The sequence below is a fragment of the Acinetobacter wanghuae genome, assembly GCF_009557235.1.
Lineage (GTDB): Bacteria > Pseudomonadota > Gammaproteobacteria > Pseudomonadales > Moraxellaceae > Acinetobacter > Acinetobacter wanghuae.
This window is the reverse complement of the sequence record NZ_CP045650.1, coordinates 922,743-980,413: the sequence shown is the minus strand read 5'-3', so window position 1 is coordinate 980,413 and position 57,671 is coordinate 922,743. Positions and strand designations below refer to the sequence as shown.

The following is a 57,671-nucleotide window of genomic DNA, read 5'->3' as shown; positions in this document are numbered from 1 at the left end:
TGATTGAGCGTATCTCGTAAGCGTTGCTGAATTAAATCATCAGAAAAGAATTCCGCAGATTCCTTTTCCAGCAACATATTCTTATAAAATTCTTCTACCAGAACCAAAGAATGCTCTTGGATGAATTGAAAGGCATGTAATAAATCATCCGATGAATAATTTTGACATATATGTTTCCACTGCTCAGCCAGCAAGGCCATACATTCATTATTCATACACTTGGTCCCCACAACCGCAATTTGCGAAAAATTATGTGACAAATATATCAAAAAAAGGGGGAAATACTAAAATACTAGGTTTATATTTTAGATTTTAGATAATATAAATAGTTAAATATTTGATGTACATAGTAAATATTTAAGAAAAAAGCCACTTATTTTAAAGTTTTTACTCAGTTTTTTTAGTCAATAAGCGCGCCTTTATAAATTAAAAATAGCGTAATAAACTGAGTCCAAATTTGTTCCAATCTAGATCATTTTGCTGTTGATATTGCCAGTGCACACGTACCGCGTTTTGGTGATTAAAATGATATTGTAATTGCGCACCGGTATTAAATTGCCATTGATGCTGATCTTCCCAATACGGCATGTGTAGCTGCAGCACGCTCATCCACTTTTCTGTCCAAATATTTTGACATCCCAAGGTAGGTCCAAGTCCAACACGCCAACCTCGATCCAAATCCTTCCCTGCCTGAATATGATTTTGAATTTGAGCAAAACATAAATGTTGTCGATCTGCATCTGCCACACTAAAACCAAACTGAGTATTTAGATTAAATACGCCATGTTGATGCTGATCACTAAATTCACCTTGATGTTGTGCTTCTTGCTTCCAACCAAGATTAAATCCCCAACTTAATGGGGTTTTGAAGGCAGTGATCGGATTATAAGCATTCACAGCCAAAAGCTCGAAATGATCTAATTTCAGTTCGTGATCGCGATATTGCAGACTCGCATCTAAAAACTTGAGCTGAGTTCCAATGCGATAGCCGCCTTGTGGATCCATCAAATCATGGTATGCCGCACGGCTAGAAATTTCAAAAAATGAATCATTTTGTAGCTGCCCTGTACTAAGCGTAATTTGGCTTGCATCGTGGCTTTTTACGGGATCAATCTTTGGAATTTTTACTGCTGCTCGCTGCTTATCAACGCTGAGCTGACTACGCAGAATCAATAATTGTCTGAGTTTCGGTTCAGCTTGCTTGGCATCAACTTTACGAGCATTTAATTGTAGATATAAATCGTCGTAAGCCATTTCTAAAATTTTAGCTTGATCTTGAGGGTCAAACCCATCCAATTGTTTTGAAAAGGCTTGCGGCTGACTTAAGCTAAGGTAGTGAGCCACTTTTGCCAAGGCATGGCCATGCTGCTTAGACTGTGCATTAAGTTGAGTTTCTAAAGCGGGTCGATAGACCACATCGGCAATCAGTTGATTGTGATCAATCTCTTTGAGGGTTTGCATCGGAATCGCAGACAACTTAAATTGCTGCTGTACATTCAGCTCAGGACGGACTAAATCAATTAGCCCCAATAGTCGATAGGCGCAGTTGTCATTGATAAAGTAATAGGGAAATTTTACCTGCTTCAGTTCCCAAATATGTTTAACCAAAAACTGAGTTTCTTGCTCAGTTAAATTTAGTTCATATTCCCATAAATCACGGCTTTCTAGATCACCATATTCTTTGACTTTTCGGTAATATGGCATCAGCGAATATTCACCCGGATACTGCCCTGTCAGCCCTTTCCATGCATAAGACCAACTTTGCTCACCCTCTACCGTCGCAGCATAATTGACGGCATAAGAGATCAGATTTAATTGTTTTTGATTTTTCGGATCGAGCCGAAGTAAGGTATGTCCAAACATCGAACTCGGATTACCCATAAAGTCTGTCGCATAAATTAAAGTGGCTTTATAGGGTTTAATTTGTCCCAACCAATCCTCTAATTCAGAACATGTTACCTCAGGTAATTCTGTCTCTGAAATATTCAGGGCTTTGATTAAAAATTCACTACGTGCAGGAAATTTGCAGCGAATCGATTGATTATCTTCAGCCTGATCAAACAAGGCTTGCACATTCATTTCGAGTTCTTGCTTTAAATCGTTTTGCCCATTTTTGGCATAGAAAAAGCCAGTGTACGTTACTTCACTTTTTAATTCTTTATTGGCATAGAGCAAGCGCTGCCACGTTTTATTTTGATCAAGTTGAAGTGACAGGGCTTTTTGCGCATACACATCGCTTAAAGATGGGGAGCCAAATGTCAGTGAGCTACATGAAAGAAGTGTACTAACAAGAATAAATTTGGATTTCATAGAAGATAATAATTTTTATAAAGAGAAAAACCCTGCCAAATGGACAGGGTTTTTAAAGCGTATTAAACGTATTCTTTTAATACTTCATCATTTGCCATCACACTTTTTAATGATGCCAATACGTCTAAAGAAGTTTGGTTTTCAGCCGCATAGATTTTGCCAAAATTTTGCTTAGATAATGCAAAGAAACGTGCTTTATCGTCTGCTTCAATTTTTAACAATTCAGCTAACACGTTTAAGCTTTCTCCTTCACCCACCGCCATATCACGCGCCAATGATTCAGCATTTTCATTGGTAAATGTCACCACTTGTGCAGTGACAGTACCTGTACCGCTACAACCCAAAGTACCGAAAGTAATACCGAATAATTGGTTAGCGAAAATACCATTGGTCGTCGCTGCTAAAATTTTAGCCACTTTACCTGATTGACCTGCCCACACTTGAGAACCGATACCACAACCTGCATCACGGTCAGCAAAAGCAGCCGTAGATCCTAGCGCCACAACCGCAGCAAGCATAATTTTTTTCATCATCGTCATTTCTCCTGAGAATTATTCTCAATGTTTTTAGTTATAAAGGTGTCATTTACGACACGTTTTGAGATTAACGTGTCGCTGTCTGAAACGCAAAATAAATTATGCCAATTACACCCAATCATGTCGTTAAATCGACAGATGCCTTATTTTAACGTCCATGTGCCTTTCACATCACGGTTACCCAAAATTTTAAGCACGAGAACCAAACTGAGTAAGAGGAGCAAATACCATGAACCTAACTTCCCCCAACCCACCATATGCCAAGCATCAACTTGACTTGGATACAACCAAATTTGATAGAACGTACTGATATTTTCCGCAATCCAGATGAGAAATGCCAACAATGCCAAAACAGGCAACATCGGCAGCTGAAAATGGTGATGCTGTAACTCAAAGCGAATCTTGGTTTTCCAAAAAATCACGATACTCCAGCCAAACAGAACCACGCGATAATCTGGAATAAAAAATTTGCTCATAAAATTGATATAGGAGAGCACAGCTAACGCAAGCATGTTGCCAAAACGCGGCAATTTTTCGAACGAGACCTGATACAAACGCAAAGAACGCGCAAAAAAGCTACCAACGGCGGAATACATAAACCCGGCAAATAAAGGCACGGTTAAAATTTTAAATACCGCAGGCTGTGGATATTGCCATGATGCAATTGCAGGATGGGTCAGAAAAATCTCCATGACCATCGCTACAATGTGAAAGAGCGCAATCACTTTTGCTTCCGCCCATGATTCTAATTTGGCATAGAGCAACAGCGCTTGAATAGTTAACGCATAAAACAACAAATAGTCATAACGGTAAAAACCGACATACAGGTCGCTGCCCATAGCGGCAGTTAAGGCAAACGCCAGCAGCAATAAAATTCCAAATAAGGCAGCCGAAGCTGCCTTATATGAAAATTCAAAACCTGATTTTAAAATTGCAATCAAGTTTTTATCCTATAAATATTTTGCGCTGTATTCATGCACAGTGTCGATAAATGCTTTTGGATTGGCAGGGTCGACCCATTGCGTAATACCATGACCTAAGTTGGCCACATAACCCGTCTTTTCACCATTGGCATAGGCATCATCAAGCATTTGTTTGGTGGCTTGAATGATACGATCATGAGAACCATACAAGGTTGCAGGATCTAAATTACCCTGTAATGCCGCACGACCAGCTACGGTTTGACGAGCTGTCTGTAAATTCGTAGTCCAATCTAAGCCAAATGCATCTGCACCTGTCGCAACCATTGGCTCTAACCACTGACCGCCACCTTTGGTAAATAAGATTACTGGAATTTTACGACCGTCTTTTTCACGTTGTAAGCCCGAGACAATTTTCTGCATATACTGCAGTGAAAATTCAAGATACTCACGATGTGCGAGTGCACCGCCCCAACTATCAAAAATTTGAACGGCTTGTGCACCAGCATCAATCTGTGCATTTAAATAATCAGTCACGGCATCCGCCAAACGTGCCAATAAAGCATGTAAGACTTCAGGCTGCGCGTACATCATATTTTTAGTAAAGCGGAAATCTTTGCTTGAACCACCTTCAACCATATAGGTGGCTAGTGTCCACGGACTACCCGAGAAACCAATCAAAGGGACTTGACCACCCAATGCCGAACGAATGGTACTAACAGCATTCATGACATAATCTAAATCTGACTTAGCATTAAAGGCAGGCAAATTCGCGACATCTTGTTCTGTACGAACCGTTTTACGGAATTTTGGACCTTCACCGGCTTCAAAGTACAAACCTAAACCTAAAGCATCGGGTACGGTTAAAATATCAGAGAATAAAATCGCCGCATCCAAGTCATAACGACGTAAAGGTTGTAAAGTCACTTCACAGGCGAAATCATTATTTTTGCAAAGAGAAAGGAAGTCACCCGCCTTCGCACGCGTTTCACGATACTCTGGTAAATAGCGCCCCGCTTGACGCATCATCCACACAGGCGTTGCATCTACAGGTTCACGCAATAAAGCACGCAGAAAACGATCATTTTTTAAGGTCGTCATTCACATTCCAATCTATCTTTGATGTTTGTCCTATCATATCAAAAAGCCTCGCTTTTGAATAACTTCCCATAATGTTAAATACCGATCAGCAACATTCAAGAATTGTGAGGATTTACACAAAACAAATACTGCAACAGTGGTTTTTTTCTGTAATACTTATACTGTTTTTTCACATAGTTAATGAATAATTCTTAAGGTTGAATTACATGTTCGTTCGCACCATACTCGCTATGAGTTTAACTTGCATCACTGCAGGCACTTCTTTTGCGGCTTTTGCTGCTGAACAACCATTGAATCCTAAAGTGACAGCCAACGTGTCAGTTCAAGATCCGATCGATCCTTTAGCGACAGAAGCGTCATCTGCTCAACCCAATGCAGAGTCACAAATCTCTCCACAAGAACAACAAGATTTAAACACAGCATCTGATGCGCTCAACAATCTTCAAACTTCAGAAGATCAAAATGCAGCAATTGGCGATGCACCACAAACCAAATCACCTGCTCAAGCTGTGACAAAAGCGTCATGGACCTTAGATGGTCTTAATAATGCTGCTTGGTATGACAATATTGGGGCAGGTCAATTCCCTGTCTATGCACGTGCACATGTCATGCTGAACAATGCCCATGCATCACCAGGTGCAATTGACGGTACTAGTGGTAAAAATACGTTAAAAGCAATTTCATCATTCCAACAAATGAATGGCATTAAACCAAGTGGTATTTTAACCCAAGAAACTTGGGATAAATTAGTGGCATTACATGGTTCAAAACCTGCTTTTATCGAATACACCATTACGGCTGAAGATCTCAAAGTGCCATTAGCAAAATCAATTCCACATGATTATGCACTTCAAGCCAAAATGCCGGGCTTGTATTACACCTCAATGAGCGAAATGTTGGGTGAAAAATTCCACATGGATGAAGGCTTCTTAAAGATGCTTAATCCGGGTGCGAACTTTAGCAAAGTCGGTCAAAAAATTATTGTCACCAATATTCGTAATGAGTTATCTGAAGACATTCATTTGATCGTTGCGCATAAAGGTGCAAGACAGTTATACCTGTTCAACAGCAAGAACCAAATGGTCGGTTCGTTCCCCGCAACGATTGGTGGTACAGATACACCATCACCAACAGGCACATATAAAGTAACAGGCGTGGCAAAAAATCCGCATTATAGCTACTCACCTTCTAACTTCGTGCAAGGTAAAAACTTAAAGCCATTGTCTTTACCACCGGGTCCAAACGGTCCTGTAGGTAACATCTGGATTTCACTGAGCAAACGTTCATTTGGTATTCACGGTACACCAAACCCATCGATGATTTCTAAATCATTCTCACATGGTTGTATTCGTTTAACCAACTGGGATGCCAATGATTTAGGTCGTAAAGTGAAAAATGGTACGACTGTTCGGTTCTTAGAATAATCAATTCATTTCAATAAAAAACCCACCCTCGTGTGGGTTTTTTAATATGCAGCTTTTGTCGTTGCAAAAATGCAATGATCTGTCTTTAAATTGCTATTTTTCTCAGGATAAAACAACATTAAGATGATCTTAATTTAAAAAATAACGTGAGATACAGCTATGAATGCTTTTGTACATCGCAGTGAAAATCGTGGTCATGTCAAAATGGGTTGGCTTGAATCTAAACACAGCTTCTCTTTTGGCAACTGGTATAACCCTGACTATATGGGTGTGAGTGCTTTACGTGTCATTAATGATGATTTGATTGCGGGCAACCAAGGTTTTGGTCAGCATCCACATGACAACATGGAGATTTTGACTTGCGTGTTGAACGGTACGATTACCCATCAAGACAGTATGGGCAATCATGGCGGGATTACTGCGGGCGAATGGCAACTCATGAGTGCGGGCACAGGTGTTCGCCATAGTGAAATCAACCAAGGTGATGAGCAAGTACATTTGTTGCAAATTTGGATTATTCCAAATGAGCGTGATGCTAAACCCAATTATCAGCAAATTCGTTTAGATCCGCGTGAATTTCCTAACCAATGGCATTTGATTTGTGGTCCAAATGACAACGCACCGATGCATATTCGTCAAAATGCGGAGGTGAAGACTGCTGTAATTGAAAAAGATTACGCTTTAGCGGTGAAAGCCACTCAACATATGAATTATGTACATGTGATTTCAGGTTCTGTGCAAATTAATGAATATACCCTCAATGCTGGCGATGCGATTGCATTCCTAGATGACGTGGATATGAAAGCGTTGGATGATGCGCAAGTGATTTGGTTTGATTTGCCAGAACGTATTACTGCATAAGTGAAAATAAGCGAATAAACAGGAGTTCAGCCATGAGCTCCTATTTTTTTAATAATGATGCTCATCGAGCATAAAATAGAATTTTATTTTAATAAAGATGACGGATAAGCTCTTTGTATCTTCAATTTCTCATGATCTTTTAAACATTATTCCACTTTTTTAAATTATTTATATAGGCTGCTTAAAATTCCTAATTATTTTACAACTTGATCTTCAAGCATCATCACCAAACCAACAACCGTTAACTTAATAGAAATATTATTTTCTGAATAAAATCATAAAAAAAGCCCTGACAATGTCAGGGCTTTTTAGAATTTGGCGGAAGCGGTGAGATTCGAACTCACGGAGGGGGTAAACCCTCGTCGGTTTTCAAGACCGGTGCATTAAACCGCTCTGCCACGCTTCCATGTGCGCAATAATACGGAGCTTTTGATGGACTGACAAGTAAAAATTGCAATGAATGCAATCAACTGCATATAGTTTCATCAAATCCTTATAAAATAGCAGCTAATTCAGCCCCTTCACGGATTGCGCGTTTCGCATCAAGCTCCGCTGCAAGCTTCGCACCACCAATAATGTGATAGTTTGCTAAAGTTTGTTCTGACTCAGTTGGGAAAATCTCTTTCACAGATTCTTGTCCCGCACAAACCACAATCGTATCTACACGTAGTAACTGATCCTGCCCATTGGCTTCAATCCATAAACCCTCATCCGTGACTGCTTTATATTGCACACCACGTAACATACGAACCGCATGTTTTTTCAGTTGAGCCCGATGCACCCAACCCGAGGTTTTACCTAAGCCTGCACCCAATGGCGTAGTTTTACGCTGCAATAAATAAATTTCACGGACAGATGGTTCGACTTCTGCACGCTGCATTCCACCTTCGCTGATATAATTTGGATTTGAGTCTACACCCCACTCTCGTTTCCACTCATTAAGTGGTTGGGGTTGAGGCTGATGTACGGGTTTAAGCAAGAATTCTGAGACATCAAAGCCAATTCCACCCGCACCAATCACGGCAACATGATGTCCAACCTCAGCACCGCGTAAAACTTCTGCATAAGACAAGACTTGTGGTGCGTCACTGCCTGAAATCTTTAAGGCACGCGGCACAACACCTGTAGCCACAATGACTTCGTCAAAACCTTCACGTTCCAGTTGCTCGCGATTGACCTTAGTATTTAAACGCAGCTCAACGCCTGTTTTTTCAATTTGAACTTTAAAGTAACGAATCGTTTCGTGGAATTCTTCTTTCCCAGGCACAACTTTAGCGAGGTTAAATTGACCACCGACTTCATGGCTTGCTTCAAACAAAGTCACCTGATGTCCACGACTTGCAGCAACAGTCGCCGCTGACATTCCGGCTACACCACCACCAACCACCGCAATGCGTTTCGGTTTCTTGGTTTTAACATACACAAGTTCAGTTTCATAAGCCGCACGCGGATTGACTAAACACGTCGCGCGTTGATTCTTAAAAGTATGATCAAGGCAAGCTTGGTTACAGGCGATACAGGTATTAATTTCATCGACACGATTGGTCGCAGTTTTATTGACCCAAAAGGCATCTGCTAAAAGTGGACGCGCCATCTGAATCATATCTGCTTGCCCCGATGCTAAAATGGCTTCGGCTGTTTCTGGCATATTAATACGATTCGATGCAATGACAGGAATCGCAACATGCTTTTTGACTTCTGCGGTATATTCTACAAATGCTGCACGTGGCACAGATGTTACAATCGTCGGAATACGGGCTTCATGCCAACCAATGCCGGTATTTAACAGCGTAATGCCCGCTTCTTCCAAAGCTTTAGCAACCGTAATGACTTCATCCATTGTGTTTCCATCATGAACTAAATCAAGCATCGACAAACGGAAGCAAATAATAAACTTCTCGCCCACTTTGGCACGAATTGCTTTGACGATCTCGACTGCAAAACGCATACGATTTTGAATATCTCCACCCCAACGATCTTGCCGTTGATTCACATGACGACTTAAGAACTGATTCAGCAAATAGCCTTCCGAACCCATAATCTCGACACCATCATAGCCCGCTTTTTTGGCAATACTTGCCGTATGCGCATAATCATCAATGGTCGATAGAATTTGTTTATCTGACAGCTGACGCGGCTTAAAAGGAGAAATAGGCGATTTTATCGGACTTGATGACACCACAAAGGGTTGATAGCCATAACGGCCTGCATGCAAAATTTGCAATAAAATCTTGGCACCGTGTTTATGGACTGCATGTGTGACTAAGCGATGCGGTGCAACATCGCCTAAGGTATTCATGGTGCCACCTGCCGGCAATAACCAACCTGAACGATTCGGCGAAATCCCCCCCGTAATGATCAGACCGACACCGCCTTTGGCACGCTCGCCAAAGTAAGCTGCCAATTTAGGATAGTTATAGAAACGATCCTCTAAACCGGTATGCATTGAACCCATGACCACTCGGTTTTTAATGGTGGTAAAACCTAAATCCAAGGGCTTTAAAATATTTGCATAGGGTATCGTTGTCATGGCTAATCCTTGTTGTTGGCTTTGCAACTTGTTGCAAACTACTTTATCGAGTTTTAATTATTTGTTTATGGCAGTTTTTAAAAAATATTCAGGTAAAGAGTCAATCCTCAATTTTCCCATTGTTTATTCGATGTTTTCCATAACGCAATAGCACCAAGTACAGTACCAATCGGAAAACTGAGTAGCATAAATACTGCCATCACACGCGATAAATTACGCCCTGCTCCATCACCTAATTTAACCTTTAAGCATGTTTTAATATTGAAATAAATCAAAGCCAAAATCACAATCAGCGCAATACTTAAAATAGTAATATCAGCAGATTGATGTTGATATTCAAGATAAATAAACACAACCATACTAAAACTTAAAATTCCGGCATAAACGCCATGAATGAGTGCTAAGGTTTCATTGCGTTTTGTTGAATTAAACTGTGGTAAGGGCGGAATAGTCTTGTTCACTGTCTCAACTTCCACTTTTTAGTATAGATAAATCATACTCAAGCGCAGGCAATAAGCAAAATTTACTTGTGCATGGGCTTAAAAAGTATAAAACATCATTATTTCAGCCTATTGAATAGGCAATTTAAAACGAGTTTTTCTTTTGTAAAGCACAGTCAAATAAAATAATGCTACAATCGAAGCATTATATATTTTATTCAGGCCACCAATTCTGGGTGCCTATTTTATATCGTTAGGATTAACAATGACTGATAATGCAACTATCTTGCAGAATGTACCAGTTGGCAAAAAAGTAGGTATTGCCTTTTCTGGTGGTCTAGATACTTCAGCTGCACTTTTGTGGATGAAACAAAAAGGTGCTGAACCTTATGCTTATACAGCAAACTTAGGTCAGCCAGACGAAGAAGATTACGATGCGATTCCGAAAAAAGCGGAAGCATATGGTGCTGTTAAAGCACGCCTAATCGACTGCCGTTTGCAACTTGCATTAGAAGGTATTGCTGCAATTCAATGTGGCGCGTTCCACATCTCGACTGGTGGTGTTCCTTACTTCAACACTACACCGCTTGGTCGTGCAGTGACAGGTACGATGCTTGTTACCGCAATGAAAGAAGATGACGTGAACATCTGGGGTGACGGTTCAACATATAAAGGGAACGACATTGAACGTTTCTACCGTTATGGCTTGTTGACCAACCCTGCGCTTAAAATTTACAAGCCTTGGTTAGACCAAACCTTTATCGATGAACTCGGTGGCCGTGCAGAAATGTCACAGTTCCTCATCGACAACGGTTTTGACTACAAAATGTCAAAAGAGAAAGCATACTCAACAGATTCAAACATGTTAGGTGCAACTCACGAAGCTAAAGATCTTGAATACCTTAATGCAGGTATCAAAATCGTTGATCCAATCATGGGCGTTGCGTTCTGGAAAGAAGACGTTGAAATTGCACCTGAAGAAGTGTCTATCACTTTTGAAGAAGGTTTCCCTGTTGCGATCAACGGCAAACGCATCGAAGATCCAGTTGAGTTCATTCTTGAAGCGAACCGTATTGGTGGTCGTCATGGTCTCGGTATGTCGGATCAAATCGAAAACCGTATCATCGAAGCGAAATCTCGTGGTATTTACGAAGCTCCGGGTATGGCACTTCTTCACATTGCGTATGAACGTCTTGTGACTGGTATTCATAACGAAGATACGATTGAACAATACCGCATTAACGGTTTACGTTTAGGTCGTCTACTTTACCAAGGTCGTTGGTTCGATTCTCAATCATTGATGCTTCGTGAAACAGCGCAGCGTTGGGTAGCGAAAGCAGTGACTGGTACTGTAACGCTTGAACTTCGTCGTGGTAACGATTACACCATCATGAACACCGAATCTCCAAACCTTACTTATGAAGCTGAGCGTTTGACGATGGAAAAAGGTGATTCTATGTTCTCGCCTATGGATCGTATCGGTCAATTGACTATGCGTAACCTTGATATCACAGATACGCGTGCTAAATTGGGTATCTATACAGATACAGGTTTACTTGCAGTTGGTACAGCATCTGCAGTGCCACAGCTTAAAGACAAAAACTAAGTTTGAGTTGAGTCTAAAAAACCGCGCTTTGGCGCGGTTTTTTATGTGCTTTACTTTATAAATGGGCTACGTCATTGACATGACTGGGACCAATTGATTGATAATAAATTTGATTACGACCCAACTGTTTTGCACGATATAACGCTTGATCGGCAACACCGAGTAAAGCTTCTTTATCAATACCGCTTTCAGCATGATAGACCGTGATTCCTAAACTAATGGTCACGTGCTTTGCCACCTTTGACTTAGCATGTGGGATTTCTAAACGCTCAATCGCTTTAAAAATATTAGATGCCACCGCATACGCGCCATGTGCATCGGTTTCTGGCAACAGTACAACAAATTCTTCCCCACCATAACGCGCCACAAAGTCCATATGACGAATGGCATTTTTGATGCTTTTTGCGATGGTCGAAATGACGTCATCACCCTTTTGATGCCCATAATAATCATTATAATTTTTAAAAAAATCGACATCGATAAAGAGCAATGCCAATGCTGTTTCTTCACGACGGGAACGCTCAAAATAAATATCTAAGGTTTCATCAAAAGTACGTCGGTTAGAAATTTTTGTCAGTTCATCATGTTGGCTTAAATGTAAAAGCTCCGTGGTATGAATACGATGAATTTGCTCACTGATTTTGGCGCGAATGGTATATAAAAACATCATGCGTTCTCGCGCGAAGATCATATGGCTAATCACATAACCCAATAAGCAGCTACCCACTAAAATGCGACCAAAGACCAAAGGATTTACATCAGAATCCAACGCTAAAAGAATTGCAATCGTGGTGGCCGCCGCACACATCCCCATCATGAGCATATGTTTCGGTTTAATCCCGGCTAAGATATTACCCAAAATATAAATAATAGTGACAATTGCCATCGACTGATGCTGCATCGCAACGGTTTGCATCGACATGGTCAGACATGGAATGGTGACCAATGCCCAAAATGCGACACCTAAAGATGCTTGATGAAAAAAGCGTTTAATTCGTGGTAAGCAAGAAAAAAAGTAAAAGACCAATAATGATAAACCACCATTGATTAAGCCTAGCAGCGCCAGTGCAAAGTCATGATCAAAATGCGCTGCATCAATAATCCAATAATCGGTCGGAATCATGACCAACATAAACAAAAAATATACCAGAACCCCAGCCCACACATATTTCTCTGCGTGTTTGCGCGCGCGCTCTAAATTTTTTGTCCAGAACTCCGCTTCAAGCTGTTTCGGAAAAACCTGCCCAACACGCTGACTTTGTTGAGAGATTAAATCTTCTACTTTTTCTTTGTCTGATTGGAGTTGTGCTAAATTGTACTTGTATTCCATTGCCAAGCATTTTATTTAATTATTTTGTCATTTAAAAATAACATACTTTTTTAAAAAAATTCATATATATCACACCATTTGTTTTTATTTCAGATTACCAATTTAAGCGTATATGCTTTATCATTTGTTTTATTTCTCCGACTGAATTCGCCTTGAAAACGATTACGCTTCTCCAGCCAGACGATTGGCACGCTCACCTCCGTGATGGTCTTTCACTTCAACGCACCGTTCCTGATTTAGCCCGTCAATTTTCACGTGCAATCTGTATGCCTAACCTTGTTCCACCGGTAAAAACGGTTGAAGAAGCAAATAGCTATCGTGAACGTATCATGGCACATGTGCCTGAAGGTTTAAATTTTGATCCACGCATGGTGCTGTATTTCACCAATAATACCCCGCCAAGCGAAGTTAAAAAAATTAAAGACTCTGAATTTGTCAATGCGATTAAACTCTATCCAGCAGGTGCAACCACCAACTCGGACAGCGGTGTCAGTGACATTAGTAAAGTTTATGGCGTAATTGAACAAATGGAAGAACATCAAGTTCCCCTTTTGTTACATGGTGAAGTAACACATAATCATGTCGATATTTTTGATCGTGAGAAGCGTTTCTTAGATGAAGTGCTTGCACCGCTATTAAAACAGTTCCCAAAACTCAAATTAGTGCTTGAGCATATCACCACCAGTGAAGCGGCAAACTTTGTTTTAGAACAAGACCGTAATGTGGCTGCAACCATTACCCCGCAACATTTATTATTTAACCGTAATGATATGTTGGTCGGTGGCGTGAAACCGCATTTCTACTGCTTACCGATTTTAAAACGTCAAACCCATCAGCAAACCTTGCTTGAAGTGGCGACGAGCGGTAATCCTAAATTCTTCTTGGGTACAGACAGCGCACCGCACTCAAAAAATGCCAAAGAAAATGCATGTGGCTGTGCAGGATGTTATAGTGCGCCTACCGCAATCGAGCTGTATGCTCAAGCATTTGATCAAGTCGGTAAAATCGAACGTTTGGAAGGTTTTGCGAGCCATTTTGGTGCGGACTTCTATGGTTTACCACGTAATACCACAACCATTACGTTGGTCAAAGAAGATCAAGTGATTCCAACAAGTTTAGACTATTTGGATGGTGAACAGATTATTCCGCTACATGCGGGTAAAACCATTCAATGGAGAAAAGTGTGACAAATGAAGCTCTCCCAGTCATTGGTCAACGTTTCCGTGGATTCTTGCCAGTGGTTGTCGATGTAGAGACTGCCGGTTTTAATTCACAGACTGATGCATTATTAGAAATCGCAGCGATTCCGATTATTTATAATGAAGAAGGTCAATTTGTGCCGGGTGAAGCCCACCATGCACATATCAATCCTTTTGAAGGTGCGAATCTTGATCGTAGATCGTTAGAATTTATCGGAATTGATCCATCTAATCCCATGCGGATTGCGATGGCTGAAGACGAAAAAACAGCGTTAAAACGTATTTTTAAATCTGTTAATGAAGTCCGTCGTCAGCAAAATTGCACGCATGCCGTATTGGTCGGTCATAACGCGCATTTTGACTTAGGTTTTGTACAAGCAGCGATTGCACGTACGGGCACTAAAAATCAAAACCCATTTCATAGCTTCTCTGTATTCGATACAGTGACTTTGAGTGCGGTGATGTTTGGTCAGACCGTTTTGGCTAAATCATGTATTCAAGCCGGCATTGAGTTTGATGGTCGTGAAGCGCATTCAGCGTTATACGATACGCAAAAAACTGCGGAACTGTTTTGTTTTATTTTAAACAAACTTGCTCCGCATTTACTCGACACACTTGTGACGGAACAGTAAGTTTTCCGGCATAACACTCACGTCCCTACCTGACTTAATGATATCAACACCATTAAGCTTGCTTGTGTAGGGACGATATTCTTCTTATTTTATTGCTGTTCTTTTTCTACTGAATCTTGGATATCTTTCATCTCAACTGTCACAACACAAGCAACTCAAAGCACCTTGTCTTATGCGGTTTAAACTCAACAATCTTAACTTTCCGCAGATGCCTTAAATGAAGTTAATTCAACTGTAATATGCGAATTAAATATAAGTTTAGCTCGCCTCAAAATTTCATCTTTGGTCTTAATAAACCAACATACTCGATAAAAAGGATCAAATAGTGGTACCTCTGGTAAGCTCTATTCAGAAGAATCGTGTTGATTTCTTGTAGATATAACAGTGAAATTTCGATCCCTCTATTGGCTTTTTCATAAACAATACTTTCATACACTTTATTATTCAAAATCAAACTAATACATATTTAATAATCTGATTAACTCGTTCATTTCATTTATTTTTTAAATCAAAACTAATATTTCATGGGTTAATTTCAATTGATGCAAATTTCATTCAAAATCACTTTAAAATAACCTTTTATCTCTCCTCGTTGATTATGCAATCTCCTTGTTCTCCTTCGCAGTCCACGACTGGTGAAGATCAAACGCCTGCGCTAAAACGTGCCATGACCACACGTCATTTGGTGATGCTCTCACTAGGTGGTGCGATTGGTACGGGCTTATTTATGGGCTCAGGTGAAGTCATTTCCCAAGCGGGACCTTTAGGTGCAGTGCTTGCCTATATTATTGGTGGTTTGATCGCTTATATGGTCATGCTGTGCTTAGGTGAGTTAGCTGTACATTTACCTGTTTCTGGCTCATTTGGTGCCTTTGCAACAAATTATATCGGTCCCGGTACAGGCTATATGGTGTCATGGATGTACTGGCTTGGTTGGTCGGCGACTCTTGGCACTGAATTCACTGCCGCAGCCATTTTGATGCAAGAATGGTTTCCTCAGACTTCCATTTGGTTATGGACGCTGATTTTTGCTGCGGGCGTATTATTGTCGAATTTAAGTTCTACCCGTGCCTTTGCCGAATCTGAATTTTGGTTATCATTTATTAAAGTGGCAACCGTTTTACTGTTTATCATTTTAGGTTTCGCTTGTATTTTCGGGATGATTCCTTTTGAAGGCTATACATCTGCCCCGATGTTCCAAAATTTAACCGAACATGGCTGGCTACCGAATGGCTTAATTCCTTTATTCACCACATTGTTAATTGTGAATTTTGCATTTAATGGTACGGAGATGATTGGGATTGCAGCCGGTGAAACAGAAAATCCTGAGAAAAATGTTCCAAAAGCCATTCATGCTGCTGTGTGGCGTTTAATCATTTTCTTTGTCGGTACGATTATTGTGATTAGTTCACTTTTAACCTATACCGATGCCGGTTTACAAGTCGGTGGGCATGGTGGTTTAAGTAGCAGTCCATTCGTGTCGGTATTCACCCAAATGGGCATTCCCTATGCCGAAGACTTTATTCGTTTTGTGATTATCACTGCATTATTATCGACTGCAAACTCAGGTTTATATGCAGCATCTCGTATGATGTGGGCATTGTCTGCTCAGAAGCAACTTCCTCAAATTTTTGCCAAAGTGAGTAAATCAGGCGTGCCTTATGTTGCCATTTGGTTCACCATGATCGGTGGCTTACCCGGCTTACTCTCAGAACAATTTGGCGCAGATGTGATCTTTAAAAACCTGATGGGCGTGGCTGCATTCACTATGGTCATTGTGTGGATGAGTATTTGTTGGAGTCAGTTTAATTTCCGTCGCCAATGGCTTAAATCTGGTCACACTGTATCAGAACTTAGATTCCGCACACCTTGGTTCCCTTTAGTGCCTATTCTTGGTTTTGCGACTTGTACAGCAACAGGTTTAAGTATGGCAGCTGATCCTGAAATGCTTTCTGGTTTTATTGGTTGTTTGTTATTTATGGCGGCTTGCTACGCAAGTTACTATTGGTTGTATCACAAGAAAAATTAATCCATTTCAATTAAAAAGCGCGGCTTCTAAGTTGCGCTTTTTTATACTGCAATCATCAATTCGCATGCAATAAGCTAAGCTTTGATAAAACTTAAACTGAAAAATTTAGCAAAATAATCAATTGAGGTTTAAATATTTGATTGAAAATAAATCATTTTTATTAAAAATGATAAGTTTTTAATCATTTGATTTAAATATCATAAAATTATTGCGTTATCGGTTTGACACCTTGAATAAAAATCCCTAACATACGCATCACCTCAAAACGTCCCTATCGTCTAGAGGCCTAGGACATCGCCCTTTCACGGCGGTAACCGGGGTTCGAATCCCCGTAGGGACGCCATCTCTTGATCGAATACGATCATGCCATATTCAAATTAATAATTAATCGATTGCAGATTTGTGGTTTTTGACTACAATAACTCGCTTCATTCTTCTGATTTATTTCATTTCCTATGCACTCATCTCCGAATGATGCTACGCATCAGGGCAATTCTGCGCCTTTAAAACGCGCTATGAGTACTCGACATCTGGTCATGATTTCGCTTGGTGGCGCAATCGGGACAGGCCTATTTTTAGGGTCGGGTGAAGTCATTGCACAAACGGGGCCTGTAGGTGCCATCCTTTCTTATTTTCTAGGCGGTGTCATCGCTTACATGGTTATGCTGTGTTTGGGTGAGCTTGCCGTTCATATGCCTGAATCTGGCTCTTTTGGTGCGTATGCCAAACGCTATATTGGTCCAGGCACAGGCTATACCATTACCTGGTTATATTGGCTGACGTGGTCAGTTACGCTTGGAACCGAATTTACTGCAGCTGCACTTTTAATGCAGGAGTGGTTCCCTGACAGTTCAATGTGGATGTGGACCCTTATTTTTGGTTCATTCGTCTTTGTACTGAATATGATTTCAACCCGTTGGTTTGCCGAATCTGAATTTTGGCTGGCTTTGGTTAAAGTCATCACGGTTATTGTATTTATCTTACTCGGTCTGTTGGCTATCTTTGGTGTTGTTGGCTATCAAGGTCAAGATGCTGCACCACTCTTCACCAATTTAACTGCGCAAGGTTGGTTCCCTGAAGGCTTATTCCCCATCTTCACGACAATGTTGATTGTGAATTTTGCTTTCTCTGGTACGGAACTCATTGGTGTCGCTGCGGGTGAAACCAAAGACCCTGCGAAAAATGTACCAAAAGCGATTAATACGTCAATTTTCCGTCTGCTTATTTTCTTTGTAGGTACGATTATTGTCGTGACCTCACTGCTTCCTCATCAAGAAGCAGGTTTAGCGGCTGAAGGTGTGAGTAGCAGTCCATTTGTGACGGTATTCCAACACATCGGTATTCCTTATGCTGAAGACATTATTCGTTTCGTGATTATCACTGCGTTGCTGTCTGCTGCGAATTCAGGTTTGTTTGCTGCTTCACGCATGATGTGGTCATTGTCATATAACAAACAGCTTCCTGCGGTTTTCTCAAAAGTGAATGCTCGCGGTATTCCGTATGTGGCTGTCATTGTCACCATGATTGGTGGTTTGCCGGGTCTATTGTCTGAACAATTTGCACCTGAAACCATTTTCACAAACTTATTGGGTATTGCCGCATTTACCATGGTGGTTGTGTGGATGAGTATTTGTTTAAGCCAATTCAATTTCCGTCGTCAATGGTATAAAGACGGTCATACCAAAGAAGAATTGGGCTTTGCAGCACCCCTGTTCCCCATTGTGCCAATTCTTGGTTTCTTGTTCTGCTTAATTACCTGTATCAGTATGGTGTTTGATCCATCGTTACAAATCAGCTTCTTCTTATGTTTAGCGTTTATCGCGGTATGCTATGCAAGCTATTATGCTTTCTATCATAAAAAAGCATAATTCAGTTATGATCTAAAAAGAGCGACTTTGGTCGCTCTTTTTATTTGAAAGAATTCATCTTACTTGTATATCCACTGATAACATTTTGTAGTTAAAGCTTAAGAATCAATCAAACAGTAAAAATAAATCAGAAAATACAACATGTACTTATGAACGATAAAAATTTTATGATGAATCATTTTGCTTATTTCCCTGCTTAAAATGCGTTAATTTTCATCAAAAAATAGAAAAATGATTTTTTTTCATACGAACACATCAAAAACCTGAAAATACCTGTAGAAAAGTGTTTGACACCCCTCTATTTTCACCCTAATATACGCCCACCTCTGAAACGTCCCTATCGTCTAGAGGCCTAGGACATCGCCCTTTCACGGCGGTAACCGGGGTTCGAATCCCCGTAGGGACGCCAATTTTCAGAAGTAATGTTTGTATTTAGTCCCTATCGTCTAGAGGCCTAGGACATCGCCCTTTCACGGCGGTAACCGGGGTTCGAATCCCCGTAGGGACGCCATTAACTGCAAAGTTAATCGTTTTACAAATACTTACTTCACGCTGTCCCTATCGTCTAGAGGCCTAGGACATCGCCCTTTCACGGCGGTAACCGGGGTTCGAATCCCCGTAGGGACGCCATATTCGAAATCATTTTGATTCAACATGATTTCAGCAGAAAGCCCAAGCATTGCGACTTGGGCTTTTTGCTTTTTAGCCTTTCTGTTTTTATGGGCTTGCTAGGTAAAATTACTTAGCTTTTCAAAAGTGATGCAATCCACTCATAAATACGAACAAAATATAAACACCCTCGCTGCGGTTGAAAAGATAAGGTAATCAATCAATACGTAGGCAAGGATAAAATACATGTTCGCGAGTACAGCGTTTTATTTACCTGCATCTCATACTAAAAACCATCATCAGCGTCTTAAAAATCACAAGGATTGGGTGGATTTTTTTCTAGATGAACAGGTCTCAAATACAATTAAAACTGAAAAATCAGAACAATTTTTAATTCAATATATGAATGAGATCCATACAGATCAAGTCAATTGGCTCGATTATCCCCATTTGGTTGAAGCGCATCTTCTAGAACAGCACCATACGGTTTGCCAAAGCTTTCAAGACTACGTTGCTCGTCGCAAAACCGATGCATCCCGTGAATACTTTCCAACGGTATCGCATGCTTTTGAGTTTTTGTATCAAGTGGCTCCCGTCAAAATGGTCGATGGCGCATGGTTGTATTCGACTTTACATCAATCCCAAAATGAGTCAGTTCGCAATCTAATTTATATCTACCTTGAAGAACTCGGTATGGGACATCCGCGTGCCAATCATGTGACCATGTATCAAGACCTGTTACAGCGTTATGAATTAACTGATTTTTCTGAGCAATTAGATGATGCTTATTATGAGCAAGCTACGGTTCAGCTGGCTTTAGCATATGCACCAAGCGAATGGATGCCATTGGTCATCGGCTTTAACTTAGGCTATGAACAATTGCCTTTGCATCTACTGATTACCAATTATGAATTGGCGGAGCTTGGTATTGATCCTCATTATTTTAATGTACATATCACCATTGATAATGCACATAATGGTCATGCGCAGAAATCGCTGAAGGCTTATCTTGAGAATTTCGCCATGGCTAAAGATCAAGCACGCTATCTAGAATTAGTCAAAATTGGTTATTTAATGAATGATATCGGTAAAAGTTCAACTCAGATCATTCAAGAATTAAATATTGAAAAACTCGCATTGAAAGTCTTCAAAAATAAAGCGCTAATTGGACAATATATTCATAATCAAAAATGCCAGTTTAGCGGTAAAAGTATTAATGAATGGCTGTCCGATCCAAATCAAATACAAGACTTCTTAAAAGTGATGATGGATAAAGGTTGGATTATTCAAGGTCAACCTGTTGAGCAAAGTCGTTTCTGGAATTTAATTGATCAAGCTGAAGGTAAAATGTTTGGTGTGTTTAATGCGACTGAAAAACAAATGATTAAAGATTGGATTCAAGGCAGTCAACATACACGCCGTTTAAGCGCATCTAGCGCTGCAAATGAAGCATCTCTGAAGGATCGCAGCCCGCACACCCAACAAAGCATTGCATCTATCAAGCATCGCTTAAATCTATGTGAGACGACTCAAGAAAAAATTGAGTTACTTAGCCCTTATATTGCACCACACCTACACTATAAAGACGTGGGTTTATGGGCAACACAACAGCTAAGTCGCTTGTTATTTCCATTTCAAACACAAGCGATGCGTTATCACTAAAGCATAAGATCGAGTTCAATGAATGAGATCCAATGACCATTGGATCTCATTTTTTATTTCTATTTGATTGTATTTATGATTATGCTGAAGCATCTCGGTTATTAATTGCACTCATTTATGCAGTTCAAACTTTATCATTTAGCAAATTCACGTTCACAGCGTATTGTCTGGTTATTTGCAGAACTTGATATCCCATATGAACTTATCATCTCTGAGACGAATCTAACCAACGCCAAGAAAAACGCTAAGAAAGTTGTCTCCACAAAAAATAATGCAATGAAATTTCCGACATTGGAAATTATCGATAAAAATACAACGATTACACTCACTGAAAGCAGTGCGATTATAGAATATCTATGTCAGCAGCAACAAAAATTAGGCGTCAATTTAGCGGATGAAGCAGGTCTCGATTTTTGTTTTTATAAACATTATGTCGATGCGAGCCTGATGCCTTTACTCGCATTGAAACAAGTCTTTCAACAAATTGTTGTACATACGCCTTGGCTTGTTCGCCCCATGAGTCAGCTTTATAAATTCGGTTTAAATCGGAGTTATCTCGATCCCGAATTAAAAATACAACTTAAGCAGTTAAACCGCCATTTAGAAAGCCATCACTGGCTTGCAGGCAATACGTTTAGCTATGCAGATATTCTATTGTGGTTTCCTTTGCATGCTGCAAAATATGCTTTTCCGCGATTTGAGCAATACTCGGCATTAATACGCTATTTGAATGATTTAGAGGCTCGACCCGCATTCCAACAATCGCTGAAGATTGGTGCTTGGAATGCCGATCAATTTCAATATTATTGGTCAATGACGCGTGCCTAAATCATTAAGCAGATTTGCGTGAATTTAATTGCCCTTTAATCACAGCTTTGACATTGCCTTTTAAATAATGCAAAAACACTTTTAACGGTGAAAGTTTGGGATTGGGCTGATTTCCCTTAGCAATTTCTTTAAACTGCGCTGCATACCAAATAATTTCCATGATTGCCATTTTATCAATCATCGGAATGCCCGTTTTAATTTTATCAACGGCATAACGCACGTCTTGCCCTGCAATCAATTTATTGCCTAAATCTGTTTCTACCGCAAATGGACGCGCAATACCGATAAAATCACACGCACCACTTGCCAAGGCTGCATTCATGCCTGCTACGGTTCTAAAGCCACCGGTCACCATAAGATGACATTTGACTTCTTTGCGAATTTTATCGGCAAAATCCAAGAAATACGCTTCGCGCGCAATGGTCGATGCTTTACGTTGATCTTGTTTAACACCTGCCATCGCTGGCGCTTCATAACTTCCGCCTGATATTTCAATCAGATCAAATACCCGCGTCATCAATGGCTTTAAAAACATACAGCACGTCATCTTCGGTCATTCCACCCCGCTGAAAATCAGCTGAATTTAATTTTACTGAAATGATAAATTTATCCGAAGTTGCTGCCCGTACTGCTTGATAAATCTCAAGTAAGAAGCGTGTGCGATTTTCAATACTGCCGCCCCACTGATCTTGACGCTTATTGGTCAGTGGCGATAAACTGGCTGATGAGATAACCATGTGCGCCATGCAACTGCACACCTTCAAATCCTGCTTTCTCACAAATGGCAGCTGATGTTGCAAAACGTTGAATAATGTCTTGGATTTCATCTTCACGCAGTGCGCGTGGTGTCCCAAAGCTCATGGCAAGTGCAGGACTAAAGGGCACTGCGGAAGGTGCAACTGTTTCTTTATTTAATCCCTTTGGACACTGACGACCCGGATGTGACAGCTGTACTAATTGCACCATGCCATAACGCTGACCGACGTCTGCCCACTGACGCAAGGCATCTAAATCACGCTCAGTTTCTACCACCACCACGCCCGGTTCATTTTTGGCACGATAGTCCACCATAACATTTCCAGTAATGGCACAGCCTAAACCACCTTTTGCCCAAGCTTCATAGAGTTTGAAATGTGCATCATTTGGCGTACCTGCAGTATTCGCAAGTGCTTCACTCATTGCCCCTTTAATAATTCTATTTTTAAAATGAATGTCTCGTATGCTTCGCGTGTCACCAATTTGGCTCATGATCAATCCTGATACTTTTGTTTTATTTGCATGTGTTATAGCCCAACCAAACATCATTGACAATGTCTCATGTCAGATTATCTTGCAGTGATTTGTATCTTTTAATATTGGCTTGCTGCAATCAATGCTTGGGTATATTCGGTTTGTGGATGCTCAAAGAGCTGTTCAGTTTCTTGAAACTCCATCACTTTGGCATGATGCAATACCAACACTTTCTGACACAAAGCACGTACCACTTTTAGGTCGTGACTAATAAACAAGTAACTCATCTGTTCATCTTGTTGTAGACGGCGTAACAACAGCACAATTGCACGTTGTGTGGTTCGATCTAAGGCAGAGGTCGGCTCATCGAGAATGAGCAACTTCGGTTTCAACACTAAAGCACGTGCGAGTGCGATACGTTGTCGCTGCCCACCCGATAACTCATGCGGATAACGCGGCTTAAAGTGGATTGGTAACTCCACTTTTGCCAAGGCCTCATCGACATGCATTGAAATCTGATCTTTGGATAAAGCCTTCAACCTCAAACCCTCACCAATAATCTGCTCAACCGTCATACGCGAATTTAAACTACTGAAGGGGTCTTGAAACACAATTTGAAAATCACTGCGTAACGGACGCAACGCTTTCTCAGAAAGCTGATTGAGATCATGTTCTTTGAGTCGAATTTTTCCGTGACTTTCAATCAAGCGCGCAATGGCGAGTGCCAAGGAACTTTTACCAGAACCACTTTCTCCCACAATGCCAATCGACTCACCTTGTTGAAGTGTCAGTTCAAGTGGCTCAACTGCAACAACGTAGTCTTTTACTCGATTCAATAGACCTTGTTTAATCGGGAATTTGACCTCTAGCTGCTCCAAGCGAAGTAAAGTCTCTTGAGCACTCACTTGAAGTGCTTGTCCAAAATCATGATTAAGCAAATGTTGGGTATATGTCGATTTTGGCTGATTAAAAATTTGCGCCACATCACCTTGCTCTTCAACCTTACCCTTGTTCATGACGATGACTTGATCTGCGTATTGCTTTACCAAATTTAAATCATGACTGACCAAAATCATCGCCATTTGACGGCTTTGCTGTAAAGATTGCAGTAAATCTAAAATTTGCGCTTGTAAAGTGACATCTAGTGCAGTGGTTGGTTCATCGGCGATTAAAATATCAGGATCAAGCGCAAGTGCCATTGCAATCATGACACGTTGCCGTTGCCCACCCGATAACTCATGTGGATAACGCTTCAGTTTATCTTCAGCATTTGCAATACCTACATCATGAAGCAGCTTCAGCACGCGTTCACGCGCCTTGGCTTTAGAGTAACCTTGCAGCCATAAAGTTTCTGCAATGATCTTTTCCACTCGATGCAAAGGATTAAGTGCAGTCATCGGCTCTTGAAAAATCATGGCGATTTTCTTGCCACGAATTTGCCGCTGCTGTTCACCCTTCAACTGCAACAGATTTTGTCCTGCAAAAATTGCCTGACCTGAAATTTTTAAATTTTGCGGTAATAGCCCCAATAAAGCCAAACTACTGACCGATTTGCCTGAGCCACTTTCACCGACAATTGCCAGCGTTTCTCCTGCATTTAGCTCAAAGCTTAAATCATCGACCAAAACCTGCTGATCAGTTTGAATCTTAAGGTGTTCAACTGCTAAGAGCCGCATCTTATTGACGTCTTGGATCGAATGCATCACGTGTCGCCTCCCCAATATAAATCAATAAAGACAGCACAATCGCGAGGCTAAAGAAGCCTGACAATGCCAACCACGGTGCATTTAAATTATTTTTACCTTGCGCAAGTAATTCACCCAAAGATGCAGCATCAGGTGGCAAACCATACCCTAGGAAATCCAGTGCAGTCAGTGCGGTGATATTTGCGGTTAACATAAAAGGCAGTTGTGACAAACTTGAACTCATGGCATTGGGCAAAATATGCCTAAACATGATGGTGTGATCAGTCACACCCAAACTTCTTGCCGCACGGACATAGTCAAAATTACGCGCGCGTAAAAATTCTGCACGCACCAAACCGACCAAGGTTGTCCAACCAAATAGCAACATGATAATAAACAGCCAATATACATTTGGTGTAAACATACTGACTAAAATCATGACCATAAAGAGCATCGGCAAACCACCCCAAACTTCAAGCAGTCGCTGACCAATCAGATCAATCCAGCCACCGTAATAGCCTTGGATTGCACCCACCGTGATCCCGAGTAAAGCGGAGGCTAAGGTCAAAGCAAAGCCAAATAATAACGATACACGCAAGCCATACAAAATCCGTGCAAGCACATCACGCCCTTGATCATCTGTACCGAGCCAATTCTGTGCGGTTGGCTTAGACGGCACAGGCACCGTTAAATCTAAATTAGGCGTTTGATATGAAAATTCGATGAGTGGCCACACAGCCCAACCATTGTTATTTATCAGTTGTTGGACGACTGGATCTTTATAATCTGCTTCCGTTTCAAACACACCACCGAATGTGGTTTCAGGATAGCTTTTAAATGCAGGTGAATAGAATGAATTTTCATATTTCACTAACAGCGGTTTGTCATTGGCGATAAATTCTGCGCCCAAAGACAAGATGAAAATGATACTAAAAACAATAAAACAGCTAAAGCCCAATCGATTGGCTTTGAAGCGTTGTAAGCGCGCACGCATGATCGGAGACATTATTTTGCGCCCCTCGAATCAAAGTTAATGCGTGGGTCAATCACCTGATACAACACATCACTGATTAAACGTAAAATTAAACCCATTAAGGTAAATAAGAACAATGTGCCAAAAATCACAGGATAATCCCGTTGCACAATCGCTTCAAAGCCAAGTAAACCCAAACCATCTAAATTAAAAATAATCTCAATAAATAGATTACCCACAAAGAAAATACCGACCAATGCTTCAGGCAATCCTGCAATGACAATTAACATCGCATTACGAAAGACATGCCCATAGAGCACCCGTGATTCATTCAGACCTTTAGAACGTGCCGCCAATACATATTGCTTACTAAGTTCTTCCATAAAGGAATATTTGGTTAAATAGGTCAAACCCGCAAAGCCGCCAATAATCATCGCCAGTAACGGCAAGGTCATATGCCAAAAATAATCTTTTACTTTTGCCCAGAAAGACAGCTGTGCAAAGTCTTCAGAGACCAATCCTTGCAGCGGAAACCATTGGAAATAAGAACCACCCGCGAAAAATACAATCAGTAAAATTGCAAAGATAAAAGCAGGGATGGCATAACCGACAGCAAGGAGCATAGACGTCGATTTATCAAAAATACTGCCGTGTTTACGCGCTTTTTTAATCCCAAGCGGAATGGAGATCAGATAAATTAATAAGGTACTCCACAGCCCAAGCGACAACGATACGGGGAGCTTTTCCCACAATAACTGCGTCACAGGTTTATCTTTGAAAAAACTAGTACCAAAATCAAATTGCACATAGCCTTTGAGCATGTCCCAAAAGCGGATATGAACGGGTTGATCAAAACCATATTGGGCTTTGATTTTCTCAACCATCTCCTCACTGAGTCCTTTAGCACCTTGATAATGAGTATGATCATTGACAGCCGTTTCTCCGCCTGACATGCCACCCATCCCTTGAAAGGCTTCAGCTTGTTGAATGGCTTGCTCTACAGGTCCACCCGGTGCAATTTGCACAATCACAAAATTAATCAACAGAATCAAAAATAGTGTCGGAATAATCAGCAACAGACGCTTAAGGATATAGGTTCCCATCGACTTATTTTGTCCTTATTATTTTTGAAGTTTTAAATATTGGTTCACTTTAGCCGCTTTGTTTGGATTACTCCACCAATAATCAATACCCACATTCAGTTTAGGTTTGATTTTAGGTTGCTCATACATATTCCAATAGGCATACCAGTTACCGCCTTTGCCATAGGTCGGGATTTGATAATAACCTGCCCGTAATAAACGATCTAAGACTCGCGTTCTGAGGATTAACTGATCACGGTCTGATGCCCGTATGATTTTTTCAATCGCATCATCAATCGCGGCATTTTTAATGCCTGCATAATTATAATTGCCCGGCTGATCTGCCGAAGCACTGCCCCAAAACTGCGATTGTTCATTGCCCGGGTTTAAAGATTGCGGCAACACATTGGTGGTCATATCAAAATCTTTTGAGCGCATGCGTTCGATATATTGCGGCACATCGACATGCCGAATATTCACCGTAATACCCAAACGTTTTAGGTTGCGCACAAAAGGCATCAATGTTCGCTGTAAACCATCTTGATGAATCAGGAATTCAAGCTGAATCGGTTTGCCTTTTTTGTCACATAATTGCGCATTTTTATATTGATAGCCGGCTTTTAAAAGTAAATCACGTGCAGTGATTAAATTATTGCGATTAAAACCACTGGCATCAGAGCGAGGATAAGTCCAATTTTTCAATACTCCTGCGCGTTGAATTGGATGCAGTTTTGCCAAATACGGTTTGAGCATTGTCAGCTCTTTGCTTGAAGGTACACCCTTGGCTTCTAGCTCGCTATTACTAAAATAACTTTGTAATCGCTGATATTGCCCATAAAATAGCGCTTTATTTTGCCATTCAAAATCATAAGCATAAGTCAACGCTTGGCGAAATCGAATATCATCCATCGGTGTACGACGGCTATTAAAAACAAAACTTTGCGTCGCAATCGGATTGCTATGCTTAAAATTGTATTTGGTCACCATCTGATTGGTCACCGCAGGAAACTGGTATTCAGTGACCCATTTACGCGCGGTATATTCTTGATGCAGCGTATATTGACCGGATTTAAAGCCTTCAAATGCCACATCTAAATTACGATAATAGACAAACTTGAGACGATCAAAATTAAACTTACCTCGATTAATCGGTAAATTCGCAGCCCAATAATGTGGATTACGCTTATAAGAGATGCTTCGCCCCGGATCAATCTGCTCAATCAGATAAGGTCCTGAGCCTAATATTGGCTTTAGCGTAATACGGCTGAAATCTTTGCCTTGCCAATCTTTTTTTGAATAAATGGGCATTTGCGCCAAAATGAGTGGCATCTCAGCATTATTGCCCGATTTAAAAGTCATCTTGACTTGATGCGGTGACAATACTTCAGTCTTTGCCAAGTCAGACAAATACATCTGTAAGCCAGGATTACCTTTCGTTATAAAGCTATCAAAACTAAATTTTACATCAGCCGCCGTTAGGGCTGAACCATCGCTAAATTTCGCTTTAGGATTTAAGTGATAAATGACATCCGCCGTTTTATGCGGATCAAAAGTGACTTTTTCTGCCACTAAAGGATACATCACGCCCGGTTCATCGAGTGAGCTACGCATTAAACTATCAAATAGATAATCGACGCCTTCTGCGGATGTGCCTTTGCCATTCATGGCATTTAAATTATCAAATGTACCATTCGCCGACTGACTTAAATAGCCGCCTTTTCTTGCACTGGGGTCTGCATAAGGCATATGCGGCAAATGAGCATAGAGAGGCTGACTATGAATCGCAATAAAGGGCGTGGTCTGCAATGCAGCCCAGCCCCCTTGCGTCATCACCGAAAGTCCGAAGACATACATGAGTCCTTTTGCATATGCAAAGCTCATTCAAACACTCCCTGTTTTATTTCGGTTTTAGAGATTAGGCACTTTAATCACATCACCAATACGTAATTGCGCGCTCGGCTTCAGATCATTCATTTGCGCCAATGCCGCACTGTCCACCCCATAGCGACTTGCAACACCAATTAAGGTATCACCACGTTTAATTTTATATTCAGTCACCGTTTTAGGGACATGAATAATTTGTCCAACGCGTAAGCCTGCTTTAGGACTCAGATTATTCAATGCCGCAAGCTCTGCCACACTGATGCCGATTCGATTAGCAATCGCATTCAATGATTCACCTGATTTCACCGTATGGCTTTCCGTTGCCTTCGATGAGGTCTTCACGGTGACTTTAGACTCATCTACTTTCTGAGTTTCAACTAAATCGCCTTCAACTTTGAGACGTTGTCCGATACGAATTGCACTCGAGGTAGACAAATCATTTAATTCTGCTAGATATCTCAATTGCAGTTTATAGTCCCGTGCAATCGAGCTTAATGTCTCACCTGATTTCACTACATGAATATTCGACTTCACGCCTTGAACAGCTTTTTCAACTGGCTTTTCAATTGTCGTTACATGAGATGAAAAGGGTTCACCACTGAGTTTTAAATGCTGCCCAACACGTAAGCCTGCAGTGCGTGATAATCCATTTAAATCTGCAACCTGATCAATCGACATATTGTACTTTGACGCAATGCCGGACAACGTATCGCCAGATTGAACGGTGTATTGTTCAGGCGTTTTCACATTCGCCGGAATTTTAATGGTTTGACCTAAGCGTAAACCGCTGTTTGCGGCAAAACCATTCAATGCTGCAAGCTCCGCAACCGTCATTTTGTTTTGATTGGCAATGCTATACAGTGTTTCGCCACGTTTCACTTGATAGCTTTCCATTTTATCCACTTTTACATTGCTAATTTTTTGCTCAACTTTTGGCTCAGGCATTTTTGTGCTTAAATCTGCAACGTCATGAACAGGCACATTAATTTTTTGACCAATATTGAGACTGCTTGCCGATGTTAAACCGGGCGTTAATGCAGCCAATTCCGCATTGGATAATGCATAACGATCTGCAATGAGCTTTAAATATTCCCCACGTTTTACCACATAAGGCTTGGTCTGAACTTTAACAGTTTCAGGTTTTTTACTGTCTTCAGATTTCGCTTTACCTGTGTCTTTTAAGGAGAGTTTTTGCCCCACAAACAAACCGCTTGTGGTACTCAGTCCATTAAAATCGGCCAGTTGTTTCAGACTTAATCCAAAATGATTGGCGACACTGGTCAATGAATCATTGGCTTGAACAGTATAACTTTCAGGTTTTGCAGCCGCTTTCGTTGGCTCAACAATTGGCTTGGCATCATATAAATAAATCGTAGTCCCGACATATAAGGTCGCAGCAGGATCAATCTGATTCCATTTCGCCACATCACGCCAATTCACGCCATTTTTTGCAGCGATCATAGCCAAGTTATCACCCGGCTGAACGGTATACGTACTCCGTTTGCCTTTTGGTGCAACAACCACAACTTCCGAATCGGTTTTTACATAGTTTTTGCTTTGGTTCAGCTTCGCTTCAACAGAGTCAGATTTGGTTTGCTCAGCCACGTCTTTTGGATAAGAGAAACCTTTGGTGAGTTCTTTCCCTTGTTGTTCAGAGACTGAAAGACTGGTTTGAATCGCCGTCAGTTTAATTTTACCATCATAAGGATCAACAATTTCTGTGCCCGCAGGTGCTAAAGCTTTTAACTCTGCGACCACTTCTGCTTGTTCCGCCGGTGTAGCCACTGGTTTTAAAATGTCATCTACACTTTTGTTGCTGGCTTCCTGACTCACCGCTGCTTGAATTTGTTGACGTTCTGCTGCCGTAATTGCAGGTTCAACTTGAATTTGTTTTACTGCAGCTACTGGGGTTACAGCCACAGGAATACGTGGTGCACTTGGAATAGGTAACTCACTTTTCGCTGCAAACTCAGCCAATGCATTAGAACCTTTCGGCGTCGGCATTGGTTTGGTTTGAGCCATGGTAGTCGATGGCGTAACTACAGGTTTTGCAGCCACTGTTGTTGGTGCTTTAGATACCGCTGGCTTTGATACTGTGGTTGATGCAATGACCGCAGGTGTAGTGGTTGTTGAAGTCGGTTTCGTCACCACAGCGGGTTTCGTTGTATTCAGTAGCGGTGGTGCAGCTTTAATCGGGGTGATTTGCGTATCATTTTTAGGTAAAGCTGGCGAACCTGCCCAAAGTCCAGACTGATTTGATTTCAGATTTTTGAGACGTGCATCAATGGCTGGACTTAAGTCTGCTGGAATTAAAATTTTGCGCGGACTGTCTGGATCAATACGATCTCCGCGATGCCCCGGATTCAGTTGATACAATTCAGCGCGACTTAAACCCGTAATGGCAGAAATTTCATTTAAGCTTGCTGCACCGACACTCACTTCACGAAAATGCGGACGATTAGCAATCGGCGGCAAACTCACCCCATATTGGCTTGGATTTTTAACAATTTGAGCGACTGCCAAGAAACGCGGTACATAGTACATGGTTTCTTGCGGTAGTTTTAATGACCAATAATCAGTCGGTAAGCCCGCAGCTTTATTACGGTTAATCGCCTGTTGAATACGTCCCGGTCCTGCATTATAAGATGCTAATGCCAATTCCCATGAACCGAATTGATTATAAAGGCTGCCTAAAAACTCATAAGCAGCACGAGTAGACTCCACCACATCACGTCTACCATCATATAACGGACTTTGTTTTAAGCCGTAAATACGACCTGTACTCGGAATAAATTGCCATAAACCTGCTGCTGCTGCACTACTGGTTGCTGCGGGATCATAAGAACTTTCAATAATCGGTAAAAGCGCCAATTCGGTGGGCATACCACGGCGTTCCGCTTCTTTCACCGTATAATATAAATAGCGTGAAGCACGCGCACTTAAACGTTCTAGATACGGCTGACGTGATGCAAACCAACCGCGTTGTGCATCAATACGTGGATGCCATGTATTCAGATCCATTTTGAACCCGACTGTCATGCGTTTCCACACATCACCGTGTTTGAGTACCAAAAGACGGTCACCTTCCACGGCGCGCATATCGGTTGCAGATAGTAAATCTTCTAAGCTATCTAGACTGTTGGCACCCAGATATTGTGAACCCAGTTGCTTGGATTTAGAGGTTTGGCTCGCACTTGGTGTCGATGAACAGCCCGTCAGTCCTAACGATGCAAGTGCTGCACCCAAAACTGATATTTTTAGAAATGTAGGTAATAAGGGCTGCCACACTATTGCGGTTGGTTTATACATATAGAAATCCAAACAACTCGTATCAATTTATTTTTTAAGATCTGCCATTGTAAATAAGCTTGTCACAGAGACAAGGCAATAATTTAACGTGAATTGACGTTAAATGTTACAAGAAATTAAAAAATACCGATCATATGGATTAATCCTACGCTTTTGCGTTATACAATATGCATCTTCTTTAGTTCTTTTTCGATCGGATTTGATATATGTCACAGACAATCACACTCTATGTAGACGGTGCTTGCCGCGGTAATGGTAAAGAGATTGCCGTTGGTGGTTGGGGTGCGTATATCACGAGCGGATCAGATGAATATAAAATTTATGGTGGTGAATCTCAGACCACCAACAATCGAATGGAACTGAGCGCAGCCATTGAAGGCATTTTGTTCTGTCCCAAAGACGCCAAGCTAATTATTTGGACGGACTCAAATTATGTCAAACAAGGCATTACCGAATGGATTCACGGCTGGAAAAAGAAAAACTGGAAAGATGTTAAAAACCCAGATCTTTGGAAGGAACTTGATGCTGCCTGCCAAGGTCGTGAGATTGAATGGAATTGGATCAAAGGACACGCCGGTCATGCAGGCAATGAAATGGCAGATCATCTTGCCAATTTAGGCGTGGATTTAACCTTAGAAAAAGGTGAAAAAGCGCGTCATGTCCCAACAGCGACATTTTCAATCGGTAGCACGACAGATGAATCAAAAAAAAAGCCTGAAATCGATTGGTTGCTAGATGATCCATTTGGTATGGACTTCATCGATGCCGAAAGTGAAGCGCTTGTTGATGACGCAAGTCTAGATGCCTTACCTGAGAATGAAATGCTTGAAGATGACGCATTGCCTCATGCAGAAAATCATGATCAAGTGACGGATCTCAATACGCATACCACACGTGTCATCCAAGGAAAAATTCATCCGCAAATTGTGATCACCCCTGCGACATTAGATTTGCATGGTCCGCGCCAACTCATTCTCGATACCGAAACCACGGGTTTCTATTATCAAGATGGGGATCGCATTGTCGAAGTGGGTGCGATTGAAATGATTAATCGCAAGCTCACAGGCAGCTCCATTCATATCTATATTAATCCGCAAAAACCGGTGGGTGATTCTGAGAATGTGCATGGTATTTCAGATGAGTTTCTAAAAGATAAACCGCTGTATAGCGACATTGCTGACACGCTGTTTGATTATCTGCAAGGCGCTGAGATTATTGCGCATAACGCCAGCTTCGATATGAACTTCCTCGATATGGAGTTTACTCGTGCGGGCTTTAAGGCACTGTCCGAAGTTTGCGAAGTCACCGATACTTTAGCCATGGCAAGAGCTAAGCATCCTGGGCAAAAAAATTCCCTTGATGCCTTAGTGCGTCGTTATGAAATTGCCCAACGTGATCGTACCTTCCATGGTGCCTTACTCGATGCTGAGATTCTGGCAGATGTCTATTTAGCCATGACTGGTGGACAGGTTTCATTTGATATGGATGCCCTGTCACAATCGACCGAACAGCAAGCAGGTCAGGGACCGAGTAAAATCGAAATTGATTTACCTGTTATTTATGCGTCCGACGAAGAGCTTGCCGAACATGAGAAATGGGTCAAACAATTTGAGGAAAAACATGGAACTCCTTGCCTTTTCTCAAAATAAAATCTACATTTCATGATGTATTTTATATATAAAAAATCAATACTTCAGTTATAGTTAAATACATAAGATGTCCCGCAATAAATGCGGGGCTCACATATTGATAATACTTCAGGAAAGGTGCAGATCATGTCTTACCAAACCTCTATACATTTTGACCCGACCGCTTTACTGATAATAAAAAATGAGGTTGATAATTCGATCAAATTAGTTGAATCAGCAGTCAGCACCTTAGTAGAAGATCAAAGCTTACCATTTGGTATTGATGACGCCCTGACTCAATTTGAACAATGCGCACAAGTACTCGCGCTCATTGATATGGCGAGCTTAGCGAAAATCGCAGAATATGCCGCAGAACTCATGCGTAAAATCATGGCGAATCCTGCTCAAATCAATACCAATGAAGTCGTTGCTTTAAGTGAAGGCACGACCATGCTGAAACGCTATATCGAGTTTATCTGCTTACGCGAAGTCAAAATTCCGCAATTCTTATTAGATACGTTAAATCGTTTAGAGCTCGCTTTAGGCAAACCACTGACCACAGAAGGTCAACATATTGAACCGCTCCTCGATTGCGTCAGTCCAAACTTCCAATTACCACAAGCACCTACGCTTGAAAAATCTCAATATGTGCATCGTTTATATAAACTGTGTTTAAATAAATTGATCCAACAAGAAGAAACTGAATTCGATCTTCAAGCGATTAAAGTGGTCGGTGCTTACATCGCAGGCATGTCAGATCAACATGACAGCAAGCAATATTGGAACTTGGTCTATGTCGCATTCAACAATATCGATCATTTACTGATTAATGAACCGCGCTTACGCACTTTAGTCAGCATTGAACGCAATATGGCACACTATTTTGCCGATGCAACACAGTTCAAAGCGAGCCTCAGTGATTTAGCCAACATCCTAAGTCTATGTATTAGCCAAGAAGATGAAACATCGCAGCATATTCGCAGTCAATTGAACTTAGGCGAAGATGCGTTAAGCGATATGCAGCTACAAGTGTTTAGCCGTCATTTATATGGTCCTGATTTTGAAACCATGCATACTATTAGTGAGTTAGTGACCACCGAAATGGCACAAATTCGCAATGATATCGAGTTTAACTATCAAAATATGACCGCTGAAAAGACCCAAGAATTACAAACTCAGCTCAACAATTTAGCCAATATCTTCAAAGTCTTAAACTTAAATGAAGCCTATAGCGATTTAACCCGTCAAGCTGCATCATTAAGCCAAAGTGACATTTTAAAAGATACCAGCTTTGCTCAGCAGCTGATGAATGTGATTTTATCTGCTATGAACTCGATTGGTGTGCTTGAGCGTCATCATACCTCAAGCCGTTTGCAGCTTCGCGTCAATAACATGCACATTTCACTCGATCGTTTAGATGAAGCGCATCAAGCCTTATTAAATGAAAGTAAAAGCTCCATTGATTTGACCACTGAATTATTACTGAATTATTTGCAAGATCATAATCTTGAAGCACTTGCCAATGTGCCGAATCAATGTTGTGAAATTGCCGGTGCGATGGTATTCCTCAATGCTGATCAAGGTCATCAAGTATTAAGAGCAACCGCTGAATTTATTAGACATCGGATTGAAGCATCGATTGCGTTGACTGCCGAAGACATCAATCACGCGCTCGATGCTTTAGCAAGTGCAGACATGTTGATTGAAAATTTAAAGAATAAACAGCCTGTATTACAGTCGATGTTTAAGGTAGCATTAGACAGTAGTGAAAAACTGAAAATCGTAGCCTAATGTCTAAACTCTCGCTTGCATATATTTTTCAACAACAAAAACTGTTAGTCGATCAACATTATCAACTGCCCAAAGTTGAAAGTCTTGCAAGTGATATTCTGATTCACCCGGGCGATCAAGTGATTGCCCGTGATCTCCTTGCTCATGAGCCTATTCCTGAAGGCTTACAACTGGTTCCCATCCGCCAATTATTACAATTTTGGACCACGCAGCAATTTGAGCAAGCCAGTCGCGCGATTCAATTGCTTGAATGGAAGCGTAATCACCAATTCTGTAGTCACTGTGGTACAGCCACCGAGCCGCATCCCACTGAACATGCCATGGTCTGCCCTGCTTGCCAGTATCGCCAATACCCACGCGTTCAGCCATGTATTATTACGGTGATTACTCGGGGGGAACATGAGATTTTATTGGCAAAAAATGCCCGTAATACCAGTAGTCAAATGTATGGCTTAATTGCAGGTTTTGTCGAAGTCGGCGAAACACTAGAAGAAGCAGTGCGCCGTGAAACGGAAGAAGAAGTCGGTTTAAAGCTCAAAAATATTCAATATTTAGCCAGTCAACCTTGGCCTTTCCCGAGTAATCTGATGATTGCATTTAAAGCCGAATATGCCTCTGGTGAGATTCGTCTGCAAGAAGAAGAAATTAGCGATGCGCAATTCTTTAAATTTGATGATTTACCAGAAATCCCATTTAAAGGCAGCATTGCGCACGCCATGATCATGCACGTAACCCAAGGTGATGCAGTTGCAGATGACACGAAAGCGTGGCTTTAAGCCACGCTTTGGCTCAAGTTCTGAATACATTGATTTTCAATATATTTACTTAAACGCATCTTCCAATGCCCACAACACTTTTGCTTTCGTCATAAAGTAACGACTAAACAAGCTCGATAATGAGCCAACGATGGTGATGTGACCTAATTTTGGAATCATTACGACTTCACTATGATTGCCATGTTCTTTTAATACCCGATCCAAATCATGACTATTAAAATGCCCAACAATTTTGTCTTTTTCCGCAATCATTAAATAATGCTTGGTTGGGGTTTTCTGCACAAAATAGTACGGCATAACCTGTTGATAAGGCACGCTTTGATCAAACGCATCTGCGCATAATGGATCATCTTTATAATCAAAATGATATGGACCAGCCAAACCAATAATCGCGCGCACGCTCAACGGCTGATTGAGTGTATTCGATGCAGGATAGTGCACGCCTGACATCACATTAAATGCACCTGCGGAATGCCCCATCAGCACAATATTTTCTGCCGAAATCTCATGCTTGGCTGCGGATTGCTGCAAATAGCTCAGCAAAACATGCAAATCATCGACATAAGCGGGGAAAATATGCTCAGGTGCCAAGTGATAGTTCATCACAATGACATCGTAGCCCTCGTTGGCAAATGCCTCACCAATAAAGAAGTAATCCTTTTTATCCCCATGTAACCAAGCGCCACCATGCACAAAAATAATTAACGGTCGATGTGCAAGTGGCTGCTCACTTTTAAACAAATCAAAGCGCTGACGAGATTTCAGACCATACGCCAATTGGGTTTGAACGGTATAGCCTTTTTTAGGCGTCAACCGATTCAGCGTGTAACTGGCAAAATCATACAGCCTAAAATCTTGATAGCGCTTCTTTACTAAACCAAAATTGTTTGCAACCTTCGCTTTAACCGCATTGACCTTATTGAGCATCGGTTGGTTCTGCGTTATTTGGATCAATGGCAACTGGGGTCTGTACATGCGGCATGAGCGGCGTGCTATTGCTATAGCCTTGTCCTGCATACGCTTGATCGACATTATCGACCAATTTCACAATTTTAGTGACATTACCGACTTGAGTCAGCACTTCATCTAAATCTTTTTCTTCGGCACTATTTAAACGCCCCATGATATACAGCACACCATCTTCAGTATGCACATTCAATTTACTGTCCGCCACAATCGGGGCTTTCATAATTAAACCGCGGGTGTTGGCAGTGACAGCAGTGTCTTGCATGATGGTGCCATAGCCAATTTGGCTACCAATGGTAATGTAGTTATGTACCGTTTTAACATCAGTCATGGCTTTGACATTGTCTTCTGCCAATTGGCGCAAATGGGCATCAGGCACTTGCCCAGTAAGTAGAACATTGCCATGAAAACTTTCAATATTGACACGTGATTCTTTAAAACGTGAATCGAGTTTATATAAATTTATTTTTGCAGTACGGGTAATAGAAGAATCAATAAAGACTTGTCCTAAACTACGTGCACCCAAGTCTGTCCCTACAGGTGCTGGTCCTGTGCCATTCGAAATAAAGCTTGCACAACCCGATAGAGATGCGACACACAGCATTGTTATTGCAATACGCTTAACCACTCAGCAAAACTCCTCATGTTATCCAATCTTGTTAATATTATTGAATCTAAACTGCCAAGGCGATGTCTTTATTCATGCTTGAATAGTGACATGATCTAAAGATAAATAAGTTGCGATTTCTTCAAAGATTAATCAACTCTGGATCAAATGTAAAAGCATTTTCAATCCATTGCACATCATAGGGGTATTTGGTGAAATCATGCTGTATGTTTTTTGAAAATTGTTGATTAAAATCAAAACAAATCACGTCAAAACGATAATAAAATGCCTGAAATTCAGGATGCTGTTCTAAAAAACAAAAGGCCGTGCGCACCATCTTTTTTTGTTTAGTGTAAGAAATAGATTCAATCGCATGCGCATATTGTGTCTGAGCTCGTGCTTTAACTTCAACAAAAACCAGTTCTTGCTCGCGTTGTACAATCAAATCTAATTCACCATAGCGACTGTGATAATTCTTTGCCACCATCAGAAAGCCATGTTGTTGCATCAAGTCAAATGCAGCCTGCTCTGCCCAACGCCCCAATGCTGCTGCCCTATCCGACATGCTTGATATACCTTGTATTGAACATTATTTTCGTTATCTTCTCGGCTATTTTATGCAAAATTGAGTCCATGCAGGAGAAATGATATTTTTCCTATGCTTATTCCATTATTTTGCGTGCTGACATCGCTTATATTAAAAAAATAAGCAGTTCAAGATGACAACATTCAGTCAATTAAAGATCGGCTGATGATCTTACTCACGCCTCATGGCTTGAATCAGGTAGAATATGTCTGATTTTGTGTTTCAGTGGCTCATTGGCCGTGACTCAATCTCTTTTTTATTTTTAATCTTCCCAAATTTTGCATACGGAGAAAATCATGAGTGCTCAGTTATTTGTTGTTGCGACTCCAATCGGGCACTTAGATGATATTAGCTATCGTGCAATTCAGGTTTTAAAATCAGTGAGTATTATTGCGGCGGAAGATACCCGTACCTCGTCACAACTGTTAAAACACTTTGGTATTACTACCCCGCTAACAGCCTGTCACGATCATAACGAAAGCAATAAAATTGATCAGCTGATTCAACGCCTACAGAATGGCGAAGATATGGCACTTATTAGTGATGCAGGTACGCCTCTGATTAGCGACCCCGGTTTTAAATTAGTTCGTGCCGCACAAGCTCACAATATTCGCGTGATTCCTGTGCCGGGTGCTTGTGCCGCGATTGCCGCATTAAGTGCGGTCGGTTTACCGAGTGACCGTTTTAGTTTCGAAGGTTTTTTACCTTCAAAACAAAGCCAACGTTTGCTTAACTTAGAAAAACTCAAAGATGAAACACAAACCTTAATTTTCTATGAAGCACCGCATCGTATTTTGGATTCTGTTCAAGATATGGCAAATGTCTTTGGTGCAGATCGTGCGGTCGGTTTTGCCCGTGAGATCACTAAAACGTTTGAGACCATCAAAAAAATGACCTTGGGTGAATTGGTTGAATTTATCAAAAATGATCACCATCAGCAAAAAGGCGAGATCGTGTTAGTCATTGGTGGTGCGACTGAAGAAAAGGATCTGGAACAAGAAAAATTGGATAAATTATTGCTGCGTTTACTACAAGATTTATCCGTTAAAGCTGCTTCACAATTGGCAGCAGACTTGACCGGTATGAAAAAGAAAATTGCCTATCAACGTGCGCTTGAACTGACCCAAGCCAACGATTAAATTCTAATAAAAAAGCACCACAGATGTGGTGCTTTTTTATGCCTACAACATTAGTCGCGCGCAGATTCGTCTGCAGGGACTTCAGTGATTTTACCACCGCGCGCAAAGAATGCGGCTAGTTCATCTTCAAGTGCTTGACGCTTTTTCAGTTTCGCTGTCACGGTTAACGTTTCAGCTTCTGACACATCAATATTACTGTTTGCATCTTCGCTGACTGCGGCGCCTTTTTCCGCAGCTTGAGCTTCATCATCATCGACTACAGAATCTTCAGCATCATCATAATCATTCATATCTGTCATTTTTTTCTCCCCACCAACGACGGCTATTCACTACATTAAAGCTATGTTTAGATTTAAGAGAAATTTAGCAATCTCTTTGGTTTTCGACTAGGGCGTGTTCTCATTTCAAAAAATAATGGTGTAAGTATAATTGGATGCGTTTAAAATCTGCTTCTTATTCATTTTATTGACATTTTTAACATGACACGCCGAGTTTTAACTGATGATATATGGCTGCAATTGCAAAACACAATGCAGCTTTATGGGTGTTATCGCTCTAAAAACAGTAGAAATATCATGGAAGCTATACTTTGGAAACTGCGAACTGGTGCAACTTGGCGTGATATCCCTGAAGACTTATGTCCTTGGCAAACTGCTTATAATCGATTTAATCGTTGGGCCATTAAGGGCTTGTGGGATAAGTTTTTTTTAGCTTACGAGGCACATTGGATACAGAATGGGTATTCATTGATGGAAGCTACATCCGCGCTCATCAGCATGCAAGTGGAGCTAGGCACGGTGAAAATAGAGCAATTGGAATCTCAAGAGGCGGATCAACTACAAAAATACACTTGGCCACCGATGCCAATGGATATCCGCTTGATTTTGAAATCACTGGAGGTGAAGTCCACGACAGTCAAGTTGCACCACGGTTAATTGACTTGATTGGGGCTGCTGAATATTTGGTGGCAGATAAAGGTTATGACTCTGAAAAAATTAGAGAATATGCCAAAAATCACGCCATGATTGCAGTTATTCCGAGAAAATCCAACAGCGCCAAAAGTAATCCTGAATTTGATGCTTATTTATATAAGCTACGTCATTTAGTAGAAAATGCCTTCGCACGTTTAAAGCATTTTCGTAGCATAGCAACGCGATTTGATAAATTAGCGAGAAATTACAAAGCCATGCTTCGACTTGCCTGTATATTTATTTGGTGTAAAGCCAAATGAGAACACGCCCTAGTAGTAATGATCAAAAAAACGTATCTTTTTTAAACAAAATCGTTACCAATTGACCGTGTTTGTTTAAAAAATAACATTTGCTCACAAAGTCGCATAGCGTGTGTGCTTTAACTGACTTAAACCATTGGCTTGTGCCATAAAGGCATCTTTGAGCAGACGCTGATTTTCGACTAAATTTAATGCGAAGTTTCTTGCCCAAACGACAGGAAATAAACCGGTTGTTTCAAGCCAGCCAATCGCTGACATTGAATGCATCATGGCATCATTTTGTCCTTTACGACAATGCTCATAACGCTTCAAGGTTTGTGCATGTGCCCAAACCCCACGGTCTTTATCATGTAATAAGGCATCACATAATACTGCCGCATCTAAACAGCCAATATTTACCCCTTGCCCTGCCAAAGGATGAATCACATGCGCCGCATCACCAATTAATGCCAAGCCTTCTTGCACATATTGCTGTGCAGCACGGGCTTTGAGTGGGAATTTAGCACGCGGTGAAGCAGCTAAAACTTCACCTAACATATGGTGACTTTCACGGGTTAATAATTGGATAAAGTCAGCATCGGATAAAGCGGCATATTCATCGGCATAATCATCCGGTAATGTCCACACGATCGATTGCCAATAACCTGCTTCTTCTGCCTTTAAACTGGCCATCGGTAAAAATGCCAAAGGACCCGTTTCTAGAAAAATTTGACGCGCGACATGCAAATTAGGCTGCGCTGTTTGAATCGCGCAACTAATGCCTGCTTGTTTATAATCCAAGATATCTATATCAATAAATGCTTGTTCACGAACAAAGGAATTTGCACCATCTGCACCAATAATTAATTTGGTGTGTAATTGACTGCCATCGGCTAAATGAACCATCCATACCCCAACCCCGCGTTCAATCCGACTGACACGAACTTCAGTACGGTAGTCAGAAAGCTGTTCAAGCATTTTTTGTTGAATGGCTAAATTTAGAATACTCGGCTCCACCATCGAACCTAGTGCCTGATCCACATTTGGCGTCTTTTCAGTGCTTTCACCAAAGTTGATTTCGCCATAGCCATTTTTGTTCCAAACTTGCATGCCCGTATAAGGCTGTTGACGTGCGAGTTTGTCCCAAACACCGACTGTTTTAAGCAAGTGAATGGTCGCTTGACTCAAAGCCAAAACCCGTGGGTTTGCGGCATTTAAGGTTTTTTCAGCATCTAAAATAGGTGCAGCGTCAAGGACTGTCACCTGAACACCGCCTTGTGCGAGTAAAAGCGCAGTTAACCCACCAACGAGTCCACCACCGACAATGACTACATCGAGAATTTCGTTTTGACTCACAGTCATGACTTCAACCCCATGGCATAGTTGGCGACGAGTGGCTTAATACCGGGAATATTCTCAAAACACATTAATCCCGTATTACGGGCTAATTTTAGAATTGGATTTTGATTACTAAAGCCACGGACCACTGAATCACAGAATTTAATGACACGTTGCTGATCTTTCAGGCGTGCTTTTTCATAGTCTTGTAGCATCGAAGCATCGCCTAAATCAGCAGCTTGTGCTTGTTGCTCTTTTAAATAACGCACCAACACATAGGCATCACGCATACACAGATTAAAACCTTGCCCTGCGACAGGATGAATCGTATGCGCGGCATTCCCCATCAGCACCACACGTCCCACCGCTTGTTTTTCTGCTAGCACTTGTGACAATGGGAAACTAAAACGACGCCCTGTTTTTTGGAATTTACCCGCACGATCCCCATAAGTTTCTTGTAATGCATCTAAGAAATGCTGATCGTTATGTTCACCGAGCCATTCATCTTCCGTACCTTTTTTCACGGGCCACACCACAGAACGATGATATTCACCCGGCAACGGCAATAAAGCTAAAGGACCTAAATGACTAAAACGCTCAAAGCCGACATGATGATGAGGTTTAGAGGTTTGTACCGTAGTGACAATCGCAACTTGGTCATAATCATGTTCAGATGCGCCAATCCCCAATGCTTTACGGCAGAATGAATCACGCCCATCTGCAGCAATCACCAATTTAGATTGAAGTTTATGGGTGTACTCCCCACGTTTCGCTTCAATATAGGCAAAGTCAGCATCTTGAGTGAGTGAGGTCACTTGTACGCCATCGATGAGTTCAATCAGTGGCTCTTTTTGAACTTGTGTGAGTAAAACACGACCTAGCCATGCATTTTCAATTACTTGTCCAAAGCTTTCGACTTTTTCTTGTTCAGCTTTGAGTCGCGCCTTACCAAAGCTGCCTTGTTCAGTAATATTCACTTCTAAAATGGGTGTTGCATGTTCTTGTAATAATGCCCAAAGCCCCAGCTCTTGATAAATCTGTACACTACGGCGCGATAAGGCACTATTACGAGCGTCAAAACTGGAGTGATAGGTTGCAAGATTTTCATCATCATAATTTGGATATTTGATTGCTTCTAAAAGTTTGACTTCAATCTTGGTTTTCGCCAACATCAGTGCGAGGCTCAAACCCACCATCCCACCACCGACAATGATGACTTCTTGTTGCATGCTGTGATCCTTGTTTGGTTGGTATCTAAAGGCTAGATACATCTAAATCATGATGGATTTTATCTTACCTTAAAGTATTTTATTTTTATAATGAAATAGCGCATACACGCCTCTAGATCGACAAACTCAGGGACATTTTAACGATAAATATACGATTTTTGTGAGTGAAAATGATTGTTCGGTCTAGCCGTGCACAATAAAAAACGGAGCCTTAGCTCCGTTTTTAAATATTTCACTTAAGCCAAGTGATTAACGTATACCTGTTGTAGGATGATCGTGATGTACCGTCTTACCCAGCTTGGTGCCCGTATAAATCAGGTAAATCGCAGATAAACCGACCAATACATAAACAATGCGTGACAACGTGCTCATCTCACCGAAAATGGCAGCCACCAAATCAAAGTTGAATGCACCTACAAGGCCCCAGTTTAGACCACCAATAATGGCCAATACATAGGCAATCCAATCAATTGTTCCAAATCTCATCGCGTTCTCCTTTATTTGTTTTGATCATTTTTAAAAGTACGTGTTTTACTTCATAAGTATGCAAATCTGAGCGCTTGAAGTATGTTGCTGAGATGCTACCTGATGCATGATTGTGTTGCTTTGATGTAGAAAGTTCATTCAGCATTTTGAGTTGGGTTGTTTTTCTTTAAATTATTCACGATAAACGTAAATTAAATAGCAAGACTGACAACTCGGCAAATAGCTAGATTTTTATATGTATACTCAAAAGCCTGATGCATAAAATAAAAAGCCGAGCATGTGCCCAGCTTTTTATACATTTCATTCAAATGATCGCGCTAGAATGATTGTTTCATGCTGCGCTTATGGGCATACATCTGCTGATCTGCTTGAATTAAGGTGTGTTGTAAATCTCGGTTTAAATGTCGCGTTGAAAAACCGAAGGCAGCCTGAATAGCCGCGTCATTAAAAACATTCATCAAACGTTCATATAAAATATGTGCATCTGCTAATGACATTTCAGGGCATAAAATCGCGAACTCATCACCCCCTAAACGTGATACCACGTCATTCGTTCGGGTCGTTTCAATTAACAATTTTGCGGTTTTTTGAATGAGTGCATCGCCACGATCATGCCCAAACGCATCATTTATTGTTTTTAAATTATTTAAATCGATACTAAAAATAGTCGCAGGAAGTCCATAGCGTTGACAGCGACCTTCCTCTGCACTTAATAAACGATCCCAAGCGCGACGATTAAACAAACCTGTTAATCCATCCGTTAAGGCTTCCACCTCGAAGCGCTCCTTTAAGCGGCGCTCCTGATTACCGCGCAATTCACTTTGCAAAATGGTGCTTAATAGATGACCGAGCAATTCAATCAAAGGGGCATGTTTTACAATATCTTCTGATTGCTCTTCGGTATCAATGGCACACATGGTACCAAACACGGAACCGTCTTCATTCAACAGTGCCTGACCAATATAGGATTTGATCAATAAATTTTGGTTAATTGGTGCTGATGCATACAAGAGAATATCATGCGCAGCAGGTGCAATTTTAGGTGTTTTACCTTGCACCATCTGATAACAAAATGAATCTGCCCAACGAAAAACGTCCCCGCCTTGAATATCATATTTATCATTTTGTGTCTGTAAAACAATCCAATCATCCCCTTCGACACGGGTAATCATCCATAGCCCAAAGCTGAGATGTTCATGTAAATATTGCAGCACTTGCTTAGCTGCAACTTCAAAATTTTGAAAATCTACATGTGGTGGAGGAAGGTTCAACATCATACAAAATATTTAAAGCAGAGATTTAGCCTGCCATGATATGACATTTGACACGTAGATGTACTTTAGAAATTGTAATAAGCCACTCGCTTAAAAAAATAAATAAAACTTATGTGAAATAGATCTCAATTTAACGCTGAATATAATAAAGCCGATCAATTGATCGGCTTTATTCACAAGCAAAAAATCAGGAATTCGCCATTAATGCTTCAATATCTTCGACCGTTTTAACCACATTTTTGGTCAGCACCAAGGGTCCTTTTTTGGTCGCAACCACATCATCTTCGATACGAATACCGATGCCGCGCCATTTCGCATCAACGGTTTCATCATCAGGCGCAATATAAAGACCCGGCTCAACCGTCACCACCATACCTTCTTCATATGGACGCCATTCACCATCGACTTTATAGCTTCCGACATCATGTACATCCATCCCGAGCCAATGCCCTGTACCGTGCATATAGAACTGACGGAAACGCTCTGATGTAATAATTTCATCTAGATCACCTTGCATAATGCCAAGATCAAGTAAACCTTGCACCAAAATACGCACTGCGACATTGTGTGGCTCTTTATATGAGTTGCCGATACGTACTGCATCAATGGCAGCGATTTGTGCATCGAGTACCACATTATAGAGCGCTTTTTGCTCAGGACTGAATTTACCATTCACAGGAAAAGTACGGGTGATATCTGAAGCATAGAATTGATATTCACACGCTGCATCAATCAGCACCAAATCACCATCTTTCAGTAGTTTATCATTTTCCACATAATGCAAAATACAGCCATTTTCACCGCCACCCACAATGCTGTTATATGAAGGCACACAGCCATTTTTACCAAAGATATAATTCAGCTCTGCTTCTAACGCGTATTCCATCATGTCAGGTTTGACGCTTTGCATAGCTTTGGTATGGGCTTCAGCAGAAATATCGGATGCGATTTGCATCAATTCCAACTCTTCAGGGGTTTTGATGAGACGCATTTCATCAATAATACGATCCAGCTGAATTAATTGCGCTGGTGCTGAAGTACCACGACGGGTTTCACCATTGGCTTCTTTAATCCATGTTGCGACACGTGCATCAAAAGCGGCATCATGCCCAATTCGGTAAAAGAGTTTTTCTTTATTTTGTAATTTCGGCAGAATTTCTTCGTCTAATAAATCAATGGCATAAGCTTCATCTGCATCGAAGTCTTCAATCGCGCCATCAATCCCCGCACGATAACCATTCCAAATTTCCATATCACGATCACGTTCACGGCAGAATAAACTGAAACTATAGCCTTCTTCACGTGTGGCAAATGTTTCAATGACCGCAACTGCTTCAGGCTCGGCAAAACCTGTTAAATAAAAGAAACTACTGTCTGCGCGATATTTATAGTCTGCATCGCGGTTGCGCATTGCCACTGGACTGGTCGCAATCACAGCAATACTGTTTAATCCCATTTCACCGGCAAGAATTGCGCGACGTTCTTCAAAATCAGCCTGTGTTAGTTTTTTCATGCCGTATGACTTCTTATCAAATAATAGATATAACGTATCAAATAGATGTGCAGTTTCAACCCAAGATTGAAGCAGGAGAAAGAGTCAATCTTGGGTCAATTTCATTTTTCAATATGAAAAATGAAAGGTTTAGCTTGGACGATTCGGGGTAAACATTTCCACAACGCTTTGTGCATCAGTCGCTGTCGTTTGTGCTTTAACCGTTTTGATAAAGCGTTTTAATAATGGCGTATCTTCAACACTTACTTTTTTACGACCCACTGACAAGCTGACCGGAATTAAACGAACAAACTCATACAACTCTTGATAGCTTTCTTCGCCTTCATCGTCATCATCTGATTCATCAAATTCAACCGCAGCAACGTCTTGTAAATGTTCAATCCATTCACGCTCATCTTGGCGAATATTGCCTGTTGCCAAACCAAAACCGAGTACAACACCTGCACACCAGTCTGCTAAAGCTTGAACACGATCTGCCAAGACATGTTCATCATCTGGAAGTAGCGGTAAATAATCGAGTTCATCTTCAGACAATGCATTAAAGACATCTTCTGCTTCAGTGGTTAAAAGTTCTAAAGCTTCTGGCTCTAATTCTGGCACTTCTAAGGTTTCAAGAATTTGTTGCCACTCTTCACGGGTGGGTGCTTGGGTAATACACACAATACCCGTGAGCAAACCATGTAGCTCGCTTGGGCTAGAAATTTCTTCAATTGAAGAAAAATTGCGGTACCATTCTGACCAACCTGAAATATCGTCTTGCATTCGTTTATCCAATCTCTATACTGCTTATATATTACCTTTGTTTGCCCTACTGTGCGACCTCGATATGTTAGAAGAATTACAGCGCCTACACGTGCATATTGGCGTTTTGAAAACGCGACTTGCACAATTTGAAAGTGAAAACTCAGATTTACGTGAACAACGAGATTCATCTGCAGAAAAACATGAAGCTCAACTTGCTGAAAAGAACAGCATAATCACGCAAAAACAACAAGACTATGATGTTTTAACTGAGCAACTCACGGAATCACGTTCTCAATTTCAACAGTTAAATCAAGATGCAACGGCGCTTGCAGATCGTTATAGTCGTCTTGAAAAAAGCTGTACCGATTTAAAAAATCGTTTCCAAGAAATTTTAGCGGAACGTAATGAATTACGCGTACTGAAAGAAAAATTACTGAACGAACAACAACAAGCCAAACAAGAAATTCAGCGTTTAAATCAAGAATCTGAACGTCTGACGCAAAAAAATGAACATGCCAAAGCGAAAGTTGAAGCGATTATTCAGCGTTTAGCCATTTTGGGTACAGCTCAAGATCAGCATGCACAGGAAATTCAACAATTGGCTCACCCCACGGAAGCGACTGAGGAAGCGTCATCATGAGTGAACAAATCGCATTAGACTTAAGAGTATTAGGTCATAGCTTCCGTTTGGCATCGACACCCGATCAAAAAGATGATTTGGAACGTGCAGCTCAATTACTCAATGATAAATACGATGAATTTCGTCGTAAAGCACCGCGTATGGAACCGAGTAAATTGGTGATTATGGTGGCACTTGAGTTAATGCAAGAAGTACTTACCATGAACAAATCGTTACAGCAATATGCGCACTGTGAACGTTTATTGGCAACCATTATGGAAGAAGTGGAAGCGTTTTCTGAATAAACACAAAAGTTTGCAGAAAATTCACGCAATTAAGTGTGAAGTTTACAGTTCTTGCACAGCATAGATTTGCCACACCACAAATATCGTTTATACTAAAGCCATCTCTGAGGTGTTCGCCAGCGGGTCTATATCCCTGCCGATACTTATATCTCCGGATGTGTTCTGTATATTTAGAGTGTATGCCTGCCTTCGTGCAGGAAACCCAGCAAGTATGCGTCGCGTCCACCTTGAACTCATCGGGTTCAGGGTAACGACATTGCAGCGGCATCGTCGGAGTGTTTTTAATGATTGTGTTCTAACCGTCACAAATAAAATTTCAAAATTCCCCGCCAAATCATTTTTAGCTCTTTGTATACGCCATGTATACCCAAAAATGGTCTATCAATCTTATCTTGATAGAAAAATGAAAGTTTCAAAAATAACTCAATATTTCCTATAAATGTCAGCGCTTTTTTCTACTTTGCTGGCTCTCATTATGTCTAGCCTCAAACCACTACAAAGCTATTGTCCTATTTTAATCTCATGCCTGTCATGGTTACTCGATCAAAGCTATATATATGAGTAAATGCACTTTCTATATATCCATCAGCTATAGATATTTTTTGACCTAGCCTCTCCTCCCTTAGAATTGCTCTATAGGAATAAATTGAGCATATACATTTAAGCCTATTTATTCCTGTGAATTGACTACAATCTGCATAACCACTTATTTTAGTTCTAAAACGCTTAAACGATGAGCATCACTCCTATAGAAACTTTTTTGTTAACTGACATAGATTGGAATGGGTGAATTTTCTTTAAATCTTAACGCAATTTTTTTTACTTCCATAAACTGATTAAATTGATCCGAATGAATTTGATTTCTCTTATTTCCTGAACTTTTCACTGGATAAATATATTGATTACTCAACAGCAAGAATAAAGTTTCAATTAAATAAATAGGATTCTGCTGAAATTCTGTTAACTGTATAAAGTCGTTAAAACCCCGTTTTTCATGGGCAAAGGCAGTTAGCATTTTTTCGATCAACTTTTCGGATGCAATCATCTCTCCAATTGGTGTTTGGAACTTTGTAACGTTGGCGTTTGCTCCTAAATGCACTAATTCAAATTTCATTTGCTTCAGCACTTCTAAATGTTCATTTTGCTGAAGTTGAATCGGATGTTTTTGGTAAATGTCGGTGCGTTGTTTACTATTTCGAGCCAGATCTTTTAAGTATTCTTTTAGCTCAGGTATTTTTACTTTACTCACCATGGGTTGCAGCGCATTTGGAATACTAATGCTGTCCAAATTTTCAGTCGGCTCTGCACTTCCAATATAGGTTAAGCCACTTAATTGATGTGCCTGTTGATGAACATCGACACTATATAAAGGTTGCCAGTGATCGGTGAGAAGTTCATGTGTCAAATAGTCAGAACTATTGTTCAACGTATTCAGCAATGCCTCCATTTGTGGTTGATCAACAAAGGCACCATGTTCATGCAAATCGTTAAATAAGGCTTTTCCAAGTTGAATACTTTCAGTAGATGCTGTGGGCACGTGCTGATCAATTAAGTTAAATAACTTTTGTACAGGTTGTAAATGTAACGAGCCTGGATAGCACATATAATGTAAATAAAAAATCCCCTGTGATTTAAGGAATTTTGCCGTTATGGCTAAAATTTCTTGTTGTTGTATTGGTGCGACCCACGAATACGCGCCATGCACCGTAATAAAATCAAACTGAGTTTGATTGCACTCATAAAAGGTTTGAAAATCCGCTTCAATAAACGCTATGTTTTTAAGCTCTAATTGCTCAGCGAACGCTTGCGCCTCACGTATATGCTGCGAGTTGAAATCTACACCTACAAAGTAACTTTGTGGATGATTCATTGCCGCGACAATTAAATTGATACCCGTTCCGCAAGCTAACTCTAAATAAGAAAAAGGAGCGGTAAAATCGACACCTTTAAATCCTAAAAACTGAGTGATCGTATTTAACCACTCAGGTTGCATTTCCTTATAAAAGAATGCTGGAAAAACGGTATCAGTGACGTAGCCCTGATTTCTTTTCATACTTCACCTTTGGAACTGTAGCGATTTAAAAATAGGGCTTTCGCCCTATTTCCTTAGAATTTATAATTTAAAGCGAAATTATATCGTCGACCGTCCAATACCCACGAGTTGCCATCTTCAAGGACGTTCTTATTGGTCAGGTTATAAATACCTGTTGAGAATTGAAGCTTTTCGTCGTGCTTATAGACTGCGCCTACGTCCACAAAAGTATATTCAGGGGTTTGTACGTCGGATGTATTCCCGACTGTCTTACCACGATAGTTCAGTTGGCTCCATAACAGCAATTTGTCATTTACATCCCAATCTAGCCCTGCATTAAACATATGCTTAGGGATATCATTTAATGGTTTGCCTTCATACTGACCAGACTTTTGCTCACTGTTGGTATATGTATACGAATGACGATATTTCACATTGTCCGTGATTTGATAATCTGTGGTGAGTTCAATGCCACGAATTTGTGCTTCATCCACGTTATAGTTATAGGTATAACCATTGGCATTGTAGGGTAGCTCAGGATGTTCCTTATAGAAATCGCTGTCCGCGTCTTGACTCCCTTGCATACGTGACGAACGGGTAATTTTGTCTTTAAAGTCGGTTTGGTAGAACATCAAACTCGCGAGTAGACCTAAATCTTGATTTTCATAAGCAAAGCCTGTTTCGTAGGTTAGGCTTGTTTCAGGTTTTAAATCTGGATTTGGCATGATTGCCCCACCCATTGAGTTCAACATATATTCAGGCGATGAATTACGCAGACTGGGTGCTTTATATCCAGAGATCACCCCGCCTTTAAAGGTAAAGCTGTCTGTGGCTTTATACACGGCATAAGCTTTAGGACTGAAGTTATCTCCAAAGAATTCGTTTTCATCTAAACGACCACTGAGCGTCAGTGCTAGTTTGTCCGTTACACTCCATGTATCTTCAGCAAATAACGACCATTGGTAACGATCCATCTTGGTGACCTGACCTGCCATTTCGACATTTTGGTTAGATGTACCATCTTCTAAGTTTTCTTTTAAGTAACGACCACCCACGGTTAAAGTATGCTGATCAAAGAAATAAGTCCCTTGAGTGTTAGCCGTTAAAGTTTCAAATAAAATACCGCCTGGATTGGTAATGCCATTCACTGTACGGCCTGTAATTGCATTATTTTCGTCTTTATCATACTGAATATATGACGTAAGTTTTAAATTATCGTAATCACCATCATGGGTCAGGCTATAGCTATTTTTTTCAAGCTCAGAATATGTACGTGTATTTGGCACTACATCAGATTGATAAATCGCATTTCCATTTTTATCCTTTTCACCCGTATCAAAAGCGGGATAATAGTTATTATTAGATAAAATAAAGTCTTCACCCCCTATGTCAACTTTAGAACCTGTGGCAGAAACGTACTTCGTATAACTTTTACCGGGGTTATGGGTACGCTCTTGTTGCGTACGTTTATATTCAGCTGTGATGGTATTTTTATCATCCGGGGTATATACAAACTTGGTTCCGATGTTTGTTTTTTGGAAATCAGGCTCACTTTCACCCGTTTCAGCAGTGTTCTTTTGCAGTGAACTTTCATCAATCGTTTGAAGACCTGCCGTCACTTGTAAAGACAACAAGTTATCAATTAACGGTGCATTGACATAAAGGCTGGTATTGGTTGCATCATTGTTCACATCATTGGACTTATCCGCTTTGATATATTCGGTACGAATACTTGCAGTCAAACGATCTTGATGTTTCTTCGTGATGATATTGATCACACCACCCATGGCATCTGAACCATAAAGTGAAGACGATGGGCCACGAATAATTTCAATACGCTCAATCGACTCAATGGGTGGTAAGAAGTTAACCGATGCACCTTGAATACCGCCGTTGGTTGTCAACAGACTTCCATCATTCATAGGACGACCATCAATTAAAAATAGTGTATATGCTGAGCCCATACCACGAATAGAAACAGTTTGGTTTGTACCACCACCCTGTACAAATACACCAGGTACATTTTTTAAGGCATCCGTGACATCACTATATGATTTTTTTTGAAGTTCTTCGGCTGTAATCACCGATATCGTTGCTGCAGCATCTGCAATATTCTGTTCGTATCCACCTGCCGTTGTGACCACAATCGTATCTAGCTTTGCTGTTTGTTCTTGTGCTTGAGTAGGTAAACCCATTGCTGTAAGTACAGCAAAAGCCAATGTTGATTTCAAAAAACGGCTATTCATTATAAATTTCCCATCCATAATTATGGAGTAAATATGTAGATTTTGGCTCATTGTAGTCAAAACAAATGAGAATTCAATAGCAAATGATAATTATTATCATTAATGTAGAGGCGTGGATTGCTAAATTTTTCTTCATATATGTGTTTTTTAAAACTCTATTTCTGATTTATTTTAGTTTATAAACAATGAGTTAATTAATAATTAACTATCTCACATGCTCATAAAATAATATTTTAAGATAATGATTCAAAATATAAATAATAATTGTTATCATTCGCAACAATAAAATTCCCAATAGTTGTGGAGCGAATTTTCAATGATGAGTAGTCCGAATATGGATGTTGTAGCCGCTGATCAGGTTCTTACATCTAAAACATCGTCCGAAACTAAATATAAGCCAAAAATAATGTCTTATCGTTTCATGATTTTTTATCGTTTTCTATTAGCAGCTTTAGGTGGGTATATATTGGCATCCCTTGTTGCCATTGTAATTGCACAATTATTTTCTGATTTTGGTACGAGTGCAGCGATGTCTGCGACATTAATAGCTTTTACCTTGCAAGCCTGTGCATTTATTTGGGTATTTATGGTGAATAAAACATTAAAAGCAAGTTTAGGCATCATGATTCCATGTGTTTTGTTCTACATCATCTACCGCTTTTTAGGACGATAATATGAGACCCGATGCAAAACCAGAAGGTCCACGCCAATCGATGTCATGGCTACATACATGGGCAAGTCTAATTTTAGGTTGGCTGTTGTATGCCATCTTTTTAACAGGCACTTTAAGCTTTTTCCAAAATGAAATTAGTACATGGATGAAGCCAGAATTTCATCAATCTGTGCCTCAACCCTCTCAAATTGAACAAACCCGTGTTGCATTAGACTACTTACAACAACATCATGCCGATGCAGGCAGTTGGTCAATTCAACTCCCCAATTCTCGTCAAAATGTGACAACAATTAGTGTGCGTGGTGTCGACGAAGACCCACGTGCACGTCGCGGTGGCACGCGAATTACCCTTGATAGTGCAACAGGTGAAGTATTAGAAGCTCGCGAAACACGTGGCGGTAGCTTCTTGTATCGTTTTCATTTTGAATTGTATGGCTTACCGCGCATGTGGGCACGCTGGATTGTGGGTATCGCAACTTTACTCATGTTGGTTGCCATCATTAGTGGTGTCATTACCCATAAGAAAATTTTTAAAGATTTCTTCACCTTCCGCCCTGGTAAGGGGCAACGCTCATGGCTCGATGCACATAATGCGACTGCTGTATTTGCACTCCCCTTCCATATCATGATTACTTTCAGTGGTTTATTATTACTTCTATTTACGATCATGCCTTGGGGGGTCAACCAGATTTATGAGAATCGCGGTGCATTTTTACAAGAGCAACGTAAAAGCCTGATTCAAGACAATGGCAACAAAGCTGAATCGAAGGAAGGTCGTGATGAACGCGGTGGCATGTCTGCGCGTGGTGACGGCGAAGAACGTGGCTTACGTAATAGCGAAGGTCACGCTGAACGTGGGAATATGCAAGCACGCGGTGATCATGCAGAAGGTCGTCAAGAACGTTCTAAAGGTGAAGGTCGCCCACGTGGAAAAAACGAACATGCTGCTATGAATGTACGTGGTGACGGTGAAGGCAGACGTGGTCGTGACGAAGGTCGTCGTGAACGCCCTGCAGCATTGACAGATTTCGAACCGATTTTTGCAACGGCGCAAAAAGAATGGCCTAAAAATGAAGTCGCAACCATCACCATTATTAAACCAAATACGAGTAAAGCAGAAATCGAGCTGAAAGCGCTAAATGGTGTCAGTGTTGCCTATCGTAATGTTTACCCAAGCTTAGCGTTCAATGGCGTAAATGGTGAATTGAAGACCGATCAAACTGTATTCAAAACCCCTTCTGTCGCCAATGGCATTTATAACGTCTTTACCTCGTTGCATGAAGCACGTGGCGTTGACTTAGCCTTACGTTGGTTACTGTTTATGTCAGGTGTAGTGGGCACCTTAATGATTGCAACAGGCTTGATTTTATGGTGTATCAAACGTGCGCCACAACAGCAGAAGCAAGGCTATAAATCATTTGGTTACCGTCTGGTGGAAGTCACAAACATTGCCGCCATTATCGGTTTACCGATCGCATGTGCTGCATATTTCTACGCCAATCGTTTCATTCCTGCGGATATGGCGATGCGTCTAAATTGGGAAATCCGAAGCTTCTTTATCGTCTGGGCATTGGTATTGGTTTATGCAATTATCCGAAATCATCGTCAAGCATGGTTAGAACTTTTAGCCTTTGCAACGATTGCTTTTGCACTCCTCCCCATTGTAAATGTCTTAACAGGTGGGCAAGCCCTTTGGAATACCATAACGAATGGTCAATGGATGATTGCCTCTTTTGATCTTGCAATGTGGGTCATGGCACTCATCTTCTTATTTGCATTCAAACGAGTGAAAAGTCATAAAGGCTTGGCTACGAAGAAAGGTAAAGTGGCGATAGAGGAGTCTGTATCATGATGTTCTTTTTACTGATTTGGTCTATTACCTCGCTTGGATTCTTTGCACTAGCAGCATCTATGCAAAAACATCAAAAACAAATATTTGGACAAATATTAGCTGCCCCTAAAACCCGACTTGCCACAATTTTGGGTTGGATCATTTTAGCCGTTGCTTTAGGACTTTGTGCTATCACTGGTGCACTTAGTAATATGATCAGTTATTGGGTCGGTAGCTTGAGTTTTGCTGCCATTTTGGTAGGACTAAGTCTGAGCTACGCGCAAAACAAAATTAAACTTATTGTCATTGCGTGTGCGGTGGTTGCACTCATCACTGGAATCATGTGCAGTATTTAAGTGATTGAGTTTTAATATGCAATAAAAAGCTGATCTTGGGATCGGCTTTTTATTTTTAAAGAAATTAAGATGCATTATAGAATTATTTTTATTGTTCAATACATTTTAATGTTGCTTAATTGATGTAATCATCTTTAAATTCATCGGGTTCAGGGTAATAATATTGCAGCGGCATCGTCGGAGTGTTTATTTTTTCAAATCATTTTCAGCATTTATTTCTTCAATAAATGCGACCAATTCAGTTTCCATTTCTGGAAAAATCTGTTTCAAAAATTCTAAGTAATTCAATGCTTCTTGCGGCTCGACAAGCCCTTGTCTGACCAATTCATTTTGCGATCTCATCATGTCTGTGACTTGTCTTAAATCTGGCTTTTGCCCTTCAATCATATCAAACGAAAGTTCACCTAAAAATTCATACAATCTTGTTCGCTGCTCTAAGAATGCTTCATCTTTTTGAGTATCCGAAGATATTTCCACTGTCGTGGTTTGTGGATTAAGTTGAGATACGTTTTGCTTCAATACGATTGGATGAGTTGAATTGCTTTGATGCAGTTCAGCATTATTTGGTTTCAGCAAAAATACCAAGGCTGCCAAACTCAGAATCATCGCTATAAACAAAAAACTTATTTTAGAAAACTTAGACATAATTTTTCTTTTGTTTAAAAGATACTGATGAATTGCTCAATCAGTATCTTCTTTCAATTATTATTTTGTAGACCAATCTGCTGGTGCATAACCCAAACGTACGCGTTGTGGATGATTTCCAACAGGCACGCTCAACACTTTATTGCCTGTAGCAAAATCAATCACGGTCACAACATCCGTATCACTTTCTGAAATTAAGCAGCTTTTGCCATCTGGACTACGGGTTGCCCAATAGGGTTTTCCTGCGGGAATCAATTTTCCAGCTTGCAGGGTTTTACGATCGACAATGGTGGCATAGTCATCCATTGTGCCTGCAACACAGAGTTTTTCTCCATCAGCGCTGATAGATAAACCATGATGACGTGAGTCATTAACCCATTTGGTGCGATCTTTCGGAATTTTAGTGCTGCCCGGTAATTGACCAATACGTGTCACTTTATCATTGATTAAGTCGTATTCGACCAAGCCATTGAAAAATGAAACTTGTGCATACAGTTTGGTTTCATCATTGCTAAAGACCATTGGGCGTACTGAATTAGATAAATCTTTACGACCAAACTTGTCTAGTGCAGGACGAAAATCAATTTTCTTTAACACGCTATAATTATTGGCATCTGCAATCGTGATCATGCGCTTACCCTTGGTGAAATCTTGCCAAGATGCATCTAATGGTGTTTCAACATTACCAATCGACGAATTTAAGATTTTATTCCCGCCCGCAAAGTAAATATTTTCATGTGGTTTGTCGCCTGTTGGAAAACGTCCCAATTCCTTCCCTGTATTGATATCTAACACATGAACGACATTACCTGAGGATGCCGATACAGCCACACGCTGACCATCTGGTGAGACTGCCATATGATCAGCACGGAAACCTTCAACCTTGCTACGCCAGTTTATTTTTCCTGTCTTAATATTAATCGATACAACATCGGCAAAACTTGGACGAGATGCCACAACCGACTGACCATCTGGAGTTGAATACATATCATCGACCAACTGATCATTACCCTGTCCAGCAGTCGCTTGAATATAGGTGTAGGCAATCAGCTGAATTGGATTTAGATGAATTTCTTTTAAGCGTTCTTTTCGATCAGGAATCATATTAATGACACCTACTTTAGAAAAATCACCGCCAGATCGAATCACCGTGACTGTACCATCCCAGTTATTTCCGACAAAAAAGACTTGTTGCGTATTTGCAGGTTGTATTGGGGTTGCTGAAGCGGCATGAATCGACCCAATACTGCAAGCGGATAGCCCCATAACCAAAGCCGTTAACTGTATCATCATCTTATTGTTTATCATTTTTATTCCTCATTTTATTATTGTGCTTCTTTATCGCCCTTTATCTTTTCCATGATAGACGGCGATTTAATATACAAAGCTCTCAGCAACTCTGCTGAATAATCCGATGAATGAAAATGTATGCGCCTTCAGAACATGACGTGCTAAGCTTTAAATATTGGACATAAAAAATTAGACCCCGCGGGATCTAATTTTTTTACAACACATTAAGAGTATTTAGTCCAGATATTTGATCTGACCAAAGTCTGAGATATGCGTATATGCAGCGTCTTCAGCACCCACAACAATAACTTGAGCACCAGCGGCCTGTGCTGCCTGAAT

Annotated in this window: 47 protein-coding genes, 5 tRNA genes, 1 other RNA gene and 1 pseudogene (2 of these 54 cut by a window edge); 24 read left to right on the top strand and 30 right to left on the bottom strand. The window is 40.7% G+C overall.

All coding sequences use genetic code 11. The annotated features are described in order from the left end of the window. From GFH30_RS04450 to hemE, 5 genes are all read right to left on the bottom strand, one after another. A protein-coding gene (locus tag GFH30_RS04450; protein ID WP_153371090.1) for a diguanylate cyclase crosses the window boundary here: on the bottom strand, nucleotides 1-215 show its 5' portion. Its footprint begins 1,171 nt before the window's first position; the window shows 215 of its 1,386 coding nt (coding positions 1-215); its start codon is at nucleotides 213-215; its stop codon lies beyond the left edge, outside the window. Between the two features lie 211 nt (nucleotides 216-426). Further along, complete coding sequence (locus tag GFH30_RS04445; protein ID WP_153371089.1) at nucleotides 427-2,310, bottom strand: Lnb N-terminal periplasmic domain-containing protein; 1,884 nt, start codon at nucleotides 2,308-2,310, stop codon at nucleotides 427-429. A gap of 62 nt (nucleotides 2,311-2,372) precedes the next feature. Beyond that, a complete protein-coding gene (locus GFH30_RS04440; RefSeq protein WP_153371088.1) occupies nucleotides 2,373-2,843 on the bottom strand; it encodes a DUF3015 family protein in 471 nt (156 codons plus the stop codon). 146 nt (nucleotides 2,844-2,989) lie between these two features. After that, nucleotides 2,990-3,787 carry a DUF817 family protein gene (locus GFH30_RS04435; protein WP_153371087.1) on the bottom strand — a complete coding sequence of 266 codons (798 nt, stop codon included), beginning with the start codon at nucleotides 3,785-3,787 and terminating at the stop codon, nucleotides 2,990-2,992. Between the two features lie 9 nt (nucleotides 3,788-3,796). After that, complete coding sequence (gene hemE / locus GFH30_RS04430) at nucleotides 3,797-4,867, bottom strand: uroporphyrinogen decarboxylase (RefSeq protein WP_153371086.1); 1,071 nt, start codon at nucleotides 4,865-4,867, stop codon at nucleotides 3,797-3,799. A 206-nt stretch (nucleotides 4,868-5,073) separates the two neighbouring features. Between hemE and GFH30_RS04425 the strand changes: the two genes are divergently transcribed. Both GFH30_RS04425 and GFH30_RS04420 read left to right on the top strand, forming a co-directional pair. After that, entirely contained in the window at nucleotides 5,074-6,291 is a 1,218-nt protein-coding gene (locus tag GFH30_RS04425; RefSeq protein ID WP_153371085.1) for a L,D-transpeptidase family protein, read from the top strand. Between the two features lie 159 nt (nucleotides 6,292-6,450). Further along, complete coding sequence (locus GFH30_RS04420) at nucleotides 6,451-7,152, top strand: pirin family protein (protein WP_153371084.1); 702 nt, start codon at nucleotides 6,451-6,453, stop codon at nucleotides 7,150-7,152. A gap of 316 nt (nucleotides 7,153-7,468) precedes the next feature. Here the strand turns inward: GFH30_RS04420 and GFH30_RS04415 are convergent. From GFH30_RS04415 to GFH30_RS04405, 3 genes are all read right to left on the bottom strand, one after another. After that, nucleotides 7,469-7,558, bottom strand: a tRNA-Ser gene (locus tag GFH30_RS04415). Nucleotides 7,559-7,645: 87 nt separating this feature from the next. After that, nucleotides 7,646-9,682 carry an NADPH-dependent 2,4-dienoyl-CoA reductase gene (locus GFH30_RS04410; protein ID WP_153371083.1) on the bottom strand — a complete coding sequence of 679 codons (2,037 nt, stop codon included), beginning with the start codon at nucleotides 9,680-9,682 and terminating at the stop codon, nucleotides 7,646-7,648. Nucleotides 9,683-9,789: 107 nt separating this feature from the next. Next, nucleotides 9,790-10,143 carry a hypothetical protein gene (locus tag GFH30_RS04405; RefSeq protein WP_153371082.1) on the bottom strand — a complete coding sequence of 118 codons (354 nt, stop codon included), beginning with the start codon at nucleotides 10,141-10,143 and terminating at the stop codon, nucleotides 9,790-9,792. A gap of 244 nt (nucleotides 10,144-10,387) precedes the next feature. Here GFH30_RS04405 and argG point away from each other — a divergent pair, with 244 nt between their 5' ends. Then, nucleotides 10,388-11,728: an argininosuccinate synthase gene (gene argG, locus GFH30_RS04400; RefSeq protein ID WP_153371081.1), complete on the top strand. Its 1,341-nt coding sequence runs from the start codon at nucleotides 10,388-10,390 to the stop codon at nucleotides 11,726-11,728. A 55-nt stretch (nucleotides 11,729-11,783) separates the two neighbouring features. Here the strand turns inward: argG and GFH30_RS04395 are convergent, their stop codons facing one another. Beyond that, nucleotides 11,784-13,058: a GGDEF domain-containing protein gene (locus GFH30_RS04395; protein WP_153371080.1), complete on the bottom strand. Its 1,275-nt coding sequence runs from the start codon at nucleotides 13,056-13,058 to the stop codon at nucleotides 11,784-11,786. 152 nt (nucleotides 13,059-13,210) lie between these two features. Here GFH30_RS04395 and pyrC point away from each other — a divergent pair, with 152 nt between their 5' ends. The 10 genes from pyrC to GFH30_RS04345 all read left to right on the top strand — a co-directional run bounded on the left by pyrC (nucleotide 13,211) and on the right by GFH30_RS04345 (nucleotide 21,885). Continuing rightward, nucleotides 13,211-14,245: a dihydroorotase gene (gene pyrC / locus GFH30_RS04390; RefSeq protein WP_153371079.1), complete on the top strand. Its 1,035-nt coding sequence runs from the start codon at nucleotides 13,211-13,213 to the stop codon at nucleotides 14,243-14,245. Beyond that, nucleotides 14,230-14,889 (top strand): ribonuclease T, encoded by a 660-nt coding sequence (gene rnt / locus GFH30_RS04385; RefSeq protein WP_153389347.1) that lies wholly within the window; start codon nucleotides 14,230-14,232, stop codon nucleotides 14,887-14,889. Before pyrC ends, rnt begins: the two co-directional genes overlap by 16 nt. A 598-nt stretch (nucleotides 14,890-15,487) precedes the next feature. Beyond that, the gene (locus GFH30_RS04380) at nucleotides 15,488-16,918 is read left to right on the top strand and encodes an amino acid permease (RefSeq protein WP_153371077.1); all 1,431 of its coding nucleotides are present in this window, start codon (nucleotides 15,488-15,490) and stop codon (nucleotides 16,916-16,918) included. 267 nt (nucleotides 16,919-17,185) lie between these two features. Continuing rightward, nucleotides 17,186-17,261 (top strand) — tRNA-Glu (locus GFH30_RS04375). Nucleotides 17,262-17,373: 112 nt separating this feature from the next. Beyond that, complete coding sequence (locus tag GFH30_RS04370; protein WP_153371076.1) at nucleotides 17,374-18,786, top strand: amino acid permease; 1,413 nt, start codon at nucleotides 17,374-17,376, stop codon at nucleotides 18,784-18,786. Nucleotides 18,787-19,119: 333 nt separating this feature from the next. Beyond that, nucleotides 19,120-19,195: transfer RNA gene (locus tag GFH30_RS04365), tRNA-Glu, on the top strand. A gap of 26 nt (nucleotides 19,196-19,221) precedes the next feature. Next, nucleotides 19,222-19,297, top strand: a tRNA-Glu gene (locus GFH30_RS04360). 43 nt (nucleotides 19,298-19,340) lie between these two features. Continuing rightward, nucleotides 19,341-19,416, top strand: a tRNA-Glu gene (locus GFH30_RS04355). Nucleotides 19,417-19,641: 225 nt separating this feature from the next. After that, nucleotides 19,642-21,057 (top strand): iron-containing redox enzyme family protein, encoded by a 1,416-nt coding sequence (locus tag GFH30_RS04350; RefSeq protein ID WP_153371075.1) that lies wholly within the window; start codon nucleotides 19,642-19,644, stop codon nucleotides 21,055-21,057. Between the two features lie 117 nt (nucleotides 21,058-21,174). Further along, a complete protein-coding gene (locus GFH30_RS04345; RefSeq protein WP_153371074.1) occupies nucleotides 21,175-21,885 on the top strand; it encodes a glutathione S-transferase in 711 nt (236 codons plus the stop codon). 4 nt (nucleotides 21,886-21,889) lie between these two features. Here the strand turns inward: GFH30_RS04345 and GFH30_RS04340 are convergent. The 6 genes and pseudogenes from GFH30_RS04340 to GFH30_RS04315 form a co-directional block, all read right to left on the bottom strand. Beyond that, a pseudogene (locus tag GFH30_RS04340) lies at nucleotides 21,890-23,133 on the bottom strand (NADH:flavin oxidoreductase/NADH oxidase family protein). A 101-nt stretch (nucleotides 23,134-23,234) separates the two neighbouring features. Beyond that, nucleotides 23,235-24,818: an ABC transporter ATP-binding protein gene (locus GFH30_RS04335; RefSeq protein WP_153373356.1), complete on the bottom strand. Its 1,584-nt coding sequence runs from the start codon at nucleotides 24,816-24,818 to the stop codon at nucleotides 23,235-23,237. Beyond that, nucleotides 24,793-25,806, bottom strand: coding sequence for an ABC transporter permease (locus GFH30_RS04330; RefSeq protein ID WP_153371073.1), 1,014 nt, complete (start codon nucleotides 25,804-25,806; stop codon nucleotides 24,793-24,795). Before GFH30_RS04330 ends, GFH30_RS04335 begins: the two co-directional genes overlap by 26 nt. Further along, complete coding sequence (locus GFH30_RS04325; RefSeq protein ID WP_153371072.1) at nucleotides 25,806-26,876, bottom strand: microcin C ABC transporter permease YejB; 1,071 nt, start codon at nucleotides 26,874-26,876, stop codon at nucleotides 25,806-25,808. The genes GFH30_RS04330 and GFH30_RS04325 overlap by 1 nt, the downstream gene beginning before the upstream one ends. 18 nt (nucleotides 26,877-26,894) lie before the next feature. Next, the gene (locus GFH30_RS04320; RefSeq protein ID WP_153371071.1) at nucleotides 26,895-28,736 is read right to left on the bottom strand and encodes an extracellular solute-binding protein; all 1,842 of its coding nucleotides are present in this window, start codon (nucleotides 28,734-28,736) and stop codon (nucleotides 26,895-26,897) included. 27 nt (nucleotides 28,737-28,763) lie between these two features. Next, on the bottom strand, nucleotides 28,764-32,048 hold the full coding sequence (locus GFH30_RS04315; protein WP_153371070.1) for a LysM peptidoglycan-binding domain-containing protein: 3,285 nt from the start codon (nucleotides 32,046-32,048) through the stop codon (nucleotides 28,764-28,766). Between the two features lie 206 nt (nucleotides 32,049-32,254). Here GFH30_RS04315 and dnaQ point away from each other — a divergent pair, with 206 nt between their 5' ends. The 3 genes from dnaQ to nudC all read left to right on the top strand — a co-directional run bounded on the left by dnaQ (nucleotide 32,255) and on the right by nudC (nucleotide 36,243). After that, entirely contained in the window at nucleotides 32,255-33,697 is a 1,443-nt protein-coding gene (gene dnaQ, locus GFH30_RS04310) for a DNA polymerase III subunit epsilon (RefSeq protein ID WP_153371069.1), read from the top strand. 126 nt (nucleotides 33,698-33,823) lie between these two features. Beyond that, a complete protein-coding gene (locus GFH30_RS04305) occupies nucleotides 33,824-35,467 on the top strand; it encodes a chemotaxis protein (protein WP_153371068.1) in 1,644 nt (547 codons plus the stop codon). Continuing rightward, nucleotides 35,467-36,243: an NAD(+) diphosphatase gene (gene nudC / locus GFH30_RS04300; protein WP_153371067.1), complete on the top strand. Its 777-nt coding sequence runs from the start codon at nucleotides 35,467-35,469 to the stop codon at nucleotides 36,241-36,243. Before GFH30_RS04305 ends, nudC begins: the two co-directional genes overlap by 1 nt. A gap of 45 nt (nucleotides 36,244-36,288) precedes the next feature. Here nudC and GFH30_RS04295 read toward each other — a convergent pair whose 3' ends face one another. The 3 genes from GFH30_RS04295 to GFH30_RS04285 form a co-directional block, all read right to left on the bottom strand. Further along, nucleotides 36,289-37,170, bottom strand: a complete 882-nt coding sequence (locus GFH30_RS04295) for an alpha/beta hydrolase (RefSeq protein ID WP_153371066.1) — start codon at nucleotides 37,168-37,170, stop codon at nucleotides 36,289-36,291. Beyond that, nucleotides 37,160-37,837 carry a BON domain-containing protein gene (locus GFH30_RS04290; RefSeq protein ID WP_153371065.1) on the bottom strand — a complete coding sequence of 226 codons (678 nt, stop codon included), beginning with the start codon at nucleotides 37,835-37,837 and terminating at the stop codon, nucleotides 37,160-37,162. Before GFH30_RS04290 ends, GFH30_RS04295 begins: the two co-directional genes overlap by 11 nt. 121 nt (nucleotides 37,838-37,958) lie before the next feature. Further along, on the bottom strand, nucleotides 37,959-38,381 hold the full coding sequence (locus GFH30_RS04285) for a YraN family protein (protein ID WP_153371064.1): 423 nt from the start codon (nucleotides 38,379-38,381) through the stop codon (nucleotides 37,959-37,961). A gap of 317 nt (nucleotides 38,382-38,698) precedes the next feature. Here GFH30_RS04285 and rsmI point away from each other — a divergent pair, with 317 nt between their 5' ends. After that, the gene (rsmI, locus tag GFH30_RS04280; RefSeq protein ID WP_153371063.1) at nucleotides 38,699-39,541 is read left to right on the top strand and encodes a 16S rRNA (cytidine(1402)-2'-O)-methyltransferase; all 843 of its coding nucleotides are present in this window, start codon (nucleotides 38,699-38,701) and stop codon (nucleotides 39,539-39,541) included. A 50-nt stretch (nucleotides 39,542-39,591) separates the two neighbouring features. On the opposite strand, the gene GFH30_RS04275 is transcribed toward rsmI, so the two are convergent. After that, on the bottom strand, nucleotides 39,592-39,840 hold the full coding sequence (locus GFH30_RS04275; protein WP_153371062.1) for a hypothetical protein: 249 nt from the start codon (nucleotides 39,838-39,840) through the stop codon (nucleotides 39,592-39,594). Between the two features lie 180 nt (nucleotides 39,841-40,020). Between GFH30_RS04275 and GFH30_RS04270 the strand changes: the two genes are divergently transcribed. After that, nucleotides 40,021-40,772 (top strand): IS5 family transposase gene (locus GFH30_RS04270; protein WP_171501460.1). Its coding sequence is split into 2 segments (ribosomal slippage): nucleotides 40,021-40,243 and nucleotides 40,243-40,772, totalling 753 coding nucleotides; the frame shifts between segments, so codons are not numbered across the junction. Between the two features lie 93 nt (nucleotides 40,773-40,865). Here GFH30_RS04270 and GFH30_RS04265 read toward each other — a convergent pair. From GFH30_RS04265 to GFH30_RS04240, 6 genes are all read right to left on the bottom strand, one after another. Next, nucleotides 40,866-42,113 carry an FAD-dependent monooxygenase gene (locus tag GFH30_RS04265; protein WP_153371061.1) on the bottom strand — a complete coding sequence of 416 codons (1,248 nt, stop codon included), beginning with the start codon at nucleotides 42,111-42,113 and terminating at the stop codon, nucleotides 40,866-40,868. Next, the gene (gene ubiH / locus GFH30_RS04260) at nucleotides 42,110-43,318 is read right to left on the bottom strand and encodes a 2-octaprenyl-6-methoxyphenyl hydroxylase (protein WP_153371060.1); all 1,209 of its coding nucleotides are present in this window, start codon (nucleotides 43,316-43,318) and stop codon (nucleotides 42,110-42,112) included. The genes GFH30_RS04265 and ubiH overlap by 4 nt, the downstream gene beginning before the upstream one ends. A 249-nt stretch (nucleotides 43,319-43,567) precedes the next feature. Continuing rightward, nucleotides 43,568-43,804, bottom strand: a complete 237-nt coding sequence (locus GFH30_RS04255; RefSeq protein WP_153371059.1) for a DUF378 domain-containing protein — start codon at nucleotides 43,802-43,804, stop codon at nucleotides 43,568-43,570. Between the two features lie 317 nt (nucleotides 43,805-44,121). Continuing rightward, nucleotides 44,122-45,081: a GGDEF domain-containing protein gene (locus GFH30_RS04250; RefSeq protein ID WP_227551565.1), complete on the bottom strand. Its 960-nt coding sequence runs from the start codon at nucleotides 45,079-45,081 to the stop codon at nucleotides 44,122-44,124. A gap of 184 nt (nucleotides 45,082-45,265) precedes the next feature. After that, the gene (pepP, locus tag GFH30_RS04245) at nucleotides 45,266-46,591 is read right to left on the bottom strand and encodes a Xaa-Pro aminopeptidase (RefSeq protein ID WP_153371058.1); all 1,326 of its coding nucleotides are present in this window, start codon (nucleotides 46,589-46,591) and stop codon (nucleotides 45,266-45,268) included. Nucleotides 46,592-46,720: 129 nt separating this feature from the next. Continuing rightward, nucleotides 46,721-47,353, bottom strand: coding sequence for a UPF0149 family protein (locus GFH30_RS04240; RefSeq protein ID WP_153371057.1), 633 nt, complete (start codon nucleotides 47,351-47,353; stop codon nucleotides 46,721-46,723). A 64-nt stretch (nucleotides 47,354-47,417) separates the two neighbouring features. Here GFH30_RS04240 and GFH30_RS04235 point away from each other — a divergent pair, with 64 nt between their 5' ends. The 3 genes from GFH30_RS04235 to ssrS all read left to right on the top strand — a co-directional run bounded on the left by GFH30_RS04235 (nucleotide 47,418) and on the right by ssrS (nucleotide 48,539). Further along, nucleotides 47,418-47,975, top strand: coding sequence for a hypothetical protein (locus tag GFH30_RS04235; protein ID WP_153371056.1), 558 nt, complete (start codon nucleotides 47,418-47,420; stop codon nucleotides 47,973-47,975). Then, nucleotides 47,972-48,259: a cell division protein ZapA gene (locus GFH30_RS04230; RefSeq protein ID WP_153371055.1), complete on the top strand. Its 288-nt coding sequence runs from the start codon at nucleotides 47,972-47,974 to the stop codon at nucleotides 48,257-48,259. The genes GFH30_RS04235 and GFH30_RS04230 overlap by 4 nt, the downstream gene beginning before the upstream one ends. A 98-nt stretch (nucleotides 48,260-48,357) precedes the next feature. Further along, nucleotides 48,358-48,539: non-coding RNA, 6S RNA (gene ssrS, locus GFH30_RS04225), on the top strand. Nucleotides 48,540-49,022: 483 nt separating this feature from the next. Here the strand turns inward: ssrS and GFH30_RS04220 are convergent. Then, nucleotides 49,023-50,312: a class I SAM-dependent methyltransferase gene (locus GFH30_RS04220; RefSeq protein WP_153371054.1), complete on the bottom strand. Its 1,290-nt coding sequence runs from the start codon at nucleotides 50,310-50,312 to the stop codon at nucleotides 49,023-49,025. 53 nt (nucleotides 50,313-50,365) lie between these two features. Further along, a complete protein-coding gene (locus GFH30_RS04215) occupies nucleotides 50,366-52,537 on the bottom strand; it encodes a TonB-dependent receptor domain-containing protein (protein WP_227551562.1) in 2,172 nt (723 codons plus the stop codon). Nucleotides 52,538-52,853: 316 nt separating this feature from the next. Here GFH30_RS04215 and GFH30_RS04210 point away from each other — a divergent pair, with 316 nt between their 5' ends. Genes GFH30_RS04210 through GFH30_RS04200 form a run of 3 tightly spaced genes read left to right on the top strand, consistent with a single transcriptional unit; the run spans nucleotide 52,854 to nucleotide 55,397 of the window. After that, nucleotides 52,854-53,210, top strand: coding sequence for a hypothetical protein (locus GFH30_RS04210; protein WP_153371053.1), 357 nt, complete (start codon nucleotides 52,854-52,856; stop codon nucleotides 53,208-53,210). A 1-nt stretch (nucleotide 53,211) separates the two neighbouring features. Next, nucleotides 53,212-55,062, top strand: a complete 1,851-nt coding sequence (locus GFH30_RS04205) for a PepSY domain-containing protein (RefSeq protein ID WP_153371052.1) — start codon at nucleotides 53,212-53,214, stop codon at nucleotides 55,060-55,062. After that, nucleotides 55,059-55,397: a DUF3325 domain-containing protein gene (locus tag GFH30_RS04200; RefSeq protein ID WP_153371051.1), complete on the top strand. Its 339-nt coding sequence runs from the start codon at nucleotides 55,059-55,061 to the stop codon at nucleotides 55,395-55,397. The genes GFH30_RS04205 and GFH30_RS04200 overlap by 4 nt, the downstream gene beginning before the upstream one ends. Before the next feature lie 186 nt (nucleotides 55,398-55,583). Here the strand turns inward: GFH30_RS04200 and GFH30_RS04195 are convergent, their stop codons facing one another. The 3 genes from GFH30_RS04195 to GFH30_RS04185 all read right to left on the bottom strand — a co-directional run. Continuing rightward, entirely contained in the window at nucleotides 55,584-56,042 is a 459-nt protein-coding gene (locus GFH30_RS04195) for a hypothetical protein (protein ID WP_153371050.1), read from the bottom strand. Between the two features lie 60 nt (nucleotides 56,043-56,102). Beyond that, nucleotides 56,103-57,308 (bottom strand): YncE family protein, encoded by a 1,206-nt coding sequence (locus tag GFH30_RS04190; protein ID WP_406565745.1) that lies wholly within the window; start codon nucleotides 57,306-57,308, stop codon nucleotides 56,103-56,105. Nucleotides 57,309-57,566: 258 nt separating this feature from the next. After that, nucleotides 57,567-57,671 carry the final stretch of an HAD-IA family hydrolase gene (locus GFH30_RS04185; RefSeq protein WP_153371048.1) on the bottom strand. The gene runs 528 nt beyond the window's last position, so only the last 105 of its 633 coding nucleotides appear in the window; its start codon lies off the right edge, out of view — the gene reads right to left on this strand; its stop codon occupies nucleotides 57,567-57,569.

Bases quoted from the DNA above. Each gene is read 5' to 3' on its own strand.
- GFH30_RS04445 (WP_153371089.1), bottom strand. From the start codon at position 2,310: ATGAAATCCAAATTTATTCTTGTTAGTACACTTCTTTCATGTAGCTCA.
- GFH30_RS04440 (WP_153371088.1), bottom strand. From the start codon at position 2,843: ATGATGAAAAAAATTATGCTTGCTGCGGTTGTGGCGCTAGGATCTACG.
- hemE (WP_153371086.1), bottom strand. From the start codon at position 4,867: ATGACGACCTTAAAAAATGATCGTTTTCTGCGTGCTTTATTGCGTGAA.
- GFH30_RS04425 (WP_153371085.1), top strand. From the start codon at position 5,074: ATGTTCGTTCGCACCATACTCGCTATGAGTTTAACTTGCATCACTGCA.
- GFH30_RS04420 (WP_153371084.1), top strand. From the start codon at position 6,451: ATGAATGCTTTTGTACATCGCAGTGAAAATCGTGGTCATGTCAAAATG.
- GFH30_RS04410 (WP_153371083.1), bottom strand. From the start codon at position 9,682: ATGACAACGATACCCTATGCAAATATTTTAAAGCCCTTGGATTTAGGT.
- argG (WP_153371081.1), top strand. From the start codon at position 10,388: ATGACTGATAATGCAACTATCTTGCAGAATGTACCAGTTGGCAAAAAA.
- GFH30_RS04395 (WP_153371080.1), bottom strand. From the start codon at position 13,058: ATGGAATACAAGTACAATTTAGCACAACTCCAATCAGACAAAGAAAAA.
- rnt (WP_153389347.1), top strand. From the start codon at position 14,230: ATGGAGAAAAGTGTGACAAATGAAGCTCTCCCAGTCATTGGTCAACGT.
- GFH30_RS04380 (WP_153371077.1), top strand. From the start codon at position 15,488: ATGCAATCTCCTTGTTCTCCTTCGCAGTCCACGACTGGTGAAGATCAA.
- GFH30_RS04370 (WP_153371076.1), top strand. From the start codon at position 17,374: ATGCACTCATCTCCGAATGATGCTACGCATCAGGGCAATTCTGCGCCT.
- GFH30_RS04350 (WP_153371075.1), top strand. From the start codon at position 19,642: ATGTTCGCGAGTACAGCGTTTTATTTACCTGCATCTCATACTAAAAAC.
- GFH30_RS04345 (WP_153371074.1), top strand. From the start codon at position 21,175: ATGCAGTTCAAACTTTATCATTTAGCAAATTCACGTTCACAGCGTATT.
- GFH30_RS04335 (WP_153373356.1), bottom strand. From the start codon at position 24,818: ATGCATTCGATCCAAGACGTCAATAAGATGCGGCTCTTAGCAGTTGAA.
- GFH30_RS04330 (WP_153371073.1), bottom strand. From the start codon at position 25,806: ATGTCTCCGATCATGCGTGCGCGCTTACAACGCTTCAAAGCCAATCGA.
- GFH30_RS04325 (WP_153371072.1), bottom strand. From the start codon at position 26,876: ATGGGAACCTATATCCTTAAGCGTCTGTTGCTGATTATTCCGACACTA.
- GFH30_RS04320 (WP_153371071.1), bottom strand. From the start codon at position 28,736: ATGAGCTTTGCATATGCAAAAGGACTCATGTATGTCTTCGGACTTTCG.
- GFH30_RS04315 (WP_153371070.1), bottom strand. From the start codon at position 32,048: ATGTATAAACCAACCGCAATAGTGTGGCAGCCCTTATTACCTACATTT.
- dnaQ (WP_153371069.1), top strand. From the start codon at position 32,255: ATGTCACAGACAATCACACTCTATGTAGACGGTGCTTGCCGCGGTAAT.
- GFH30_RS04305 (WP_153371068.1), top strand. From the start codon at position 33,824: ATGTCTTACCAAACCTCTATACATTTTGACCCGACCGCTTTACTGATA.
- nudC (WP_153371067.1), top strand. From the start codon at position 35,467: ATGTCTAAACTCTCGCTTGCATATATTTTTCAACAACAAAAACTGTTA.
- GFH30_RS04295 (WP_153371066.1), bottom strand. From the start codon at position 37,170: ATGCTCAATAAGGTCAATGCGGTTAAAGCGAAGGTTGCAAACAATTTT.
- GFH30_RS04285 (WP_153371064.1), bottom strand. From the start codon at position 38,381: ATGTCGGATAGGGCAGCAGCATTGGGGCGTTGGGCAGAGCAGGCTGCA.
- rsmI (WP_153371063.1), top strand. From the start codon at position 38,699: ATGAGTGCTCAGTTATTTGTTGTTGCGACTCCAATCGGGCACTTAGAT.
- GFH30_RS04275 (WP_153371062.1), bottom strand. From the start codon at position 39,840: ATGACAGATATGAATGATTATGATGATGCTGAAGATTCTGTAGTCGAT.
- GFH30_RS04265 (WP_153371061.1), bottom strand. From the start codon at position 42,113: ATGACTGTGAGTCAAAACGAAATTCTCGATGTAGTCATTGTCGGTGGT.
- ubiH (WP_153371060.1), bottom strand. From the start codon at position 43,318: ATGCAACAAGAAGTCATCATTGTCGGTGGTGGGATGGTGGGTTTGAGC.
- GFH30_RS04255 (WP_153371059.1), bottom strand. From the start codon at position 43,804: ATGAGATTTGGAACAATTGATTGGATTGCCTATGTATTGGCCATTATT.
- GFH30_RS04250 (WP_227551565.1), bottom strand. From the start codon at position 45,081: ATGATGTTGAACCTTCCTCCACCACATGTAGATTTTCAAAATTTTGAA.
- pepP (WP_153371058.1), bottom strand. From the start codon at position 46,591: ATGAAAAAACTAACACAGGCTGATTTTGAAGAACGTCGCGCAATTCTT.
- GFH30_RS04240 (WP_153371057.1), bottom strand. From the start codon at position 47,353: ATGCAAGACGATATTTCAGGTTGGTCAGAATGGTACCGCAATTTTTCT.
- GFH30_RS04235 (WP_153371056.1), top strand. From the start codon at position 47,418: ATGTTAGAAGAATTACAGCGCCTACACGTGCATATTGGCGTTTTGAAA.
- GFH30_RS04230 (WP_153371055.1), top strand. From the start codon at position 47,972: ATGAGTGAACAAATCGCATTAGACTTAAGAGTATTAGGTCATAGCTTC.
- GFH30_RS04220 (WP_153371054.1), bottom strand. From the start codon at position 50,312: ATGAAAAGAAATCAGGGCTACGTCACTGATACCGTTTTTCCAGCATTC.
- GFH30_RS04215 (WP_227551562.1), bottom strand. From the start codon at position 52,537: ATGAATAGCCGTTTTTTGAAATCAACATTGGCTTTTGCTGTACTTACA.
- GFH30_RS04210 (WP_153371053.1), top strand. From the start codon at position 52,854: ATGATGAGTAGTCCGAATATGGATGTTGTAGCCGCTGATCAGGTTCTT.
- GFH30_RS04205 (WP_153371052.1), top strand. From the start codon at position 53,212: ATGAGACCCGATGCAAAACCAGAAGGTCCACGCCAATCGATGTCATGG.
- GFH30_RS04200 (WP_153371051.1), top strand. From the start codon at position 55,059: ATGATGTTCTTTTTACTGATTTGGTCTATTACCTCGCTTGGATTCTTT.
- GFH30_RS04195 (WP_153371050.1), bottom strand. From the start codon at position 56,042: ATGTCTAAGTTTTCTAAAATAAGTTTTTTGTTTATAGCGATGATTCTG.
- GFH30_RS04190 (WP_406565745.1), bottom strand. From the start codon at position 57,308: ATGGGGCTATCCGCTTGCAGTATTGGGTCGATTCATGCCGCTTCAGCA.